This is a genomic window from Actinomyces sp. oral taxon 169 (assembly GCF_013394715.1).
Classification (GTDB): Bacteria; Actinomycetota; Actinomycetes; order Actinomycetales; family Actinomycetaceae; genus Actinomyces.
Map to the genome: position 1 here is coordinate 1 of NZ_CP058259.1, position 57,671 is coordinate 57,671.

The 57,671-nt window shown below is 67.0% G+C and carries 46 protein-coding genes, 2 tRNA genes and 1 pseudogene; 32 read left to right on the plus strand and 17 right to left on the minus strand.

All coding sequences use genetic code 11. The features are described from left to right. From dnaA to HW274_RS00085, 18 genes are all read left to right on the plus strand, one after another. Complete coding sequence (gene dnaA, locus HW274_RS00005) at positions 1-1,680, plus strand: chromosomal replication initiator protein DnaA (RefSeq protein ID WP_075253655.1); 1,680 nt, start codon at positions 1-3, stop codon at positions 1,678-1,680. 660 nt (positions 1,681-2,340) lie between these two features. After that, positions 2,341-3,471: a DNA polymerase III subunit beta gene (dnaN, locus tag HW274_RS00010; RefSeq protein ID WP_003788502.1), complete on the plus strand. Its 1,131-nt coding sequence runs from the start codon at positions 2,341-2,343 to the stop codon at positions 3,469-3,471. A 13-nt stretch (positions 3,472-3,484) separates the two neighbouring features. Further along, entirely contained in the window at positions 3,485-4,702 is a 1,218-nt protein-coding gene (gene recF / locus HW274_RS00015) for a DNA replication/repair protein RecF (protein ID WP_075253654.1), read from the plus strand. Further along, positions 4,695-5,369, plus strand: a complete 675-nt coding sequence (locus tag HW274_RS00020) for a DUF721 domain-containing protein (protein ID WP_178384978.1) — start codon at positions 4,695-4,697, stop codon at positions 5,367-5,369. Before recF ends, HW274_RS00020 begins: the two co-directional genes overlap by 8 nt. Positions 5,370-5,695: 326 nt before the next feature. After that, positions 5,696-7,723 (plus strand): DNA topoisomerase (ATP-hydrolyzing) subunit B, encoded by a 2,028-nt coding sequence (gene gyrB / locus HW274_RS00025; protein WP_075253653.1) that lies wholly within the window; start codon positions 5,696-5,698, stop codon positions 7,721-7,723. Between the two features lie 68 nt (positions 7,724-7,791). Then, positions 7,792-10,473: a DNA gyrase subunit A gene (gene gyrA / locus HW274_RS00030; protein WP_075253652.1), complete on the plus strand. Its 2,682-nt coding sequence runs from the start codon at positions 7,792-7,794 to the stop codon at positions 10,471-10,473. After that, positions 10,470-10,967 (plus strand): DUF3566 domain-containing protein, encoded by a 498-nt coding sequence (locus HW274_RS00035; protein ID WP_075253651.1) that lies wholly within the window; start codon positions 10,470-10,472, stop codon positions 10,965-10,967. Before gyrA ends, HW274_RS00035 begins: the two co-directional genes overlap by 4 nt. Positions 10,968-11,016: 49 nt before the next feature. After that, a tRNA-Ile gene (locus HW274_RS00040) sits at positions 11,017-11,090 on the plus strand. A 30-nt stretch (positions 11,091-11,120) separates the two neighbouring features. Next, the gene (locus tag HW274_RS12665; protein WP_009396342.1) at positions 11,121-11,255 is read left to right on the plus strand and encodes a DLW-39 family protein; all 135 of its coding nucleotides are present in this window, start codon (positions 11,121-11,123) and stop codon (positions 11,253-11,255) included. A 32-nt stretch (positions 11,256-11,287) separates the two neighbouring features. Then, positions 11,288-11,363 (plus strand) — tRNA-Ala (locus HW274_RS00045). Between the two features lie 34 nt (positions 11,364-11,397). After that, on the plus strand, positions 11,398-11,625 hold the full coding sequence (locus HW274_RS00050) for an HXXEE domain-containing protein (RefSeq protein ID WP_256692423.1): 228 nt from the start codon (positions 11,398-11,400) through the stop codon (positions 11,623-11,625). 132 nt (positions 11,626-11,757) lie between these two features. Beyond that, positions 11,758-12,474, plus strand: a complete 717-nt coding sequence (locus HW274_RS00055) for a CPBP family intramembrane glutamic endopeptidase (RefSeq protein ID WP_075253650.1) — start codon at positions 11,758-11,760, stop codon at positions 12,472-12,474. Next, positions 12,471-12,860, plus strand: a complete 390-nt coding sequence (locus tag HW274_RS00060; protein WP_075253649.1) for a hypothetical protein — start codon at positions 12,471-12,473, stop codon at positions 12,858-12,860. Before HW274_RS00055 ends, HW274_RS00060 begins: the two co-directional genes overlap by 4 nt. Beyond that, a complete protein-coding gene (locus HW274_RS00065; protein WP_075253713.1) occupies positions 12,857-13,060 on the plus strand; it encodes a helix-turn-helix transcriptional regulator in 204 nt (67 codons plus the stop codon). Before HW274_RS00060 ends, HW274_RS00065 begins: the two co-directional genes overlap by 4 nt. A gap of 1 nt (position 13,061) precedes the next feature. Next, positions 13,062-13,562: a MarR family winged helix-turn-helix transcriptional regulator gene (locus HW274_RS00070; RefSeq protein ID WP_075253648.1), complete on the plus strand. Its 501-nt coding sequence runs from the start codon at positions 13,062-13,064 to the stop codon at positions 13,560-13,562. Between the two features lie 136 nt (positions 13,563-13,698). Next, on the plus strand, positions 13,699-14,670 hold the full coding sequence (locus HW274_RS00075) for a zinc-binding dehydrogenase (RefSeq protein ID WP_185988931.1): 972 nt from the start codon (positions 13,699-13,701) through the stop codon (positions 14,668-14,670). Positions 14,671-14,735: 65 nt separating this feature from the next. Continuing rightward, positions 14,736-15,185, plus strand: coding sequence for a GyrI-like domain-containing protein (locus HW274_RS00080; protein ID WP_260679112.1), 450 nt, complete (start codon positions 14,736-14,738; stop codon positions 15,183-15,185). After that, entirely contained in the window at positions 15,182-16,030 is an 849-nt protein-coding gene (locus HW274_RS00085; protein WP_185988932.1) for a GyrI-like domain-containing protein, read from the plus strand. The genes HW274_RS00080 and HW274_RS00085 overlap by 4 nt, the downstream gene beginning before the upstream one ends. Positions 16,031-16,128: 98 nt before the next feature. Here HW274_RS00085 and HW274_RS00090 read toward each other — a convergent pair whose 3' ends face one another. Continuing rightward, positions 16,129-18,987: a CshA/CshB family fibrillar adhesin-related protein gene (locus tag HW274_RS00090; protein ID WP_396027378.1), complete on the minus strand. Its 2,859-nt coding sequence runs from the start codon at positions 18,985-18,987 to the stop codon at positions 16,129-16,131. A 340-nt stretch (positions 18,988-19,327) separates the two neighbouring features. Here HW274_RS00090 and HW274_RS00095 point away from each other — a divergent pair, with 340 nt between their 5' ends. Next, positions 19,328-20,089 carry a Rossmann-like domain-containing protein gene (locus tag HW274_RS00095; RefSeq protein WP_185988933.1) on the plus strand — a complete coding sequence of 254 codons (762 nt, stop codon included), beginning with the start codon at positions 19,328-19,330 and terminating at the stop codon, positions 20,087-20,089. 117 nt (positions 20,090-20,206) lie between these two features. Here HW274_RS00095 and HW274_RS00100 read toward each other — a convergent pair whose 3' ends face one another. Further along, the gene (locus tag HW274_RS00100; RefSeq protein ID WP_185988934.1) at positions 20,207-20,752 is read right to left on the minus strand and encodes a hypothetical protein; all 546 of its coding nucleotides are present in this window, start codon (positions 20,750-20,752) and stop codon (positions 20,207-20,209) included. Between the two features lie 177 nt (positions 20,753-20,929). Here HW274_RS00100 and HW274_RS00105 point away from each other — a divergent pair, with 177 nt between their 5' ends. Continuing rightward, the gene (locus HW274_RS00105) at positions 20,930-21,451 is read left to right on the plus strand and encodes a peptidylprolyl isomerase (protein ID WP_185988935.1); all 522 of its coding nucleotides are present in this window, start codon (positions 20,930-20,932) and stop codon (positions 21,449-21,451) included. A gap of 186 nt (positions 21,452-21,637) precedes the next feature. Beyond that, positions 21,638-22,492: a rhomboid family intramembrane serine protease gene (locus HW274_RS00110; RefSeq protein WP_185988936.1), complete on the plus strand. Its 855-nt coding sequence runs from the start codon at positions 21,638-21,640 to the stop codon at positions 22,490-22,492. 1,134 nt (positions 22,493-23,626) lie between these two features. Here the strand turns inward: HW274_RS00110 and HW274_RS00115 are convergent. Further along, a complete protein-coding gene (locus tag HW274_RS00115) occupies positions 23,627-24,142 on the minus strand; it encodes a cell division protein CrgA (protein WP_081376309.1) in 516 nt (171 codons plus the stop codon). A gap of 194 nt (positions 24,143-24,336) precedes the next feature. Here HW274_RS00115 and HW274_RS00120 point away from each other — a divergent pair, with 194 nt between their 5' ends. Beyond that, entirely contained in the window at positions 24,337-25,110 is a 774-nt protein-coding gene (locus tag HW274_RS00120) for a class E sortase (protein ID WP_075255322.1), read from the plus strand. Continuing rightward, positions 25,110-25,268 (plus strand): hypothetical protein, encoded by a 159-nt coding sequence (locus tag HW274_RS00125; protein WP_009406747.1) that lies wholly within the window; start codon positions 25,110-25,112, stop codon positions 25,266-25,268. The genes HW274_RS00120 and HW274_RS00125 overlap by 1 nt, the downstream gene beginning before the upstream one ends. Before the next feature lie 169 nt (positions 25,269-25,437). Here the strand turns inward: HW274_RS00125 and HW274_RS00130 are convergent, their stop codons facing one another. Then, complete coding sequence (locus tag HW274_RS00130; RefSeq protein ID WP_075255323.1) at positions 25,438-28,854, minus strand: hypothetical protein; 3,417 nt, start codon at positions 28,852-28,854, stop codon at positions 25,438-25,440. 149 nt (positions 28,855-29,003) lie between these two features. Next, positions 29,004-30,380, minus strand: coding sequence for an anaerobic C4-dicarboxylate transporter (locus HW274_RS00135; RefSeq protein WP_075255324.1), 1,377 nt, complete (start codon positions 30,378-30,380; stop codon positions 29,004-29,006). Positions 30,381-30,939: 559 nt separating this feature from the next. On the opposite strand from HW274_RS00135, the gene HW274_RS00140 reads away from it, so the two are divergent. The 5 genes from HW274_RS00140 (at position 30,940) to rplI (ending at position 35,438) form a co-directional block, all read left to right on the plus strand. Further along, the gene (locus HW274_RS00140; protein ID WP_185988937.1) at positions 30,940-33,474 is read left to right on the plus strand and encodes a transglycosylase domain-containing protein; all 2,535 of its coding nucleotides are present in this window, start codon (positions 30,940-30,942) and stop codon (positions 33,472-33,474) included. Between the two features lie 249 nt (positions 33,475-33,723). Further along, on the plus strand, positions 33,724-34,011 hold the full coding sequence (rpsF, locus tag HW274_RS00145; RefSeq protein WP_003788455.1) for a 30S ribosomal protein S6: 288 nt from the start codon (positions 33,724-33,726) through the stop codon (positions 34,009-34,011). Between the two features lie 27 nt (positions 34,012-34,038). Next, the gene (locus HW274_RS00150; RefSeq protein ID WP_075248150.1) at positions 34,039-34,644 is read left to right on the plus strand and encodes a single-stranded DNA-binding protein; all 606 of its coding nucleotides are present in this window, start codon (positions 34,039-34,041) and stop codon (positions 34,642-34,644) included. A gap of 86 nt (positions 34,645-34,730) precedes the next feature. After that, complete coding sequence (rpsR, locus tag HW274_RS00155) at positions 34,731-34,967, plus strand: 30S ribosomal protein S18 (RefSeq protein WP_003783656.1); 237 nt, start codon at positions 34,731-34,733, stop codon at positions 34,965-34,967. A 15-nt stretch (positions 34,968-34,982) separates the two neighbouring features. After that, a complete protein-coding gene (rplI, locus tag HW274_RS00160) occupies positions 34,983-35,438 on the plus strand; it encodes a 50S ribosomal protein L9 (RefSeq protein WP_075255326.1) in 456 nt (151 codons plus the stop codon). A gap of 806 nt (positions 35,439-36,244) precedes the next feature. On the opposite strand, the gene HW274_RS00165 is transcribed toward rplI, so the two are convergent. Beyond that, positions 36,245-37,672 carry an MATE family efflux transporter gene (locus HW274_RS00165; RefSeq protein ID WP_075255357.1) on the minus strand — a complete coding sequence of 476 codons (1,428 nt, stop codon included), beginning with the start codon at positions 37,670-37,672 and terminating at the stop codon, positions 36,245-36,247. 798 nt (positions 37,673-38,470) lie between these two features. Between HW274_RS00165 and dnaB the strand changes: the two genes are divergently transcribed. Next, the gene (dnaB, locus tag HW274_RS00170) at positions 38,471-39,895 is read left to right on the plus strand and encodes a replicative DNA helicase (protein WP_009406849.1); all 1,425 of its coding nucleotides are present in this window, start codon (positions 38,471-38,473) and stop codon (positions 39,893-39,895) included. Here the strand turns inward: dnaB and HW274_RS00175 are convergent. From HW274_RS00175 to HW274_RS00195, 5 genes are all read right to left on the minus strand, one after another. Next, positions 39,886-40,677 carry a hypothetical protein gene (locus HW274_RS00175; RefSeq protein WP_075255356.1) on the minus strand — a complete coding sequence of 264 codons (792 nt, stop codon included), beginning with the start codon at positions 40,675-40,677 and terminating at the stop codon, positions 39,886-39,888. The two genes, dnaB and HW274_RS00175, sit on opposite strands and share 10 nt — an antisense overlap. Continuing rightward, entirely contained in the window at positions 40,674-41,663 is a 990-nt protein-coding gene (locus tag HW274_RS00180) for an ATP-binding cassette domain-containing protein (protein ID WP_075255355.1), read from the minus strand. Before HW274_RS00180 ends, HW274_RS00175 begins: the two co-directional genes overlap by 4 nt. Then, on the minus strand, positions 41,660-42,010 hold the full coding sequence (locus tag HW274_RS00185; RefSeq protein ID WP_075255354.1) for a PadR family transcriptional regulator: 351 nt from the start codon (positions 42,008-42,010) through the stop codon (positions 41,660-41,662). Before HW274_RS00185 ends, HW274_RS00180 begins: the two co-directional genes overlap by 4 nt. Positions 42,011-42,324: 314 nt before the next feature. After that, positions 42,325-43,131, minus strand: coding sequence for a hydroxymethylpyrimidine/phosphomethylpyrimidine kinase (locus tag HW274_RS00190; protein ID WP_075255353.1), 807 nt, complete (start codon positions 43,129-43,131; stop codon positions 42,325-42,327). 97 nt (positions 43,132-43,228) lie between these two features. Further along, positions 43,229-43,840, minus strand: coding sequence for an NAD(P)-dependent oxidoreductase (locus HW274_RS00195; protein ID WP_075255352.1), 612 nt, complete (start codon positions 43,838-43,840; stop codon positions 43,229-43,231). A gap of 239 nt (positions 43,841-44,079) precedes the next feature. Here HW274_RS00195 and HW274_RS00200 point away from each other — a divergent pair, with 239 nt between their 5' ends. The 3 genes from HW274_RS00200 (at position 44,080) to HW274_RS00210 (ending at position 48,653) form a co-directional block, all read left to right on the plus strand. After that, the gene (locus HW274_RS00200) at positions 44,080-44,535 is read left to right on the plus strand and encodes a helix-turn-helix domain-containing protein (RefSeq protein WP_081376312.1); all 456 of its coding nucleotides are present in this window, start codon (positions 44,080-44,082) and stop codon (positions 44,533-44,535) included. A 391-nt stretch (positions 44,536-44,926) separates the two neighbouring features. Next, a complete protein-coding gene (locus tag HW274_RS00205) occupies positions 44,927-46,930 on the plus strand; it encodes an alpha-amylase family protein (RefSeq protein WP_075255351.1) in 2,004 nt (667 codons plus the stop codon). 61 nt (positions 46,931-46,991) lie between these two features. Beyond that, on the plus strand, positions 46,992-48,653 hold the full coding sequence (locus HW274_RS00210) for an L-serine ammonia-lyase (RefSeq protein ID WP_313902162.1): 1,662 nt from the start codon (positions 46,992-46,994) through the stop codon (positions 48,651-48,653). 108 nt (positions 48,654-48,761) lie between these two features. On the opposite strand, the gene HW274_RS00215 is transcribed toward HW274_RS00210, so the two are convergent. The 6 genes and pseudogenes from HW274_RS00215 to HW274_RS00240 form a co-directional block, all read right to left on the minus strand. Next, the gene (locus tag HW274_RS00215; protein ID WP_185988938.1) at positions 48,762-50,366 is read right to left on the minus strand and encodes a hypothetical protein; all 1,605 of its coding nucleotides are present in this window, start codon (positions 50,364-50,366) and stop codon (positions 48,762-48,764) included. Between the two features lie 791 nt (positions 50,367-51,157). Continuing rightward, positions 51,158-52,969 (minus strand): carbohydrate-binding domain-containing protein, encoded by a 1,812-nt coding sequence (locus tag HW274_RS00220; protein WP_185988939.1) that lies wholly within the window; start codon positions 52,967-52,969, stop codon positions 51,158-51,160. Between the two features lie 72 nt (positions 52,970-53,041). Further along, entirely contained in the window at positions 53,042-54,052 is a 1,011-nt protein-coding gene (locus HW274_RS00225; protein ID WP_185989530.1) for a polyphosphate polymerase domain-containing protein, read from the minus strand. Between the two features lie 60 nt (positions 54,053-54,112). After that, a pseudogene (locus tag HW274_RS00230) lies at positions 54,113-54,919 on the minus strand (DUF4956 domain-containing protein); the annotation flags it as partial. Between the two features lie 278 nt (positions 54,920-55,197). Then, positions 55,198-56,019 carry a polyphosphate polymerase domain-containing protein gene (locus HW274_RS00235; RefSeq protein ID WP_075255343.1) on the minus strand — a complete coding sequence of 274 codons (822 nt, stop codon included), beginning with the start codon at positions 56,017-56,019 and terminating at the stop codon, positions 55,198-55,200. A 197-nt stretch (positions 56,020-56,216) separates the two neighbouring features. Continuing rightward, entirely contained in the window at positions 56,217-57,086 is an 870-nt protein-coding gene (locus tag HW274_RS00240) for a DUF4956 domain-containing protein (protein ID WP_185988940.1), read from the minus strand. Positions 57,087-57,671 lie beyond the last annotated feature (585 nt).

Consider the following 57,671-nt stretch of genomic DNA (forward strand, 5'->3'; position numbering starts at 1 on the left):
GTGCCCGACGCCGCCAATACCAAATGGCTCTCAGCCCTCGAGGTGCTCTCCAGCTCCGGAGAGCTGGGGCAGGGCAAGATGTCCATGATCCGCATGACCCACCTCATCGACGTCGACGGCACGCTCGTCCTCGTCGTCGGCTCGGCCTTCGCCAAGGACATCGTCGAGCAGGCACGTGCCCCCATCAGCGCCGCCATCACCCAGGTCTGGGGCCGCCCCATGCCCATGGAGGTCACGGTCGACACCTCCTCGGAGGCCTCGCGCGCACCCATGCCCCCGGTGGCTCCCGAACCGGCCAACCTGACGACCGTCGCCCCCGCACCGGCATCCTCCCCGTCCCCCTCCGTCCCACCCCAGCCGTCGGGACCCTCCACCGCATCGGCTATGTCCGCCGCGCCCGCCGCACCAACGATGCCTGCTTACGGCGAGCACCTCGCCGAGCCCTCGCCCTACTCGGCGAGCGCCCCCTCACCGATGCCTCACTCCCAGACCTCCGCCGCCTCGGCGCCGTCGACGATGTCGGGTTCCCTCCCCACCAGGTCAGCGCATCCCGGCACCTACAGCCCTGGGGGCACCGGCCCCCAGAACCCCACCGGGCTGCTGACTCCCACAGCGGCCCACGACGTCTCCCAGCTCAATCCGAGATACACCTTCGACACCTACGTCACCGGCTCCTCCAACCGCTTCGCCCACGCCACTGCGCTGGCCGTTGCCGAGGCCCCGGCCCGTGCCTACAACCCTCTGTTCATCTACGGCGGCTCCGGCCTGGGCAAGACGCACCTCCTGCACGCCATCGGCCACTACGCTCAGACTCTCAACCCGGGGATCCGCGTCAAATACGTCAACTCCGAGGTCTTCGTCTCCGACTTCATTGCCTGCGTGCGCGACGGCAACCAGGACGATGGCCGCATGGAGGGCTTCAAGCGCCGCTACCGCGAGGTCGACATCCTCCTGGTCGACGACATCCAGTTCCTCCAGGGCAAGGAGTCAACCCTCGAGGAGTTCTTCCACACCTTCAACTCCCTGCACTCCTCGGGCAAGCAGGTGGTCCTCACCTCCGACCAGCCCCCCAAGGCCCTCGGGGGGCTCGACGAGCGCCTGCGCTCCCGCTTCGAGTGGGGCCTGCTGGCCGACGTCCAGCCCCCGGACCTGGAGACCCGCATCGCGATCCTCTCCCGCAAGGGCACCGCCGAGGGCCTCGACCTGCCCTTCGACGTTCTGGAGTACATCGCCTCACGCATCACCACCAACATCCGCGAGCTCGAGGGCGCCCTCATCCGGGTCACGGCCTTCGCCTCCCTCAACAAGCAGCCCGTCGACCAGACCCTGGCCGAGATGGTCCTCAAGGACATCATCTCCGACCCCGAGGGCCAGGAGATCACGACCTCCCTCATCATGGCGCAGACCGCCGACTACTTCGGCATCACCATTGACGACCTGTGCTCGGCCAACCGCTCACGCACCATGGTCTCGGCCCGCCACATCGCCATGTACCTGTGCCGCGAGCTCACCGACCTCTCCCTGCCCAAGATCGGGCGGGAGTTCGGCGGGCGCGACCACACCACCGTCATGAGCGCGGACAAGAAGATCCGCACCCTCATGGCCGAGCGGCGCTCGACCTTCAACCAGGTCACCGAGCTGACCAGCCGCATCAAGCAGGCCGCCCAGTCTCCCGCCTGAGCCGACGACGGGACGCATCATTCACGCGACTGACAGATGTGGTCTGGTGAAGGTGCTCGAAGGCGTGGACGGGACTGGCGGGAGCGCCGCGAGGAACGAGCGGCGCGGATGGTTGCCAAGAGTGCCTTCACCGGACCACGTCAACCACCGCTGTGGACGGTGCTGAGGAGGGCACGTGGAGGAGCGAGCGTGTCGCTGTGGAGGTAGCGCACCCCCACTGTGGAATGACATGGATGTCATTCGCTCTCTCCACCGATACCCCTGTCCGCTCACCAGAACCACCCACGTGTCATTCCCCAGCACCACTGGCGTCATGACGGCGAAAAATCCTGTTATCCCCAGCATCCACACGTGCTACTACCCCTACAGATCTAGATGACAAGAAATCGCGAAGCACGATCGGCCAACGAGACCGGACCGGGCCCCGGGCGCTTGTCATTCGGAAAGGCTCATGGGATGAGCATGGGTGATCGCTGGTGACAGGGTGACTCCCACGGACTGGACTACCGTCTACACTCTCGACCCAGGACTGCGTTCCCAGCGACGCCGTTCCCATGACGACTGTCCGCCGGCGACCTGCCGGCACCACGTATTTCTCTCGGCTCAGTAGTGCCACGACGCCTACCGGCCGACCGACCACGATTGACGGAGGCACCTACCGTGAAGCTCAGGGTTGACCGAGACATCCTCGCTGAAGCCGTCACCTGGACTGCGCGATCCGTGCCCGCCCGCCCGCCGGTACCTGTGCTCGCCGGCGTCAGGCTGGAGGCCAAGGGCTCCAGCCTCGTCCTGGCCTCCTTCGACTACGAGGTCTCCGCCCACTGCGAGGTGGCCGCCGACGTCGAGGAGGACGGCGTCGTCCTCGTCTCCGGACGCCTCCTGGCCGATATCGCCAAGGCGCTGCCGAACAAGCCCGTCGACTTGGAGGTCGAGGGCAACAAGGTCGCCGTCTCCTGCGGGTCGGCCCGCTTCTCCCTGGCGGCCATGGCCGCCGACGACTACCCGGCACTGCCGGTTATGCCCGCCGTCGCCGGCACGATCGACGCCCACGACCTGGCCCGCGCCGTCGGCCAGGTCTCCATCGCCGCCTCCCGCGACGACACCCTGCCTCTGCTCACCAGCGTCCAGATCGAGGTCGAGGGCAGCTCGCTGGTCCTCATGGCCACCGACCGCTACCGCCTGGCCATGCGGGAACTGACCTGGTCGCCGTCCAACACAGAGCTGTCCACCACGGCCCTGCTCAAGGCCCGCACCCTCTCCGACGTCGCCAAGTCCCTGACCTCTTCCGGAGACGTGACCGTGGCCCTCAGCAGCGAGTCGGCTGCCTCCAGCCTCATCGGCTTCGAGGCCGGCGGCCGGCGCACCACCTCCCTGCTCACCGACGGCGACTACCCGCCGGTGCGCCGGCTCTTCCCGGAGTCCACCTCGATCCACGCCACCGTGGGCACCGACGAGCTCATGGCCGCCGTGCGCCGCGTCAGCCTCGTCGCAGACCGTTCCACCCCCATCCACATGTCCTTCACCCAGGGCAACCTGGAGCTCGACGCCGGACAGGGTGACGACGCCCAGGCCACCGAGCAGCTCGTCGCCCACCTCGAGGGCGACGACATCTCCACCGCCTTCAACCCCGGCTACCTCCTCGACGGCCTGGGCGCCCTCAACCAGCCCTACGTCCGCCTCGACTTCACCCACGCCTCGAAGCCCGCGGTGCTCACCGGCATGGACTCCATTGGAGGCACCGAGGACTCCTCCTTCCGCTACCTGCTCATGCCGATCCGCTTCGGGGCCTGAGACCCGACGGGGCATGTACGTCTCTGACCTCTCCCTGGACGACTTCCGCTCCTACCGCAGCCTGGTGCTGTCCCTGGAGCCGGGCCCCAGTGCCTTCGTCGGCTCCAACGGGCAGGGCAAGACCAACCTGGTCGAGGCCATCGTCTACCTGGCGACCCTCTCCTCCCACCGGATCGGCGCGGACACCGCCCTCGTCCGGCGGGCAGCATCGGGCCAGGCCCAGCCGGCCGGCGCCGTCGTGCGCGCCCGGGCCGTCCACGGGGAAAGACCCAGCGTCCTGGAGATCGAGATCATCGCCGGCAAGGCGAACCGGGCCCGCCTCAACCGGGGCGGCTGCCGGCCCCGCGACCTGCTCGGGGTGCTGCGCGCGGTCGTTTTCGCCCCCGAGGACCTCTCCCTAGTGCGCGCCGAGCCCGGGGTCCGCCGGGGCTTCCTCGACGACCTGGTCGTCACGCTGCGCCCGGGCCTGGCCGGGGTGCGCGCCGAGCACGACAAGATCCTCGCCCAGCGCGCCAGCCTCCTGAAGTCCGCGCGCGCGGCCCGCTCCTCGACCTCCTCCATGCTCTCCACCCTGGAGGTCTGGGACGCCCAGCTCGCCGCGGCGGCCGCCCGGCTCATCGCCGCCCGGGTCGACGTCGTGCGGCGCCTGCGCCCCTGGGTGGCCTCCGCCTACGAGACCGTTTCCGGGACCTCCGGGCAGCGCTCCCGAGCCCAGATCGCCTACCGCTCGAGCCTGCTGACCCATGAGGGAGTCCCGGAGCCCGACCCCCACGACGAGTCGGCCTGGCTCGCCGGCGAGGAGACGCTCCTCGATGAGGCCGCCCTGGCCGCGCGCCTGGAGAGCGCCATGGGTGAGCTCCACGCCCGCGAGATCGACCGCGGCGCCAACCTCGTCGGGGCGCACCGCGACGACCTGAGTCTGTTCCTCACCGGTCTGCCCGCCCGCGGATTCGCCTCCCACGGCGAGCAGTGGTCCTTGGCCCTGGCACTGCGCCTGGCCTCCTACGACATGCTGCGCACCGACATCGATGCCTACGGCGGGGACGGCGAGCCGGTCCTCATCCTCGACGACGTCTTCGCCTCCCTGGACGAGCAGCGCCGCCGCGCCCTGGCCCAGATGGTCGCCGGCGCCCAGCAGGTCCTGCTGACCGCCGCCGTTGACGACGACGTCCCCACCGAGCTGTCCGGCGCCCGGTACCGCGTGGCCGACGGTGAGGTCACCCGTGGCTGAGCCCTCCGCGTCCACCGGCGATGGCCCACTGCCCGACGTCCTGGCCCAGCGGGCCCTGACCCGCCAGCGCGCCCAGGCCTGGGAGAAGGGCGACAGCCGCGTGCCGGCCCGCCGCCTGCGCGAGCCCGGCGGCACCGGGGTCAAGGACGCGCAGCAGGCAGCGCCCTGGGACCAGCGCCGCGAGCTGGCCCGGGCCCTGGGCCAGAACCCCGACGATCCGGCCGACCGCGGCCCCGGACTGGCGCGGGGACGCGATCGGCCCGGACCCACCCCCTTCGACCCCCGCACCGGGCAGCGCGAGCTGCGCCGCATGGTGGCCGACAACGGCTGGGCGGGAAAGCTCGCGGTGGCCGGCGTCGTCGCCCGGTGGCGAGCCATCGTGGGCGATCAGGTCGCCGAGCACTGCACCATCGAGTCCTTCGACGCCGGGCGCATCACCCTGCGCGCCTCGTCCTCGAGCTGGGCCCAGCAGCTCCGGCTCCTCCAGCCCACCATCGAGGCCAGGATCGTCGAGGCCCTGCGCTCGGGGCCCGGCGGCCGCCAGGCCGGAGGGATCAGCACCGGCGACGCGGTGGAATTGCGGATCCTCGGGCCGGCCGGCCCGACCTGGAAGCGCCGCGGAGTCGGCCTGCGCGGCACCCGCGGTCCGCGCGATACCTACGGATAGTGGCAGCTCAGGTATCATTGGCAACGTGCCGGCCGCAGTCGTCGTCGTCGCAAAGACACGGAGCGGGCCCCAGGCGTCGGGCGATGCGGTGATCCAGGCGAGACAGAGGTGACCACGGGCACGCCCCCAGCTGCTCACGGTGCCGCGGTTCACGGGCCCATCTACGCTAGAATGCGGTGAAACCGCCCAAGGTGCGCCCAGGACCGTCCTGATGTACCCACCTACGTGTGCGCACGATCCTCCTCAGGATCGTCGTGTGAAGGGGCCGGACGGAGACATCGGACCACTGAGGTCCCGATGCGCACAGATTGAGGAGCAACTGACACGTGTCTGACCAGGACGCCACTGTGAATCACGATTACGGAGCCTCGGACATCACCGTCCTCGAAGGGCTCGAAGCGGTCCGGAAGCGCCCCGGCATGTACATCGGTTCCACCGGTGAGCGGGGTCTGCACCACCTCGTCTACGAGGTCGTCGACAACTCCGTCGACGAGGCCCTAGCCGGTTACTGCGACCACATCGAGGTCACCATCCTGGCCGACGGCGGCGTGCGCGTCAGTGACAACGGCCGCGGCATCCCGGTCGACGAGCACCCCACCGAGCACAAGCCCACCGTCGAGGTCGTCATGACGATCCTGCACGCCGGCGGCAAGTTCGGGGGCGGCGGCTACGCCGTCTCCGGCGGCCTGCACGGCGTGGGCATCTCCGTGGTCAACGCCCTGTCCACCCGGGTGGACACCGAGGTCCGCCGGCAGGGCTTCGTGTGGCGCATGTCCTTCGCTGACGGCGGGCGCCCCATCACCGAGCTCGTCAAGGGCGAGGCCACCGAGTCCACCGGCACCACCCAGACCTTCTACCCGGACCCGACCATCTTCGAGACGGTCGACTTCGACTACGAGACGCTGCGCCGTCGCTTCCAGCAGATGGCCTTCCTCAACAAGGGCCTGCGCATCACCCTGACCGACGAACGCCTCGGCGTCCAGGACGCCGGCGACGAGATCGCCGGGGACGACTCCGCCCCCGACGCCCCCGAGGTCGGCTTCCGCACCGACTCCTACTGCTACGAGCACGGCCTGCGCGACTACGTCGCCTTCCTCAACAAGTCCAAGAAGGCCGAGCTCATCCACCCCGAGATCATCGACTTCGAGGCCGAGCAGTCCCTGGGCGAGAACCACTCCATCAGCCTGGAGATCGCCATGCAGTGGACCAGCGCCTACTCCGAGTCGGTCCACACCTATGCCAACACGATCAACACCACCGAGGGTGGCACCCACGAGGAGGGCTTCCGCACGGCCCTGACCACCCTGGTCAACAAGTACGCCCGGGACAAGGGCCTGCTCAAGGAGCGCGACGACAACCTCACCGGTGACGACATCCGTGAGGGGCTGACCGCCGTCATCTCCGTCAAGCTCTCCGAGCCGCAGTTCGAGGGCCAGACCAAGACCAAGCTCGGCAACACTGAGGCGCGCACCTTCGTCCAGCAGACGGTCTACGCCCAGCTCGGCGACTGGCTGGACTCCCACCCTGGTGACGCCCGCGCCATCATCACCAAGGCCTCCCAGGCCGCCGCCGCGCGCCTGGCCGCCCGCAAGGCCCGCGAGGCCACCCGCCGCAAGGGCGTCCTGGAGTCGGCCTCCATGCCCGGCAAGCTGCGCGACTGCTCCTCGAAGAACGCCGCGGACTCCGAGATCTTCATCGTTGAGGGAGACTCCGCCGGTGGCTCCGCCGTCGGCGGCCGCGACCCCGAGCACCAGGCGATCATGCCGATCCGCGGCAAGATCCTCAACGTGGAGAAGGCGCGCCTGGACCGGGCTCTGTCCTCCGACACGATCCGCAGCCTCATCACCGCCTTCGGCACCGGAATCGGCGAGGACTTCGACATCGCCAAGCTGCGCTACGGCAAGATCGTCATCATGGCCGACGCCGACGTCGACGGCCAGCACATCGCCACCCTCCTGCTGACCCTCCTGTTCCGCTACATGCGGCCCCTCATCGAGCACGGCCACACCTACATCGCCATGCCGCCGCTCTACCGGCTCAAGTGGTCCAACGCCGAGCACGAGTTCGCCTACTCCGACGCCGAGCGCGACAAGCTCCTGGCCGCCGGACAGGAGAAGGGTCGCCGCTTGCCCAAGGACGGCGGGATCCAGCGCTACAAGGGTCTGGGCGAGATGAACGACCACGAGCTGTGGGAGACGACCATGGACCCCACCACCCGGATCCTCAAGCAGGTCACGCTCGATGAGGCGGCCGATGCCGACGAGACCTTCGCGATCCTCATGGGCGACGACGTCGAGCAGCGGCGCTCCTTCATCCAGCGCAACGCCTCCGACGTCCGCTTCCTGGACATCTGAGCGGCACCGAGCCACACGTGAAGCGCCGGCCCGCTGCCGGCGACCTCCTCTGAACACGAAGGAATCCTGTGAGCGACGAAGTTGAAGAGATCATCGGCGACGAGGGAGCGACGAACGTAGCCGCCCCCGAGCGCATCCAGCCGGTCGACCTCCAGATGGAGATGCAGCGCTCCTACCTCGACTACGCGATGAGCGTCATCGTGGGCCGGGCCCTGCCCGACGTGCGCGACGGGCTCAAGCCGGTCCACCGCCGCGTCCTGTACGCCATGTACGACGGCGGCTACCGCCCCACCGCCTCCTTCTCCAAGTCCTCGCGCATCGTCGGTGACGTCATGGGGACCTACCACCCCCACGGCGACAGCGCCATCTACGACGCCCTGGCCCGCCTGGTCCAGTGGTGGTCGCTGCGCTACCCGCTGGTGGCCGGCCAGGGGAACTTCGGCACCCCCGGCAACCTGGGGCCCGCCGCCCCCCGGTACACCGAGTGCAAGATGGCGCCCCTGGCCATGGAGATGCTCCGGGACATCGACGAGGACAGCGTCGACTTCCAGGACAACTACGACGGACGCAACCAGGAGCCGGTCATCCTGCCGTCGAGGTTCCCCAACCTCCTGGTCAACGGCTCCGAGGGCATCGCCGTCGGCATGGCCACCCGCATCCCGCCGCACAACCTGCGCGAGGTCGCCCGCGGAGCCCAGTGGTATCTCGAGCACCCCGACGCCTCGCGCGAGGAGCTGCTCGACGCCCTCATCGAGCGGATCCCCGGACCCGACTTCCCCACCGGCGCCACGATCCTGGGCCGGCGGGGCATCGAGGACGCCTACCGTACCGGCCGCGGATCCATCACCCAGCGGGCCGTGGTCAACGTCGAGGAGATCCAGGGCCGCCAGTGCCTGGTGGTCACTGAGCTGCCCTACCAGGTCAACCCCGACAACCTGGCCGACAAGATCGCCCAGCTCGTGCGCGACGGCCAGGTCACCGGCATCGCCGACATCCGTGACGAGACCTCCGGGCGCACCGGTCAGCGACTGGTCATCGTCCTCAAGCGCGACGCCGTCGCCAAGGTGGTCCTCAACAACCTCTACAAGCGCACTCAGCTCCAGGACAACTTCCCGGCCAACATGCTCGCCCTGGTCGACGGGGTGCCGCGCACCCTGAGCCTGGACGGCTTCGTGCGCCACTGGGTCGCCCACCAGATCGACGTCATCGTGCGCCGCTCCCGCTTCCGCCTGCGCAAGGCCGAGGAGCGCCTCCACATCCTCGAGGGTCTGCTCAAGGCCATCGACGCCCTCGACGCCGTTATCGCCCTCATCCGGCGCTCGCCCACCACCGAGGAGGCCCGCACCGGCCTCATGGGCCTGCTGGACGTCGACGAGGCCCAGGCCGAGGCCATCCTCTCCCTCCAGCTGCGCCGTCTGGCCGCCCTGGAGCGCCTCAAGATCCAGGAGGAGTCCGAGGAGCTGCGCGCCCGCGTCAAGGACCTGCGCGAGATCATCGCCTCCCCGGAGCGCCAGCGGGGCATCGTCTCCGACGAGCTGGCCGAGATCGTCGAGAAGTACGGCGACGAGCGCCGCACCCGGATCGTGCCCTTCGACGGCGAGATGAGCATGGAGGACCTCATCCCCGAGGAGGACGTGGTCGTCACCATCACCCGCTCCGGCTACGCCAAGCGCACCCGCACCGACTCCTACCGCTCCCAGCACCGCGGCGGCAAGGGAATCCGCGGGGCCACGCTGCGCGAGGACGACGTCGTCGACCACTTCTTCGTCACCACGACGCACCGCTGGCTGCTGTTCTTCACCAACTACGGACGCGTCTACCGCGCCAAGGGCTACGAGCTGCCCGAGGGCGGGCGCGACTCCAAGGGCCAGCACGTGGCCAACCTCCTGGCGTTCCAACCCGGCGAGGAGATCGCCCAGGTCATGGAGCTCCAGGACTACGACCAGGCCGACTACCTGGTCCTGGCCACCCGCCGCGGCCTGGTGAAGAAGACCCGCCTGAGCGAGTACAACTCCAACCGCTCCGGCGGCGTCATCGCCATCAACCTGCGCCAGGACGAGGAGGGCAACTACGACGAGCTCGTCTCCGCCCGCCTCCTGAGCAGCGGGCAGGACCTCCTGCTGGTCTCCCGCGCCGGCCAGTCGCTGCGCTTCCACGCCGACGACGACACCCTGCGCCCCACGGGCCGGGCCACCAGCGGCGTCACCGGCATGCGCTTCCGCGAGGACGACTACCTGCTGGCCATGGACGTCGTCGACCCCTCCTGGCAGGACGCCGACCTGTTCGTCGTCACCGAGGGCGGCTACGCCAAGCGCACCAACGTCGTCGACTACCCCGTCAAGGGTCGTGGCGGCCTGGGCGTCAAGGTCGCCAACCTCGTCGAGGCCCGAGGCAACCTCGTCGGCGCCCTGGTGACCGACTCCGGGGACGAGGTCCTGTGCATCATGGCCTCGGGCAAGGTGGTCCGCTCCGCCGTCGTCGAGGTCTCGCGCACCGGTCGGACCACACAGGGCGTGACTTTCGCCAAGCCCGACGCCGGAGACCGCATCATCGCGGTGGCCCGCAACACTGAACGGGACATGGAGGAGGCGGTCGATGCCGCCGATAGCGCCCCGAGTGCCGACTCTGCGGACTCCACCGACCAGGCCCAGGCTCTCCAGGCTCCGGAAGGTGACACTGGCGACTCTCCTGCGGACTCAGCGGCGGACACGGTAGCGTTGGAAGACAACGAGAGTGAGGTCGAAGCATGAGCCAGCCGGTTTCCATGTCCCCTGACGGTGGGCAGTCCGCAGGTGCCGCATCCATTGTGGGTGGCGCGGATGCCTCCGGCAGCGCGTCGGGCGGCAAGAGCAAGAAGAGCAAGAAGACCATCGCCGGGCCGCGCCGCGTGCGTCTGGCCCTGACCCGGGTCGACCCCTGGTCAGTGATGAAGGCGAGCTTCCTGCTCAGCTTCGCCGCGGGCATCATGCTCATCGTCGCCACGGCGGTCGTGTGGTTCATGCTCGACGCCATGCACGTCTTCTCCACCATCGAGGAGCTCGTCAAGACGGTCGCCGGTGAGCGCTCCAACACCTTCTCCGCGATCGTGGCCTACCTCGAGCTGCCGCGGGCCCTGGCTGTCTCCACGATTGTCGCCGTGGTGGATATCGTGCTGATGACCGCCCTGACCACGCTGGGCGCCTTTCTCTACAACATCACTGCCACCCTCGTCGGTGGGATCCATCTCACGCTTGCGGACGAGTGATCGGATTTGGTCTGCGATAGCCGGACAGGTTAATCTTCTCCGGTCGCAAGGGCCTATAGCTCAGTTGGTTAGAGCGCATCCCTGATAAGGATGAGGTCGCTGGTTCGAGTCCAGCTAGGCCCACCGTCCGCGGTGAGACGATGAGGAGGTTTCATGAGGAACCGTGCAGTCGTATCAGCCGCGGTCTTTTCGTTCCTGGCCGCTGCGGGTTATGCCGCGTGGCTCAGGTTCGAGGCGGCCCGTATGGAGCGGGCCGCGTGGGCCGAGGTCACCGACCCCGTTGACTAGCAGCTGACGGAACCGGTGAGCATCCTCCCCGAGGGGCCATGGCGCAATTGGTAGCGCACCTGCTTTGCAAGCAGGGGGTTACGGGTTCGAGTCCCGTTGGCTCCACCACGATTTCCATACTCTCCTCTCCCCGAGATGGACCATGACGATGGTCCGCCTCGGGGATTATTTCTGGGGACGCTCGCCCGTCTACCAGGCCACGCTCTACGGCTACGGCATGCACACCTTCAGCCACCTGGGCTCAGCGGCCCTCGCCCGGCGCTACACCCCGGGAGTGGCGACGGCGCTGCCGGTCGTCCTGCCCTTCTGGATCTTCGCGAAGCGGACGCTGCGAGCTCATGGGGTCGAGGTGCGCCCCACCGATGGGTGATCCCCGCCTTCCCGGTCGTCGCCGGTGCAATGCTGGGTGGTGCGTACCTGGTGACAACAGGGAGGTCGGGAGGAGGCCGTCATGAAGGAAAGTAACCTTGACTGAATGACAAGGTCGCTTTATGTTTGAGGTATGACCTCCTTGCTTGACATCACACGAACCGGGCGTGGCGTGGTTGCGCTCCTCCTGATGCGAACCGTCCTGCTCTTCGTCGGCACCGGTGTCGTTCTGCCCTTCGTCGGCTGGATCTACAATCGGGCCCTGCTATGGGCCGATGTGACGGTAGTGATTGTCGACGTCATCACTCTGCTTGTCCTCTCGCGGCTACTGGCTCGCCAGGATCGTCGCCTGCGCGATCTGCTGGCCCCCAGCTGGTCGGGTACCGCCTGGGGGCTGCTGGCCTTCATCATTCTGCAAATCGGATTCTCCGCCTCAGCCTTCATCGGCAATCTGATTGCCTATCAGGGGAATCCGCCCGCCTCAGGAGTGATGCATGGCGTTCCCATGTGGATGGGGTGGTGGGCCCTGCTCATCATGCCGGTGACGATCGTCCTGGCGGAAGAAGGCTTGTATCGCGGGTATGCCGCTGAGGCTCTCGAATCTCGTTTCCATAAGAACACGGCACTGGTCGTTATCGCGTTCTTCTTCGCACTCCAGCACACGGCGTTGACGCCATTGAGTCCTCGGGCACAGCTCGCCAGGTTCATCACCACGTTCTTGGGAGGGCTGATCCTCGGAGGTATGCGTTGGCGCTGCCGCCGCGGCCTGTGGCCGCTGGTGGTCGCTCACTGGGGTGTCGATGTGCTTGGTCTTGGGCTTCCGATTCTGTTAGCATCACAGGCATCATGAGTAGTTACCGTAAAGCACATTTCGCCTACCTCATTCGGTTCTCCATAGGTGTGGTGCTTTATTCTTCGGCTATTTTCTCCAGCAGATTCTGGCCCCATTCCGTGGAGGGAACTCCGTGGCGATTCGTCAGTGCGCTGCTTCCCATGATCGGAGCCTGCGTGTGTGCGTGGGCGATGAGGAAGATGTTCCAGGATATTGATGAGATGCAGCAGAAGAAGATGCTGGATGCTCTGGTCATCTCATCGGCGGGAACGATTCTCACCTGTCTTGCCTACGGTTTTATGGAGGAAGTGGGCCTGCCTCTTCTCAACGCCTCATGGGTTGTGATGGTGTGGGGAGTCTTCTTCATCATCGGAACCTTGTGGACGGCCTGGCGGTACCGGTGAGGAACGATCTCAAGGTGCTGCGCGCCCAGCGCAGCTGGACTCAGGCCCGGCTCGCCGAGGAGCTGGGGGTCTCCCGCCAGACGGTCAACGCACTGGAGGCCGGTCGCTACGACCCCTCCCTGCCCCTGGCCTTCACCATTGCTCGTGTCTTCGGCCTGACCATCGAGGAGATCTTCTTCCCCGATGACGTGGCCTCCTAGGATGAACGCCGTGAGCCGCTCTGTTGACATTCCGCCCCCGAGGCGAGGGCGTCGCGAGCTCATCGAGGACACCGGGGTGCGGCTCGGCCTGCACATCAAGTCGGCTGAGCAGGCCATGATGGCCGCCAAGACCGAGGCTCTGAGGAGCTTCGAACTCACCGTGGCCCAGTACGCGGCCATGCTCTCCCTGTACTACGTGCCTGAGCAGTCCTCGGCCCAGCTGGCCAGGGCCGCCGCCGTCACTCCGCAGACGATGGCCACCGTCATCGCCAAGCTGGAGCAGAAACGACTCGTCACCCGCCACCCCTCCTCCGACCACGCCAAGGTCCTCATTGCGTCACTCACGCCCGAGGGTGAGGCCCTGCTGCTGCGCGCCGACAAGGTCGCACGCCGCATCGAGCAGCGTATGGCCGAGGCCTTCACCGCCAAGGAGCGCCAGCAGCTCACCGAGATGCTCGGGCGCGTCACTACCCTCCTGCGGGACGACCTCATCGCCGAGTAGCGGCCAAGACACCGCCGATCACTGCTGTCTCGGGCCCAAGATCACCACTGCCTCCGCGAATCGCGACGGGTTTGCTCCGTGTTGTGTATCAGGTATCTGATACTGTGTTGGTGACTGATACAGGAAGGTGTTGCTCATGAAGGCCATGCAGATCGTCAGCTTCGATGGCCCGGCGTCCGGGTTGCGGTACCAGGAGGCCCCCACCCCTGAGCCCGGACCGGGTCAGATCGCCGTGGATGTGGACCATGCCGGCGTCGGCTACGTCGAGGCGCTCTTCACCGAGGGCCTCGTGCCCATCGACCTGCCCTGGACTCCCGGGCTGGAGGTGAGTGGTCGAGTCCGCGCCCTCGGTGACGGTGTGGATGGCTACCGGGTCGGGGACGCCGTCGTCGCTCTGACCATCACCGGAGGTGGCGGCTATGGACAGGTTGCTGTGGCTCCCGCTGAGCTCGTGACGCCTCTGCCCGCGGGACTCGATCCGGTCGTGGCCGCGGCAGCTCCGGCCAACTCGACGACGGCGCTCGTCGCCCTGGAGGAGATCGCCCACCTGCGCCGTGGTGAGAGTGTGCTGGTCCACGCCGCCGCCGGTGGTCTTGGCTCGCAGATGGGTCAGGTGGCCCGGCTGCTCGGGGCGGGCCGCGTCGTCGGCGTCACCCGCAGCCAGGCCAAGCGCCGGGAGATCCTGGATCTGGGCTATGACGAGGCCTGGCTGACTGAGGACCTCGCGGAGGCCGACCCCGCCCAGTTCGATGTCGTCGCCGATCCGGTGGCCGGCCCGGCCAGGCTGCGCAGTCTCGACCTGCTGCGTACGGGCGGACGGCTCCTGGCGTTGGGGGACGCTTCCCAGGCGGAGGACCAGCAGGTGAGCACCACGTCGCTGTGGCTGCGGGGCATTGGCGTCATCGGCTTCAACCTCGGTGCCTTCAGTCGGGCGAACCCGGCGCTCGTCGGAGGCCACCTGAGGCGCGCGGTGGAGCTCGTGGCCTCCGGAGAGCTCCGTGTCCACGTCACCGACCGTCTCCCGATCCAGGACGCGGCACAGGCCGTCACCGCGGTGCGCGCGGGAACCACCACCGGCAAGATCGTCCTGACCCACTCACAGGACTGACGACCCGCCCAGGTCCGCAAGAATCGTCAGTGAGCTCTGGGCACCATATGAGCATCATGGTGTGCATGAGAGAAACGATCGGCTCCTTCGACGTCGTTGGCCTGCCTCTTCGGACATCGAACCGAGAGGCGGCCCGCACCATTCCTCCTCACTGGCGGGCCGCTGCCGATGCCGGGCTCCTCGCACCCGAGAAGCCCGGCGTCGGCCCCGGCGTCTATGCGGTCTACACCGACTACGAGACTCCCGGCGACGATGTCGACGGCGTCTACACCCTCGTCATCGGCAGGCGCATCGAGGCCGGAGGCCCGGTTCCCCCTGGTCAGGTGACTGTGACGATCCCGAGCTCCACTCGCGACATCGTCACGCTGGCTGATGCTCGGCCGGAGAGTGTCTATGACGCGTGGGTGGATGTCTGGGTCCGCACGGACCTGACCCGTGACTATCGTGCCGACTACGAGTACTACGCTCCGGATGGTTCGATTCATCTGTCCATCGGGGTCCTTTCGGACACATGAGGGCTGAGCAGTACCAACGCCAGCTCGATGCTGTCACCGACTACATCTATGCGCATCTTGATGAGGACCTCAGTCTGGAGATTCTCGCTCACGTCTCCGGGTTCTCCCGTTATCACTGGCACCGCATCTACCGGGCGGTGCGCGGGGAGACGGCCGCTCAGACCGTACGCCGTCTCCGTCTGGAGCGGGCTGCCGCCATGCTCACAGAGACCTCGTGGCCGGTGGAACGGATCGCCTGGAAAGCCGGGTTTACCGGCACCGAAGTGTTCAGTCGAGTCTTTCTCCGCGCTTATAGGACGACTCCCAGCCGATTCCGCATGGGTGGACGCCCGGCATCGATCGACTCACCAGTGACGAGTTGTGGTTCGGGATCGACGTTGTCGGTGAGTCAGGACCCGGGGTGGGCGGTGCGCGTGGAGACTCGCCGCGGCTATCGACTTGCCGTATCCGAGCACCGTGGTTCCTATATGGATATCGGCCGGGCATTCAGCCGAGTCAGAGACCGTGTGGGCTCCGGGTGTCTGATGGTTGCCATCTATGAGGACGATCCCGACGCCGTTCCCCCGGCTGATCTGCGCTCGGCGGCTGGAACCGTCGTCGACCCCGGTACGAAGATTCCCCACGACCTTGTTGAGAGGATGGTGCCGGCCGGCCGGTACGCGATCATGCGTTACATCGGCCCGTACTCGTCAATGCATGCCGCCTACCGGTGGCTCTACGGTCAGTGGCTGCTGAGCTCGGGCGAGGAACCGCGAGACCATCCGATCATCGAGGAGTACCTCACCGACCCGGTGACCACCCCGCCTGTTGACGCTGTCACCGATATCCTCCTGCCGCTCCTGTGAGGTATCCGCACTGAGGGGGCATGCAGATGGGCCGCAGACACCTCGGTGTCTGCGGCCCATCAAGCGCCTCCTGACTGCTGCTCAGCTCATGAGTCGTGTCAGGAGTTCAGGGCTCTCCGACGTCGGTACGCCTGGATCATCGTGACCAGCGCAGTGATCCCCATCACCGCGCCTCCGGCGATGAGGAAGGTGTCGGCCGCGCTTCCTCCGGTGAAGGGGATGGCGGGCACCGCCGACTTGCGGTTGGAGATGTTGCCCAGCGCCACGACCTGATCCTGGGAGGAGATGGTGATGGTGCGGGGGGTGGCATCCAGGATGTAGCCGGCCGGCGGCTTGGTCTCAACGAGCCGGTAGGAGCCGTACGCCAGATCCACCAGCTTGAAGGCACCGGGGTTCTTATCGGTGTCCAGGCCGTCCTGGGTGCAGGTGCCCACGCAGTCGGTGATGGTGCGGGCCTGGTCCGGCTGGGGCCTGCCGTTGGAGTCAACGGGAATCAGTGACCACTGGGCGCCCTTGATGGCGTTGCCGCGCTCATCGGTCTTGGTCCAGGTGGCCGATCCCTTGATCCGGGCGTTGGTGACCTGACCCAGGTCGAGGGTGGGGGTGTTGTCGTCCTTGCTGGCGGCGGGCGCCGATCCGTCCAGGGTCTTGGTCAGAGTGGTGCCGGACAGGTGGTAGCCGGTTGGCGCCTGGGTCTCGGTGATGGAGTACTCGCCCCAGGTGAGTCCGGAGACCCTGAAGAACCCGGCACGAGGGTCTTGGTCCATCGAGCCGTTGGGGCACGTGGCCTTCCCACCGGTGGCGACGCAGTCGGTCACCTCCTTCGGGCCGCCGTTCAGCGCGGGCGAGGCCAGCGTGAAGACGGTCCCCGCCAGGGGGTTGCCGGCGTCGTCGACCTTGCTCCAGACGACCTGCCCGGGCAGGGCCGTGTTGACCATCGTGCACTGCATCCACTCACCTGTGCCCAGATCCAGGGTCTTGGAGGCGGCGTTGACCGTCGACGACGGAGTCTTGATGTCCGAGTTCGGGTGCGGTACGCAGGTGACGGCGGCCTTGTATCCGGCGGACTTGGGTGACGACGAGGACTCCGACAGCACCGTCTGGCCCTGGGGCAGGTAAGCGGCGTCGAAGCCACCGGCGCCCGAGGCGGTCTTGCCGCTCTTGGGAGTGGCGGTGAGTGTCCAGTCCTTGGCGGACAGGCCCAGGGAGCCGGCTGCGGTGTTGTCCACCTGCTTGACCATGGTCAGGTTGGGCAGCTGGACCTGCACCTGGTGGTCCTCGACCTCACCGTTGAGTGTGATGCCGGTGGGCTGAGGGTCCTCAGCTTCCTGACCGTTGGGCAGGCGGCCGGTGATGCGCAGACGCATGAAGGTGGCTGCACCGTTTCCGTTGATGGTGCTCCGCTTGGCGTCCTGGGGGACGGTCCAGGTCAAGGTGGCCTTGCCAGCGCTGGAGCAGGAGGTCACCGCGGAGCGCTCACCGGCGGAGAAAACGCCGTCCCGGTTCCAGTCCACCCAGCCGGCAATCTTGGTGTTACTGCCTGAGCAGGTGATCTCCTGGCTCCACTTCTTGCCGATGTCGGTCCAGATCACCCGATCCCAGTCGTTGGACAAGGCATCCTCATCACCAGTGTCAGTGATGTCATCGCCGTTAGCACCATCTGTGTAGCTGACTACGTCCTCACCATCGGTCAACGTTCCTAAATGGACTTCCCCGGACGTAGTACTTCCGATTCGCTCCTTACGTGCGGCATCACTGAAATTGAACCAAGAACCGGATTCGGCATCGGCAGGTGGTGCCTGCGCAGATATGTCGAGATTACCGGAACCATTCAGTTTTCCTCCGTCCCACGAGGGCTGGAATACGCTCCCAGCGGTACCATAGCTCTCCGGTGCGTCCCCGTAATCCATAAAGGATACCACGCCGAGAGCGGCCGCGCCCTTACCGCTGCTGCCTCCGCTGACTTCCAGATATCCGCTATTCATGTTGCTGATGAGCATCACCGATGAAGGGCCGTAACCATTGTTCGACCCAGAGCTGCACTCAGGTCCGTCCGGGCGCAGCTTGGCTGCCGGACGGTCCCCTGCAGAGGTTGACATGTTGATGAGGCCGGCCCAGGAGTTCGTGGCACAGCCGCTGGTCTGAGCGGTCTGCAGCAATCGATAGGATATTTCGCGTCCGGAATTGCTGGCGATTGGGGAGACGGTGATGGACTCCTTCTGATCAGGTCTCCAGTTGGAGGCTTCGGCGTCGGCGAACACCATTCCCTCCATGGGGAGCTGCCTCTTATCGGAAGTGGATTCCAGTTGGTCACGAGTAGGTTTGGTAGATGAATTGACGAGATAGGTCTTGCAGTCAAATTTGAACTGCATGATGGCGCCCTGGTGAAGATTACCTACTCCAATGGGCATATTAGATCGACTGTTAGCGGAGTTCTTGATAACTGAGTTGGTGTAGTTTGTGCCGTCGTTGTAAATACGTGCCAGACCATCTCCGCGCCAGGTTCCTGGGTCGTATCCGATCTCCAAACCTCGTCGAGTCCTCAAGGGTGGATCGTTATATCCTTCAGATACTGTTCTGATGTCAGATATAGTGCAGCGACTTGTGCGCCACAAGTTACTGGAGATCTGAGTCGGGGATGACCAGGTGAAGCCGCTCGAAGTAGCGGGAAGAATCTTATAACTTCTTCCCGATGCGACCTCTGTAGTGGTGTTGCTCAGTTCAGCCCAGTCAATCCAGTCGATCGCCTGCGGATAGCGTCCTTCGCCTCCTGTCGGATTACTGTAGACGGCATCAGCCTGAGGCGCTGGAGCTATGAGGATGCTCAGCGCCGTCGCGGCAGATGCCATCACGGTGGCGAGAGCTCTTATTTTCCGGTAGCGGTGAGGCTTGCGTGACTGTGTGTGTACAGATATGGGATCCGTCTCGGATGAACGGAAGAGTGAGCGGCAGTCCATGGATAGATACCTCGGTTCAGGAACATGGGCCTTGACACGGTAGCACCGGTTAAATCACCGTAGAATCCGAATAGGATTCCTGCAACTCAACAGCAATCAATATTACGGTTGAGTGTCGACAATGAATTACGTCGTCGGTCGGAAAGTAATGCATTGGTGTTCTTTCGGATCAGTAGTGCGCGCACGGCCGCGGTGTGAAGAGCTCCGCTCAGGCATGTCCCCACTGACGTGATGCCGTGAGGAGTCGTTGAGGCACTGGGGTGAAGGGCTGCGCCGCCGGGCGGGACTGCCTAGGATTAGGTCAGGCTCAGTTACCACCCGGTTGCAGAAGGATGAGGTCATGTCACAGCCATGGGAGATCTACGACGCGCTTCTTGACGGACTGCCCGACGACGTCGTCGTGCGCACGGCGGGCCAGGGGTCCCGCTGGAGCCGCGTCCTCAACTCCGCCGGCGGTGTCGGCTCGGCCTGGACCATGGATGTGCGCAGCCGTCCGGCCCTCAGCGACGGCGGGCCGTTCGACGGACGGCCGCTGCGCGACGTCGGCGCCCTGGCGAAGTCCTGGAACCTGGCCGAGGCCAGCATCGGTCAGGCCGCCATCAACTCCTGGTACTCGCGTGAGGAGACGACTGCGGCCAACGGTTTCGAACCCACCGGGGAGGGGCTGACCTGGCGCCAGGTCTTCGATCCCTACCAGGAGAGGATCGTTGGCAAGAGGGTCGCGGTCATCGGGCACTTCCCCTTCGCCGAGGCCGCCCTGGCCGGCGCCGGAGAGTACATCTGCCTCGAGCGCAACCTTCAGCCCGGCGACTGGCCGGACAGTGCGTGCGAGTACGTTCTGCCCGAGTGCGACTTCGTCTTCATCTCCTCATCGAGCTTCGTCAACAAGACCGCACCGCGTCTCATCGAGCTCTCCCATGAGGCGCACACCGTCCTGGTGGGTCCGTCGACGCCGCTCAACCCGGTACTCCTCGACTACGGCGTTGACACCATCACCGGTTTCGTGGCGGCGAGGTCGCTCAGCGATCCGGCCTCCCTGGCTGAGATGGTCCCGGCCGGCGACATCGGCCCCGGCTTCCGGGTTCACCGTCATCGAGCCTGATCCGGCCTCGACCGGCAGATGTCGGTCGCGCACCGGCCCCATGGAATGAGGTCAGGAACAACGACGGCGCCGCGCAGGTGGAACCAGCGCGGCGCCGTCGTGAACGGAGAGGGGCCGTCAGGCCTGAGCACCCTCGGGGCTGATGCCGTAGCCGGCCTCATCCTCGGTGGAGTCGGCCCAGTACTCCTCGGCCCACGGGTCCTCAACCGGCTGGCTACGACGCCACACGACGTAGGCGCCGGCAGCGGCCGCGCCGGCGACGGCGAGCCAACCCAGGGTCTTGAGCACGCGGTGCTTCTTCTGCTTCTTCACGGGAACCTCCAATGCGGCGGACTTTGCGGCAACAGCCACGCGCTGGGCGCGCTCTGTCAGGGTACCGTCCGTACCCGCGGCAGCCTGGGCAGCCACGGCGGCGCGCTGCGCACGCGGGATGTAGTCCTCGACAACCCGGTGACGGGCCTCGTGGACCACCGGCTCCAAACGCTCCTGTGCATCCTTGGCGGCGCGGGCCACACCCCCGGCGGCCTTACTGACGTGCGGAGCAGCCCACAGGGCGGCCTTCTCGGCCTGATCGACGACGGACCCGGCGAGGGTTGCTGCCTCCTTGCGCAGATGAGTGGTGTCGAGTTTCTTGTCGCAGCATGTCTTCATCAGGCAGGACATGGTTGCCTCCCAGGTTGGAAACGGATACAGACGGTCGTTGTGCAACGTGCACCAATGGTTGCACCCCTGCGCGGCCCGGCCCACACGATGTCCAGACGTTTTGCCTGGGGTGAACAGTGCTGCACGCCGCTGAAGGGTTCATGCCGATGGGCTCGGGACCGTGTCACCATGGCACTCATGGAAGCGACTCTTCACACCAACCTCGGCGATATCCGCCTGGAGCTCTACCCCGAGCAGGCTCCTGAGACCGTCTCCAACTTCGTGGGGCTGGCCACCGGCCAGAAGGCGTGGACGGATCCTCGCACCGGCGAGGAGTCTCACGCCCCGCTGTACGACAACGTCATCTTCCACCGTGTCATCCCCGGTTTCATGATTCAGGGCGGTGACCCGCTGGGTGACGGCACCGGAGGGCCCGGCTACGTCTTCGATGACGAGATCGACGCCTCACTGACCTTCGCCGCCCCCTACGTCCTGGCCATGGCCAACGCCGGCCGCCGCCTGGGCAAGGGCACCAACGGCTCGCAGTTCTTCATCACCACCGCCCCCACCGAGTGGCTCCAGGGCAAGCACACGATCTTCGGTGCCGTCACCGACGAGGCCTCCCGCGCCGTCGTCGACGCGATCTCCGGGGTGGAGACCGACCCGCGCGACCGCCCGGTGCAGGACGTCATCATCACCTCGGTGGACATCATCGAGTAGTCCCCGGGAGGGGATGGGACGGTCGCTCAACAGCGACCGGTCCGCAACCGCGCTACTACCGAACCACCGGAATCAGGTGTGATTCGCCCCTGTGACGCCGCTGGGACCCGCGTCCCGGCGGCGTCGTCGTATCCGGTTCACCCGTCCTCACCCGCTCAGCCTCGATCATCCGCACAGGAGCATCCGATGACCTCGACGAACTCGGTTCCGCAGCAGGCACCGCCTGTGTGCCCGCGGCACCCGGGCACGGTGGCCTACGTGCGCTGCCAGCGCTGCGACCGACCCACCTGTCCCGCCTGTCAGGTGCCCAGCTCGGTGGGGGTGCACTGTGTGGACTGTGCTCGTCAGTCTCAGGCCGGCCGACGTCAGGCGAGCACGCTGCTGGGCGGGAACATGGTCTCCGGTGCTCTGGTCACCAAGATCCTCGTCGGCCTGTGTGTCGTCGTCTACGCGCTTCAAGTTCTCATCCCCGAGGTGACGATGCAGTCGCTGGAGCTCCGCCTGGGCTTCGTGCCAGCACTGGCCGTCTACGAGCCCTGGCGGTTCCTGACCACCGCCTTCCTCCATGCGAACTACATGCACCTCGGCTTCAACATGTGGGCTCTGTGGGTACTGGGCGGTGCTCTTGAACCAGTGCTCGGGCGGTGGCGCTTCACCTGCGTCTACCTGCTCAGCGCCCTGGGCGGCTCGACAATGATCTACTGGCTCTCCTGGCCGGACACGGAGTCCTGGCTCACGCTGACAGTGGGTGCCTCGGGAGCGGTCTTCGGCCTGTTCTCGGCCATGTTCATCGTGCAGCGGCGCTTCGGACGGGACACCTCGGGGATCGTGGCGCTGGTGGCGATCAATGCCGTCATCTCCTTCCTGGGGGCCAACATCTCCTGGCAGGGGCACCTCGGTGGGCTTGTCGTCGGAGGGATCGTCTCGGCGATCTACGCCTGGGCGCCACGGGGGAAGCGGCAGGCCGTGGGGATCGCCGGAACCATCGCGGTCGCGGTGGCCCTGGTGGGGCTCGATCTGCTTCGGGCCCTCCTCTCCTGAGATGCACCGCCCCTGTGTTGCCTCATGACTTCTGAAAGTTTCGGATGTCATGACATCTGAGACACCGGTGGGGTGCGTCTGCCAGATGGGAGAGCTGCTGCTTCGACCTGTCGGAGATGCTGCCCCGGTCACTGTGGTGGCTGCCGTCGTCGTCTGGGTGCACTGCACGAGGGCGGGGTGCTACTGGACGAGGGTTGGGGGTACTGGAGGTAGGTGGGGCCTTCGTGCAGTACGCACAACCCTTGGCCAGTGGATCCCGACCCTCGTGGAGCAGGCCGACTCGAGGTAAGACTCGGGCCAACTCTGGGCGGGGCCAGAGTCGAACCATGACCACCGGACCCCAGCGCAGGCGGCGGGCAGGGAACGGTGGAGTAGAACCTGTGACGGAGGCGCCGGTCCATGCCGCAAGGACCCCGGACTCACTCCTGCGCGGCCCGGTGTCCACAGCGCTGACATTACCGAGCCTGCCGTCGAAGCGCCCAGCGGGAATCGTTGAAATCCTGCGGCTCTTCTTCGGTGTGCGGCTCCGATGCGCCTTTAATGTCAGCACCCTGGACACCGACACCCCGTCATGCCTCGCCCCGAAGCCGCCCTCGCCTCCAGGGCCACCGGCCTGCCCAAGGTTCCCGCCCGAGCGAGTGTCTCAGAAGGCATGACACCCACATGTCTCAGAAGCGAGGAGACAACACATGAGACGCACCGGCCCTGAGATGCACCGCGCAGCTCGTGCGATCATGAATGACAAGCCTGAAAGAACACCTCTGTGGTTCATCCACATCTGTGGACACAGGTGTGGAAACACAAGCGTGTAGTTATCCACAGGCCTGTCCACACATGGGGAAAGTCGACGTGGGTTGTGGGGAGTCAGTTGTCCACGGATCCACAGATGGCCTGGGGAGGAAGGGGGATCGGGCCGAGGCCATGCGTGCCGGCCTCCGGGGATCCATCCCGGGCCCCTTTGTGGGGCGGCTCTCGGTGATGCGATCAAGCAGCCCCGTCGGCCTGCTCAACCCGCTGTATCAACCCGCTGTGCCGGGTGCCTGGGAAGTAGGAGCTCACCGCTGACGACAAGGCCCCCGAGCCGATGCTCGGGGGCCTGTGCGGATGCCTGATCGCGTGAGTGTCTGAAACCTGCTACTTCCAGCGAAGCAGACCGAGGAAGCCCGACATCATGATGAGGAAGCCGATGTAGAGGTTGCCGTTGTACAGCCAGTCTCCGGCGTGGTGCTCGGCGAAGTAGGGCAGCGGGTACCTGCCCTGGAAGAGGTAGGTGGCGACAACCCACAGCAGCCCGATGACCAGGAGCGTCACCATGGTGGGGGCGTACCAGCGCGGAGACGCGGTGTCCTTGACCTTCTTGGGCGTGCGCGAGACCCGGTTCGCCGCGGCGCGCGACTCCTCCTCGAGAGCCTTGGCCGCCTTGGCCGGGTTGCCGGAGCGCTCAGGGTGCTTCTTCTTCGACGACGAGCTCTTCTTCGAGCCCTTGGCCACCTTGTCCTTCGTCTCCGTCTTCTCAGAGGCGGCAGAGCCCTTCTTCGAGCCCGTGTCCTTCTCAGCGCCCTTCGCGCTGTTCTTCTCCGAGCTCTTCTTCGAGACCTTCTCCGAGCTCTTGTCGGCGTCGTCCGCTGTGGACTTCTTCTCCAAGGCCACCCTGGGTCTCCTCACTGTCTGGGGATGGTGGCATGAGACCACCGCAATACATCCGGGCCTAGCCTAGGACATGCTGCGAAGCTTCCTCGCGGCGCATCCTGTGATGAGTCCACCACTCCTGGCTGGTCATGTGGGGGGTGTACCCCCTTAGACTGGCCGCTAGCCTGATGATGCCTTAGTTCTGAGGAGGGGCAATGACTGGAGGAGGTCTTGTGCGACACCGAGCACCCGGCCAGAGTCGTGCTGTCCGAATCTTCAACGGCACCTTGACCGGGATCGGTGAGCTGCTCATCACCGCCGGTCTGGTCGTCGCCCTCTTCCTGTGCTGGCAGCTGTGGTGGACCGGCATCGACGCCAATGCCAGTGCGAAGGCGGTGGCCACGCAGTTCCACGAGAAGCAGGTCGAGTCCCCCAAGCGGGCGGGGGAGAAGCACTACGATGCTCCGCCCGTCATGGAGCAGGTCGGCTACGGCGAGACCATCGGGATGCTCGTCGTCCCCAAGTGGTACGGCGTCACCAACAACAACATGCCCATCATGGAGGGCACCGGATCCGACGTCCTGGACCAGGCCGCTGCGGGTCACTACACCAACACCCAGCAGCTCGGAGAGCTCGGGAACTTCGCGATCGCCGGCCACCGGCGCACCTACGGCAACTCCTTCCGCCGCATCGACCTGCTCAAGGAGGGCGATGAGATCGTCGTCTCCACCGCCAAGACCTGGTACGTGTTCAAGGTGACCGGCCACGAGCTCGTCCAGCCCGAGCAGGTCGAGGTCATCGCCCCTGTCCCCAACCAGCCGGACGCCCAGCCCACCGACCGGTACATCACGTTGACCACCTGCCACGGATCGACCGCGGGCGAGTTCGGCAATGACCAGCGCTGGATCGTCCACGCGAAGTTCGCCTACTGGATGGATCGCTCCGAGGGCCGTCCGGAGTCCGTGCTCAACGATCCGGGGGTCAACTGATGTACGGCTTCATCTGGCGGCACCTGCCGGGTCCCGCGTGGCTCAAGGCCATTGAGTCGCTCATCCTCATCGCCGGAGTCGTCTACGTGCTCATGCAGTACGTCTTCCCCTGGGCCAACGCCACCTGGCACCTGTCCGGTAACGCCGACGTCGGTTGACCGGCGCCCCGCCAGGCCTCGTCCATCGGTACTGAGAGACAGTGTGAAGAACGAAGCGCGTGTGGGGGAACAGGAATCCTGTTCCCCCACACGCGCTTCGTCGTCAGCGAGAGGGCGGGTGCGCCACCGGGCCTGCGGGAGTGCGGTGCAGGCCCGGCGCGACGTCCGCTCAGGCCAGCGAGGGCTGGAGGCCGAGCGTGCCCACGAGGTGCTCGCGGTAGGCGGGAGAGCTGACCTTGTCCAGCCAGGCGCGGGCCTCGGCCAGGCGGCCCTCGATACCCAGGCGCTCGACGACCTCCTCGTTGTTCTCCGCGGTGTAGAAGCGGGTGAGGTCCTCGATGGCCTGCTGGGCCAGGCGGGTGTCGCGGGCGACCTTGGCGTCCAGGCGCTGCGCGTACCACGACGAGCTCAGGATGTTCTCCCGCTCGAACAGGGCGCGGAACTCCGGGCTCGTCAGGTCCCAGCCCTCGCGGGAGGTGCCGTCGATCATGATCTCCAGCAGGGCCCGCAGCGGCGGCACGGCCCACTCGATGGAGCCGTCGGCCCGGTAGTGCTCAGCCACCACCTTGTGGGTGGTGACGATGATGTCCACCGAGTCGGCGAAGACCGCCTCATCCTGCAGCTCGGGACGCAGCATCTCCTCGGTGAAGACGACGTCGGGGTGCAGGAAGATCCGGCCGAAGAAGGTCGAGGTGAAGGCCTGGTTCATGCGGTAGCCCAGGCGCGAGGCCTGGACGGTGCGACCCTCGTACTCGAAGTCCTCGATGCGCTCGAGGTAGCCGCCCTCGACGAGGCGGTGGGCGTCGCGCTCCTCAGCGCTCATGCGCGAGAAGATCTCCGGGATGAGCAGCGAGATGTCGTGGGCCACTTGCACCTTCGGGCCGATGTAGCCGGCCGAGGACAGCCAGCCGTCGTAGCCGCTGAGGGCGTAGGACAGCAGGGCCGCGTTGAGGTCGTAGATGGCCGGCAGGGCGTTGAACGGGGCCTTGGTGAGCGCACCCTCGCTGCCGGCGCCCGTCGTCGAGGGGGACTTGCCGGTCATGGAGGAGATGAACTCCATGAACAGCTCGGGCAGCTCCATGTAGTGCAGCGGGTTGTAGGCGCACAGGGGCGGAACCCCGTCCTCGGGCGGGTTGTTGCGGCGCCCGGCGGCGACGACGTCGACGCTGTGGCGCAGCGCCTCGTCCAGGGGGACGTCCCGGAAGAGGTGGTTGGTCAGGTCCGCCAGCTCCACGTCCTTCGGGTTGGCGATGTCGGGACGCACCTGGAGGTAGCGGGGGTTCTTGGTGGGGGCGCCGTTGACCAGGCGCGGATTGGCCGTGGAGACCCAGTAGGTCTGCTCGGCGGGGTCCTCGGCTTCGGGCAGGGCGGCGGCGCGGGCCACCAGGTCCTGCATGGGCTGGGTGAAGCGGGACAGGCCGGGGGCGTCGGCGGCCATCGCCCGGGCATCGGCAGGCGTCAGCGGCTGGAAGTTGGAGATGAACAGGTCCGCCTGCGGATCCGACATATCCGACTCGGTCTGCTTGTCGTAGCCGCGCACGATCGCGTCGTCGGGCCGCTGGAAGAGCAGGGACTCGCAGTTGGTGACGAACTTGCGCGACAGCTGCGAGTCCGGGGTGGAGACCAGGCCGCCGGGGGCCACGATCGAGGAGGTGATGTCGTCCTCGGTCTGGACTTTGGCCGCCGGCGAGAAGTCCGGGCGCAGGGACAGCAGGCGCCAGGCGCCGTCGTCCTCGAAGCCCACACGCAGCATGTTGACCTTGATGACCTCACCGTCTAGGCGCAGAGAGTTGCCCTTGCGGCCGTTGATGATGCCCACGGAGAAGTGGCTGCGCCAGTCCTGGCCCCAGCTGGGCTGGTAGAAGCGCTTGACGGTGAAGACGAGCTCCTTGATGTGGGCCGGGATCGACTCCAGGAAGGCGTTGTACTCCTCGGTGTACATCGACGACGGCGTCAGCAGCTTGATGACGCTTCCCAGCGAGCGGCGCTCGGAGAGGATCGAGCGGTGGTTGTCACTCTTGTTGGCCGGGTCGACGAAGCGGTCGGCGTAGTTGCCGTCGAGGATCGCCTGGACGGCGTCGAAGTCCTCGTCGACGTCGCCGACGTAGGCCTCACCGAAGACGAAGGCGTCCAGGAGGGACTTGGAGATCTCCGACTTGCCGCCGCCGGAGACGGTGGCCGGCTTGTGGGCCTGCGTGGACCAGGGGGCGGTGCCCACCAGGTGCCACTGGGTGGCGTCGCCCTCGCGGTGCTTGGCGTGGACCCGGTAGCCGTTGGGGGCTACGTAGGTGTTGCCCACCAGCAGCGGGATCGAGGCCTCCTGGCCGTCGGGGCCGGTCCAGGTGATCGTCTGGCTGCGCATCGAGTAGTGGGCGCCGGCGGGCACCAGCACCACGGTGGGGTCGGCCACGACGACGGCTGACCCGTCCTCGCACGCCTCGAAGCGGCCGGGGTTGCGCTCGATGACGTGCTCGAGGGTCAGGCCCTCAGGGGTGTGGACGTCGGTGTACTCCTGGCCCAGGTTGTAGCGCGGGTAGGCGACGGCGCCGCCGGCGTGCTCCTCCTCCACGCAGCCGAAGAGGTTGGCCGAGTACCCGATCTGGGTCTTGACCTCCTTCTTGCAGTAGCCGAAGTAGTTGTCCGCGATGACGGTGACGATGACGCCGCGCTCGTCGCGGGCCACGCACTTGAAGGCCTTGCCGTCGTTGTAGAGCTCGGCCTCGTCCTTCCAGCACTGGCCGTCGCGGCGCTGACGCTCGGTGGCCTCCTCCCAGGAGGGCAGGCCCAGTTCCTTCTTGGTCAGGGTGGTCAGGTGCGGGGCAAGGATGACGCAGCCGGTGTGGCCGGTCCAGGACTCCGGGGCCAGGGAGGAGTCGTTCTCCGGCAGGTAGGGGTCGCCGCCGTTGCCGAAGATGCCCTCGACGAAGTCCAGGTTGGAGACCAGGCCGCCGGGGGCGATGAAACGGATCTCCATGGAGCGCTCGGCGGAGAAGCCGGGGACCTCGGGCACGACGACGGGGCGCAGCAGCAGGGACACGAAGCAGCGGGCCGGGTCCTCCTGGTGGGAGGCCCACGGCAGGGTCAGCAGGTCCTCGGGGGCGTCGACCGCGTGGGCCAGCAGGCGGGCGAAGACATCGCGCGGGACGGCGATCTTGTCATCGGGGATCGGCAGGCCGCCCTCGGCGACGTGGAAGACGCCGGCAGTGGTGCGGCGGTCGTTGCGGGGGTTGTGCAGGACGCCGCCGAGCACTCGGTAGCTCTCGACGTAGTCGGAGGTGAAGCTGGTGGCGTCCTCAGGCAGCGACAGGGCCCGCGCCAGGCCAGGCTGGTCCAGGACGAAGGTGGAGCGGGGCAGCCTCGGGGTGACGGCCGCGCCCTCCAGGTAGGAGTCGAGGAAGGTCTGAATGCGCTGGTCGGCGGCACAGGGGCGGTGAGCCAGCCGACGGGAGAGCTCGCGCTGGCGAGCCAGGATCGGGGACATGAGACGGTCCGCCTCACTCTGCTTGACCGGTGCCGGAACAGGGAGTCCCAGCAGCTCCAAACGCAGGGCGATGGCGGAAGTGGTGGCCGCGTCTGTAGTTGTCATGGCACGAGCCTAGACGGACCAAACGACACGCTCCTGTTACGTTCTGCCTAGAAGGACCGCTTCTCCAGTGTGTTCGACGTCGCACCCGCCGGTCGGTCGCCGGTTGCGTTGACCGACCGGCGCGACGTCGAGCGCTCAGGGCAGGGCGCTCAGGACAGGAGCATCTGGGACAGTGCGGTGCCCACGACGCAGGAGGTGAGCACTCCGATGAGCCCGGGCACCAGGAAGGAGTGGTTGATGACGTACTTGCCGATGTGGGTGGTGCCGGTGGGATCGAAGCCGATCGCCGCCAGGTCCGAGGGGTAGGTGGGCAGGATGAAGTACCCGTAGGAGGCGCCGATGAACCCGACGACGACCACCGGGCTCACCCCGAGTGACAGGGCCATGGGGGCCACGATGAGCAGGCCGGCGGCCTGGGAGTTCACCAGCTTGCCGATGATGAACAGGACGATGGCGTACATCCACGCGTGGTGGGACAGGACCCCTGAGAGGCTGTGCTCCAGGCTCTCCAGGTGGGCGTGGACGACCGTCTCGGTCATCCAGGCGACCCCGAAGATGGAGAACATGGCGGTGGCCCCCGCCTTGAACACGGCGGTGGAGGCGATCTTGCCGGCCTGCACCTTGCAGGTCAGCAGGATCAGTGCCCCGGCGGCGAGCATGACCATCTGGATGACCAGGTTCATACTCAGGCGCTCCATGGCGCCGTTGTCGCCCGTGGGGAACTGGGGACGCAGTACCTCCAGGGCGCCCAGGACGACGACGACGGCGATAGCGCCCAGGAAGATCCAGGTGGCGCGGTAGGCCTGGGGCGGGAACACCTTGCCAATGAGGGTCTCGGAGCTGGAGTGGACGGTGGCGCGGAACTCCGGGTTCTCTAGGCGCTTCTGGTACTCCTCGTCCTCGTCCAGGTCCTTGCCCCGGTGCATCGACCACAGGGCGGCCAGAAGGACCCCACACAGCGACGCCGGGATGGAGATCGCCAGGATCTGGAGGACTGACCAGTGCCGATCGGTGTTCTTGGCGATGATGGAGACGATGGAGACCGTGGCCACCGAGACCGGTGAGGCGGTGATGCCCATCTGGGCGGCGACCGATGAGGCGGCCATGGGGCGTTCGGGGCGGATGTTCTTCTTGATGGCGATGTCCGCGATGATGGGCAGCATCGTGTAGACGACGTGGCCGGTCCCGCACAGGACGGTGAGGAACCAGGTGACGCAGGGACCCAGGATGGTGATCTGCTCGGGATGTCGACGCAGGATCCGTTCGGCCACCTGCATCATGACGTCCAGGCCGCCGGACTGCTGGAGGGTGGCGGCGCACCCGATGACGGCCAGGATGGTCAGGATGACGTCGACCGGGGCCTCACCAGGCTCCAGGCGGAATCCGAAGACGAGGACCAGCAGGCCGATCCCGGCGATGAGACCGAGGGCGATCCCGCCCTTCTTCGCCCCGATGATGAGGCAGGTGAGGATGATGACGACTTGAAGGATGATGCTGAGGGTCTGAAGGGCTGTGCTGGCATCCATGGTGGATCTCCCCGGTTGGGCGGAACGGGTGAGGACGGGTGAGGAGTGGCGCTCCTTGAGCAGGCGAGGAGCCCATACGCGAAACTGACCTAGCGGGAGGATTGAGGTCAGTGTCTCACCAGCAGCCGAGGACCATTGTCCTGGTGGATACCGGCCGTTCTCGGTGTGCTTCGTTGCCGGCTGGGCGCGAACTCACATTCTGGCTCCCGGTGCGCCGTCGTCGACCCTCAAAGCGCATGAGAGCGCTGTTCGGGGCGATTTAGGTGACAACGGGATAACGTGAGTCGGTCGCGTCATGGCTGGTTCCCAGGTCCGCATCGCTACCATCACGGCCCGGTGTTCCTTCATACTGGACGCATGTCGGCGCCCGATGCGGCTTGTCCGCAGCGATCACTCCCGATCGCCGTCGGCGGTCCTGCTGGACGGTGACCGGCCTTCGAGTCGGCGCCAGCAGCCAACATCGGTCATGATGAGGACCTCATGTCGCAACCGGAGCGTTATCCCCCGCGCCGTCGCGGCACCCAGTCACCTCCATGACATCAACCGAAACGAGGAGCGCGTGGCAGAAGGCACGAGTGGGAGCGGACCCAGCCGCCCCGTCGGCAACAAGCTGACCCAGGTGGCCAGCGCCGGTCGGCATACCCTGGGCAGGGTCTCGGGGGGCGGTAAGAAGCCCGGAAAGGGGCGCAAGCAGTCGAAGGCCGAGCGCTCCAAGGACGCCGCCTCGGGGCGCAAGCGCCGTTTCTTCAACTACCCCCGCGCCGGTAAGGGCAAGATCCACCGCTGGATCCCCAGCTGGCGGTTCGTCCTGGGCGTCTTCCTGCTGGGGGTGCTCAGCACTGTCGGCGCCTTCATGTGGGCCTACAACACCATCAAGGTGCCCAAGCCCAGCGAGTTCGCGCTGGCTCAGAGCAGTACGGTCTACTACGCAGACGGAACCACGGAGATGGGGAAGTTCGCGGAGATCAACCGGCAGTCGGTGGACGCCTCCACCCTGCCGGACTATGTCGGCAACGCGGTGGTGGCCTCCGAGGATCGCTCCTTCTACTCCAACAAGGGCGTCGACCCCAAGGGCATCGCGCGCGCCCTCATCAACAACCTGCGCGGAGGCGACACCCAGGGCGCCTCGACCCTGACGCAGCAGTACGTGAAGAACTACTACGTCGACACCACCAGCTCCTACTCCGGCAAGTTCAAGCAGGCCATCATGGCCATCAAGATCGACCGGGAGAAGCCCAAGAAGGAGATCCTGGGCGATTACCTCAACACGGTCTACTACGGCCGTGGCGCCTATGGCATCGAGGCCGCCTCGCAGGCCTTCTTCGGCCATCCCGCCAAGGACATGAGCCCCTCGGAGGCCGCGCTCCTGGCGGGGATCCTGCCGTCCCCCAGCGCCTGGGACCCGGCTGAGAACCCGAAGAAGGCCGAGGAGCGGTGGGGACGAGTCCTGCAGTTCATGCTCGACGACGGCTACATCACCCAGGCCCAGTACAACGAGGCCAAGCAGACGGGTATGCCGCACATCGAGGAGTCCCAGACCAAGCAGGTCTACTCCGGCACCAACGGCTACCTGCTGCAGATGGTGCGCTCTGAGCTTGAGAACAAGGCCAAGATCTCGCCGGAGCAGATCGACACCGGCGGTTTCAAGATCGTCACTACGATCAACCAGAAGGACCAGGAGGCCGCTGTCAATTCGGTCAAATCCCTGCCTCCTGGCGCCTCGCCGAACCTGCGCAAGGCGCTGGTGTCCATCGACCCCAAGACGGGCGGTCTGCTGGCGCTCTACGGGGGTGATGACTATCTGACCAGTCAGGTCAACACCTCGACCGATGCCATCGCCCAGGCCGGCTCCACCTTCAAGCCGTTCGCGCTGGTGGCCGCCCTGGAGAACGGATGGTCCTTGAACAGCGGCTATCCGGCCACCTCGCCGATGACCATCGAGGGCCATCAGTTCCAGAACTTCAAGAACGTCTCCCTGAAGTGGGCCAGCCTCACCCAGGCCACGGAGCAGTCGCTCAACACCCCCTACCTCCAGCTCAATCAGGAGCTCATGAATGCCGAGGACCTGGATGAGGGAATCACGGCCAAGGTGGCGAACCGCGCCGGCTACCCGGAGAACACCGAGGGTCTGAAGACCCCGGAGCAGCGGACTCTTGTCCAGAACGTGCTCGGCTCGGCCTCCCCGCACACGATCGACATCGCGACGGCCTACTCCACCTTCGCCTCGCAGGGCATCCGGCACGACACCCACATCGTGGCCTCCCTCAAGAACCCCGATGGCACGGACCGCTACACGGCGGACACCAAGGGGCATCGCGAGTTCGATGAAGACGTCATGGCGGACACGACCTACGCTCTCCAGCAGGTCGTCTCCGGACCGAACGGCAGTGCGGACAAGGTGGCCGCCAAGATGGATCGCCCGGTCGCCGCAAAGACCGGATCGTCGTCGGACAACAAGTCCGCCCAGTTCGTGGGCTTCACTCCGCAAGTGGTCACCGCGGTGACCCTCTACCAGACGGGAACAGACGGCTCGGAGGAGTCGATCGAGCCCTGGGGGGAGTACGACGAGATCACCGGCTCGACCTACCCGGCGGACATCTTCATCGACTACATGAATGTCGCGCACGAGGGGCTGGAGGTTGAGGACTTCCCGCCGGCGGCCGAGCTGCTGGCCACCCGTGGTGGAACGGTTCCGCAGACCGCCAAGCCCACCGGCGAGCCGGAGGAGGAGGCGACTACGACCCCCACCGCTCCGCCCGAGGCGACTGCGACCCCCACCCCGCAGCCGACCACTGAGCCGACGCCGCAGGGCACCCCGCAGCCTGACGGGAAGCAGACCGAGCAATCGGACTCCCAGAAGAAGCCTGGTGAAGATCAGGGCGGTCAAGGTGACGGTCAAGGCGGTGGCAACAATGGCGGCGACCAGGGCGGTGGCAACCCCGGCAACCCCGGCGGTGGCAACAATGGCGGCGACCAGGGCGGCGGCGGCAACCGCGGCAACCCCGGCGACCAAGGCGGCGGCAACAATGGCGGCAACGGTGGAAACAATGGCGGCGGTGGTAATAACGGCGGCAACCAGGGCGGTGTTCTCTAGCGCCTCGCTGTCCGCCGACTGACCCCGTCCGCCCGCGGACGCCTGACGGTGGGCCGATGACGTGTTGCATGGCACGTCGTCGGCCCACCGTCTCGGCTTTCAGGGCCACCCGGTTGTCCGGTAATGTGGCGAACTGGCTGCGCCGTCAGGCGGATGGACCTCTGTCCACCGGATGGTGCGCCGCACGCATCACCCTCCTGTCACGGAAGGACCGTGACCGCCACAGACCAGAGGAGGTGGGTACCAAGCATGCGTCACTACGAGATCATGATCATCCTCGACCCCGAGACGGACGAGCGCACCGCCAACGCGACGCTCGAGAAGCTGCTGCAGGTCGTTCCCAGCAACGGGGGCACCGTGGACAAGGTCGACATCTGGGGCAAGCGCCGGCTGGCCTACGACATCAAGAAGAAGTCCGAGGGCTTCTACGCCGTCGTGGACATGACCACCACGCCCGAGATCGCCCAGGAGCTCGACCGCCAGCTCGGCCTCAACGAGACCGTCCTGCGCACCAAGCTGCTGCGTCCCGAGGCCTGAGCCTCTACCGGGAACGGAGACAACGCCATGGCCGGAGACACCATCATCACCATCGTCGGGAACCTCACCGCGGACCCCGAGATGCGCTTCACGCCCTCCGGGGCAGCGGTGGCCTCCTTCACGGTCGCCTCCACGCCGCGTACCTTCGACCGCCAGGCCGGCGAGTGGAAGGACGGGGAGACCCTGTTCATGCGCTGCTCGATCTGGCGCGACGCCGCGGAGAACGTGGCCGAGTCGTTGACCAAGGGCACGCGCGTCATCGTCCAGGGCCGGCTGGTCCAGCGCTCCTACACCACTCGTGAGGGCGAGAACCGCACGGTGGTGGAGATGCAGGTCGATGAGATCGGTCCCTCCCTGCGCTACGCCAAGGCCCAGGTCACCCGCCAGCCGCGCGGCGGCGGCCAGGGTGGCTTCGGTGGCGGCCAGGGCGGCCCCCAGGGTGGTGGCTTCGGCGGCAACCAGGGCGGTCAGGGCGGATACAACCAGGGCGGTCCCCAGCAGGGCGGCTACAACGGCGGTGGCGGCTTCGGCGGCCAGGGCCAGTCCGGGTACAACGCTCCCGCCGGTGGCGCCGCGGACGACCCGTGGGCCACGGGCGGCTCCACCTCCTTCGGTGACGAGCCCCCGTTCTAAAGCCGCGACGTCGTCGTCCCGTTCCCTCACACACAACACTTTTCATCTCGTAGAGCGCCCAGGCGCTCAGACCAAGGAGTACCACCATGGCGAAGCCCCAACTTCGCAAGCCGAAGAAGAAGGTCAGCCCCGTCAAGGCCATCAAGGTCGGCACCATTGACTACAAGGACACCGCCACGCTGCGGAAGTTCATCTCCGACCGCGGCAAGATCCGCGCCCGTCGCGTCACCGGCGTCTCCGTCCAGGAGCAGCGCAAGATCGCCAAGGCCGTGAAGAACGCCCGCGAGATGGCTCTGCTGCCCTACTCGAGCTCGGCTCGCTGATCGGAGGCACGCGCAATGACCACCAAGCTCATCCTCACGCACGACGTCTCCCACCTCGGCTCCGCCGGCGAGGTCGTGGAGGTCAAGGACGGCTACGCCCGTAACTACCTCCTTCCCCGCAAGCTGGCCACCCCGTGGACCAAGGGCGCCCAGCGCCAGATCGACCAGATGGCCGAGGCGCGCCGCAAGCGCTCCATCGAGTCCCTCGAGCACGCCCAGACCGCTCGCGCCTGGCTGCAGGAGAACGTTGTGACCGTCTCCGCGACCGCCGGTGACAACGGCCGCCTCTTCGGCGCCATCACCACTGCGACCCTGGCCGACGCCGTTAAGGCCGCCGGCGGCCCCGCCGTCGACCGCCGCAAGATTCAGGTCGTGCCGCCGATCAAGTCGACCGGCCGTCACAGCGCCTCCGTGCGCCTGCACTCCGACGTCGTGGCCCCCCTCGAGGTCAACGTCGTTCCCGCGCGCTGAGCGCCGGGCATTCTTCCGCCGTCGGGCCGGGTCCTCCCCGTGGGGATTCCGGCCCGATGGCGTTGTCGTGGGTCTGTGTTGTCTCATGGCTTCTGAGAGTTTCGGATGTCATGACATCTGAGACATCGGTGGGGTGTGTCTGCCGGATGGGGAGAGCTGCTGCTTCAGTCTGCCGGAGAGGGGCTGGCCCGGTCACTGTGGTGGCTGCCGTCGTCGTCTGGCTGCACTGCACGAGGTGTGGGTGTTACTGGACGAGGGTGGGGTGCACTTTGGGTGGGTGGGGCCTTCGTGCAGTATGCACAACCCTTGGCCAGTGGATCCCGACCCTCGTGGAGCAGGCCGACTCGAGGCGGGACCGGCGTTGAGTCATAGCCTCCGTACCCCAGCGCAGACGACGGTCAGGGAGCGGCGCAGGAGGGCCGTTGACGGAGGTGCCGGTCCGTGCCGTAAGGACCCCGGACTCTCGCTCCTGCGCGGCCTGGTGTCCACGGTGCTGACATTACCGGGCCTGGAGTCAATGTTCCCAGCGGGGATCGTTGGAATTCTGCGGTTCTTTTTCGTTGTGCGGCGCCGGTGCGCCTGTGATGTCAGCACCATGGACGCCGACACCCCGTCATGTCTCGCCCCTAAGCCATCCTCGCCCCCTGGACCACTAGCCTGTCCCGGGTTCCTGCCCGAGCGAGTGTCTCAGAAGTCATGACACTCACATGTCTCAGAAGTGAGGAGACAGCACAGTGCCCTGAACCCTCGACCTCGAGGCATAAGGTACGAACGCGCGGGGAAGAGACTTGGGCGAGGGCGGCCGGTCAGTGGCGCCAGGCGGTGCCGCGCGAGCGCAGGTAGGTGGTGGCGCCGCGGGCGGCCATGAAGACCCAGGCGAAGGCGATCCACAGCAGCACCAGGCCCGACGTCGCCCCATCAGCCCCTGGCAGCACGCCGCCCCCGATCAGCAGCGCGAGCGGCACATAGGGCACCAGCGTCACCAGACCCGCGCGGGCCAGGTAGCGGCCGTCACCGGCGCCCATGAGCACGCCGTCGAGGAGGAAGACGACCCCGGCGAGTGGCTGCGCGCTCGCCGCGACCAGGAGCGTCGGAGTCGCCGCCGCGATGACGCCCGTGTCAGAGGTGAAGGCGCGGGGCAGCCAGGCGGCGCCCGCCGCCATGAGCACTCCGATCAGGATCCCTGTTCCGGCCCCCCAGGCCAGCATGCGCTTCAGAAGCTCGTCAATGGTCCAGCCGGCGGTCGCCGCAGCAGTCCCGGCCTCCTCCTCGGTGAGGCCCTCAGCCTCTGGTGCGTTGGAGTCCGGGTGCGCCCTTTGGGCCTGTCCCAGGGCGGTGCCGATGAGCGCCTGCGCCGCCACCGCCAGTGCGTCCAGGGCGAAGGCCGCGAAGGTCCACAGGGCGTTGACCACCTGGTGGGCGGCCAGCGACACCTCGCCGAGCGCGGTTGCCGCCCACACGGTCACCAGGATCGCCACCCGCAGGCTCAGTGAGCGGATGAGCAGCGGCGCCCCACTGCCCAGGGAGGCCCGCAGCCCCTCGCGGTGGGGAAGCAGTCCCACGCCGGCCGCCCGAGCCGCCCGGGCGATCGGACCGGCCAGTGCCAGCGCCATGGCCGTCTGCGCAATCGCGGTGCCGGCGCCCGAGCCTGCGATCCCCATCCCGACGCCGTAGAGCAGGATCGCGTTGACGACGACGTTGAAGACCGCCCCGGCTGTGGCCACGACGAAGGGCGTGCGCGTGTCCAGCAGGCCGCGCAGCACGCCGGTGGCGGCCAGGACGACGAACATCCCGGGAAGACCCGGGCAGGAGGCGCGCAGGTAGGCCACGGCCGCCTGAGCCACCGCGCCGTCGGCGCCCATCGCCGCGGTCAGCCAGGGGGCGGTCAGCCCCAGGAAGGCGCCCGCCCCCAGCCCCAGCAGGAGCGCCAGCCACATGCCGTCGACGCCGGCCCGCAGGCCCTCGGTGCGCCGGCCGGCCCCGAACAGCCGCGCCGTCGTCGCCGTGGTGGCGTAGGCCAGGAAGACGAAAAGGCCCACCGTCGTCGTCAGGATCGTCGAGGCCAGGGACAGGCCCGCCAGGCTCACTGCGCCGAGGTGGCCGACCATGGCCGAGTCCGCCAGGACGAAGAGCGGTTCGGCGATCAGTGCCCCCAGTGCGGGGACGGCCAGGGACAGGACCTGACGGTTGAGGCCGGAGGAGGAGGGGCGACTGGTGTTGGGCACGGCCCCCATTGTGGACCAGGGGTCCGGGCCGGAGCATCAGCGCCCCGGCGGTCCCCCGGCGGTCCCCGGGCGGTACCGCGCGGGGAGGAGCGCGTGGCCGCCACCGCGGAGCGCTCGAGGGTGGGAGCCGGGTGCCGGCTTAGAGCACGGAGGGAGACTGCCCGGGGAGGTCCTCACGGCCAGGTTGAGGATGAGGTTGAGGTGAGGTCGCTGCGCTGGAGCCTGGGCGTGATCGAGGCTACGGATCGCCGGTATTGTCCTGGGGGATCGCACAACTATTCGAGCCCCAGGAAAGTACTAGAAGGCTGAATACTTGCTGAGGATATGCCTGATGAAGCCGATGTTCGGCCGAGATGGCGGGGTCTGGGGATAACTGGAGCGGACCACCCTGTAGAGGAGTCACAAACGGTGCGGACCTCAAGTCGAAGATGATGTTTGTCCACAGGTTTACCCACTTGTCCACAGATCACATTGTGATGTCGTGGGAAGAACCTATAGGAAGCCTGAACTCTCAGATTCCTGGTATCCCAAGGAAAAGTCGCCTTGCTGTGGGGGAGTCGCTTCCAGTGCGCACATCCGTGTCCACAGCCTGCCCACCTCTGTCCCCAGGCTCTGGGGGTCTTCCCACAGCGGGGGTGCGGATATCCCCAAGCCGGGTGAACTTGAGAGTTTGCGGGGCCTGCCCGATGGCGTTATGGTCACGCGCGCGCTCCACGCGGGCGAGCGTCTTCCTGACGCGGCGGGCCGTCGTCGGGAGCAGTAGGACGAGCCGGGACCAACCGGCGTGACAGTGCGGGAGGTGGCCGGATGGACAACGGCATGGGCGCTCAGGCCGGATCGGGCGGCGCCGACGGCGGAAGCGTCCGCACCGACAGCTCCGCCTTCGACCGCCTCCCACCCCAGGACCTCGAGGCCGAGATGGCCACGCTCGGCGGCATGCTCCTGAGCAAGGAGGCCATCACCGACGTCATCGACGTCCTGCGCGGCCCGGAGTTCTACCGCTCCGCCCACGAGTCGATCTTCGACGCGATCGTCGAGGTCTACAACCGCTCCGAGCCCGCCGACCCGCTCATCGTCGCCGACGAGCTCTCCAAGCGAGGCGAGCTCGAACGGATCGGCGGCGCCCCCTACCTGGCCACCCTCATGGCCACCGTCCCCACCGCTGCCAACGCCGGCTACTACGCCCGCATCGTCAAGGACAAGGCGCTCATGCGTGGCCTGGTCCAGGCCGGTACCCGCATCACCCAGCTGGGGTACTCCACCGACGCCGGCGACATCGCCGAGCTCGTCACGCTCGCCGAGGCCGAGGTCTACTCGGTGGCCCACCACGAAGGGGAGAAAGAGGACTACGTCGCCGTCTCCGAGCTCCTGGGCGAGGCCAACCTGGAGATCGAAGCCGCCCAGAACCGCGACAACGGGGCGCTGACCGGGGTCCCGACCGGCTTCATCGAGCTCGATGAGCTCACCGGCGGGCTCCACCCCGGCCAGATGATTATCGTGGCTGCGCGACCCGCCATGGGGAAGTCCACGCTCGCCGTCGACTTCTGCCGCTCGGCGTCGATCCACCACGGGATCACCAGCTGCTACTTCTCCCTGGAGATGGGGCGCATGGAGCTCATGATGCGCATCCTGGCCGCCGAGTCCAGCGTGGACATGAACAAGCTGCGCGGCTCGCGCCAGATGGAGGACCGCGACTGGACCGACGTCGCCGTGGCCTACAACCCCGTCTCCAACGCGCCGCTGTTCATCGATGACTCACCCAACCTCACGATGCCGGAGATCCGCTCCAAGGCGCTGCGCATGAAGCAGCAGCACAACCTGGGGCTCATGGTCATCGACTACCTCCAGCTCATGAGTTCGGGCAAGCGCGTCGAGTCGCGCCAGCAGGAGGTCTCCGAGTTCTCCCGCTCCCTCAAGCTGCTGGCCAAGGAGCTGGAGATCCCGGTGATCGCCGTCGCCCAGCTCAACCGCGGTCCTGAGCAGCGCACCGGCAACAAGCCCCAGATGAGCGACCTGCGCGAGTCCGGGTCGCTGGAGCAGGACGCGGACATCATCGTGCTGCTGCACCGCCCGGAGTACTACAACAACGAGGAGCGCCCCGGCGAGGCCGACATCATCGTGGCCAAGCACCGCAACGGCCAGACCCGCACCATCCCCGTGGCCTTCCAGGGGCACGTCTCGCGCTTCGCCAACATGGCGCGCGACGTCACCCCCGAGCCCGCCTACGAATAGGCCGGCCCGGCAGGGGACGGGGCCGGGAGGCGGACCGTGCGCAGCCGCAGGACGCCCACGGCCCAGCTCGCCGCTGTCAGCAGGACGGCCATGGCGGCGCCATGCTCTAGGCCCCGGCGTAAGTAGTCGGCGGTCTCGGACCCCAGATTCTCCACGACGACGCTCGCGAGCTCCCGGGTCGACCACAGCGGCAGCACTCGGGTCCAGCCCTCGGAAGGATCCACCAGCACTTGCACCGCCATGACTGACAGCAGCAGAAGAGCCCCCTCGAGGTCCCGTGGAACCAGGGCGGCGGCCAGGGAGCCCAGGGGAGTGGCCACGGTGGCGGTCAGCAGCAGCATGACCGGCACTGCGCCGGGGTGGGTGAGCTCGTCACCGATCGTGGCCAGGACGAGGCCGCTGTAGAGGAGGCCGAGGATCCACCCGAGTCCGAGCACCGCGAGGTAGCGGCCCAGCAGCAGGCTTGCGGGCCGAGCCCCGCTCACGGCGAGGCGGCGGTCCACTGAGCGGGACGAGACCTGCGTGAACAGCGCCAGCGTCGCCGTCGCCCAGCCCAGGCCGATCGACAGGAGCCGAATGGCGGTCCAGTGCGTCTCCAGGCGCACCAGGTAAAAGGTCAGGGGCAGGAGGGTCGCCAGTGCGAGTGCGCCGCGCCGTCGGGCGAGCTCCCGCAGGGTGACGAGTGCGACCAGGCCCGTGGTTGCGGCCTTCGCCCGGAACCGAGCGCCCTCGGAGCGGCCCCACTTGGTCTCCGGCGTGGACTGGTCAGGCAAGGTGCTCATGCGGACTCCTTTCGCTGTACCCGCCGGGGCATTCGGAGGACAGCCCGGCTTGCGTCCTCCTGCGGGGCCGGGAGCTCGATGACGCGGTCGACCAGGTCGACATCGCGCAGCAGGTGGGTGACCAGCAGGACGCCCGCGCCCGAGGTGCGCCAGGCCGAGATGAGAGCCCACAGATCCTCGTAGGCCAGGGCGTCCAGGCCCTGGTAGGGCTCATCCAGCAGGAGTAGATCGGGCGCGTCGAGCTGGGCGAGAGCGACGTTGAGCTTCTGCTGGGTCCCACCCGAGAGGGTCCCGGCGGTCTGGTCTCCGCGAGCGGTCCAGCCCAGGCGGGTGAGGAGGCGGTGGCCGGTCGAGACGGAGCGGCCTTGCCGGATCCCGCGGGCCGCCCCGAAGAGCCGGAGGTGCTCGTCCACCGTCAGCAGAGGCGACAAGGAGTCGAGCTGAGGCGCGTAGCCGAAGTTCGGCGTCCGCTCGATGCTCCCGCCGGTTGCGCGCAGCAGGCCCGCGCAGAGCTGAAGCAGGGTCGACTTGCCGGCGCCGTTGGCCCCGACGACGGCGACGACCTCGCCCCGGTGGATGGTGAGGTTGATGTTGGACAGGACCGTGCGCCTGCCGCGGTGCGCGGAGACGTCCCTCAGGCGCAGGACCACGGGGGATGCGGGCGAAGTCTTGGCAGATGCGGTGGTGGGGCCGGTGGTGCCGAGGCTGGCAGTGGCGTGGGGTGACGCGCTGTGCGGGGCTGGGACAGGCGTTGCCGTCTGGTAGTCCCGCAGTGCGGAAGCGACCTCGCGAGCGTAGAGGACTGCCGGACCGTACAGGTTGCCGGGTGGCACCCCGGCCGCCTCGGCCTCCGCCCGGGTCGAGGCAGCCGTGCGCTCGACCTCGGAGGACGGCAGACCGTGGGAGGCGAGCTCTACCTCGAAGCTTCGGTACCAGTCGGTCGTTGTGTCCTGTGCCGGGTCCCCGGCCTCCTCGGGCCGGCTCATGAGGGGGCCTCCGTGCGTACCCTGCGGCCCTCGATGAGAGCACCGACCGCTGTCGAGAAGGTTCGCCACTCGGCCCGTCGTGCGGCGAGCTCGGTGTGTCCGGCGTCCGTCAGCTCGTAGTACTTGCGGGCGGGCCCGGAGGTGGAGGGGCGCCAGGAGACCGCGACAAGGCCGCGCTTCTCCAGGCGCATAAGAGCCGGGTAGAGCGTGCCGCCGGGTACCTCATCCAGGCCGGCCGCGGCGAGCCGCTGCGCCAGGGACAGCCCGTAGTCGGAATGCTCGGCCAGCAGTGAGAGCAGACAGGGTTCCAGGAATCCGCGCAGGAGGCGAGCTGCTGATGAGTCCATGGTTTATAGACTACCTAGTTACTAGGTTATCTATCTACTGGGTCGGCGTGCCGATTCTCAGGGGTCGATGTGTCACGGATGGCGACTTTTAGGTGCGTCGGTGTTGCGTCGCGCCGGCGGGCCTGGGGTGTCTATGCAGGTCAGGTCGGTGTGGATGGGGTGGCGGCCGCAGCCGTCCGCCTGAAAAGTCGCCAGGAGTGACAGAAGTGGGCGTGGATGACGCACGTCCGCCGCCGACGGGCTGAAAACCGTCGGCGGCGGATGGTGGAGCGAGAAGATCGGTGAGGAACTGAGGTGCGGCTCAGCGTCGCTGCTCAGGCCTGTTGGTACTCGCCCTGGTAGACGTAGAGGAAGGGCATGTTGCCGCGCAGGCCGTGCCGGATGGAGGAGGAGACGACCTCCTTGGCGGTGACGGCGGCCTCAAGCGGGGAGGCGCCCTTGGCGAGCTCGGCAGTCACCGCGGCGGCCAGAGTGCAGCCGGCGCCGTGGACGCGCTCGGTGCCCACGGCCTCAACCTCGAGGACCTCCAGGGTGGTGCCGTCGTAGAAGACGTCCAGCGCGGTACCGGTGCCCAGCGACGGGCCGGCCTTGGCCAGGACATTGGGGACGCCCTGGTCGTGGATGCGCTTGGCGGCGTCCTTGAGCTGCTCGACGGTGGTGATCTCCTCCATGCCCGCCAGCGTGGCGGACTCGAAGAGGTTCGGGGTGGTCATCGTGGCGCGTGGCAGGATCTTGGTGCGCAGGGCGTTGTCCACCTCGAGGGCGCCCTCGAACTCCTGGCCCTTACAGATGAGGACCGGGTCGAGCACTACGGCGGGGAAGTCGTAGGCCTTCAGGGCCTGCTCAACGACATCGATGGTGGGCGCCGTCCCCAGCATGCCGATCTTGACGGCGTCGATGCGCGAGTGGACGGCGGCGCAGGTCTCGATCTGGTCGGCGATGACACCGGGGTCCACCGGGACGAAGCGGTGGTTCCACCCGTCCTTGGGGTCCATGGACACGATGCAGGTCAGGGCGGTGCAACCGTAGACGCCGAGGGTGTGGAAGGTCTTGAGGTCGGTCTGGGCGCCGGCGCCGCCCGAGGCCTCGGAGCCGGCGATGGTCAGGGCGATGGCAGTCATGTCTCTAGCCTGCACCGGTCGGGGCGCACGAGCCAAGCCGGGCCGGTCGCATCGAACCGGCCCGGCTCGGCGGGCCGGTTCGTCAGCGGCCGTGGGCTCAGGCGTTGGCGATGGTCCAGCGGTGGCCGCGGTGCGCGTCCTTCTCGGCCTCATCCACCAGGGCGACGGCGAAGTCGGCCACGGAGATCTCACTGCCCGCGGGCTGGTCGCCACCCTCGGTGTAGGTGCCGGTGCGCGGCTTGTCAGTGAACTCCGGGGCGGGGGAGAGGAAGGTCCAGGTCAGGGCGCTGCCGGCCTCGCGATAGAGGTCGAGGACCTCGGTGAAGGCCAGGGCCTCGGGCTTGTACTCCTCGGGGAACCCGGGGGTGTCCACCAGGCGGGTGCCGTCGGGCGTGAGCAGGGAGCCGGCGCCGCCGACGACGATGAGCCGGCCGCTGGGGGCGGCCGCGATGAGGGCGCGGTGGGCGTCGATGACGGGCTGGGCGGACTCTCCGCGGCCGGCGGAGACGGTGATGACGGTGGCGTCGGAGCCGTTGATGAGGTCGACGACGGCCTGCGTGTCGGCCAGGGTGAGGGTGACGTCCTGCGCGGCGCCCTCGGCGTGACGGCCCGAGCGCGAGGCGGAGACGACCTCGTGGCCGCGGCTGGCGGCCTCGGTGACGGTGGCCGAGCCGACCATGCCGGTTCCTCCGATGACGGCGATCTTCATGACTTCCTCCAGGTAGGTGGGGTGCTGGTCCGAGGTGAGTGCGCCGGGTGCCGGCGACCTCGCGATGACTCGATGATATGATTTAGGTACTAAGTACCTCAAAGTAACTAAGGGAGTGTGTTGTGTCACGAACTGAGGGGTTGATGGCTGATCGGCGGGAGGCCGCACGAGGTGGCGTCAGCAGTCCGAGGAGTGTCGTCGCCGCTCGCGGCATCGACACTGCGGGTGTGGAAAGCGCGATCGAACCATCCCCGGGCGAGTCAGGAGACGCTGTTCCTCGGGAGAGTGCTTCATGCTGTGCGGCTCCCTCCGCTGAGGGAGCTCAGGCTCCGGTCTTCGACTTTGACATCCTCTCGCCCGCCTGCCCGTCGCGCACGGTGCTGCGCCACGTCGTCGATCGCTGGACCCCGCTGGTGGTGACGGTCCTGGCCGACGGGCCGAGCCGCTTCGGCGAGCTGCGCGCTCGGGTCGGCGGGGTGACGCCCAAGGTCCTCACCCAGACGCTGCGATCCATGGAGCGCGACGGCCTGGTGACGCGCACTCAGCTGCCGGGCGTGCCGCCACGGGTCGACTACGAGCTGACCGACCTGGGCCGCAGCCTCCAGGCCCCCATCGACGCGCTGCGCACCTGGATCCACACCCACTCCGCCCAGATCCTGGCCCACCGCGAGTCCTACGACGCCGTCGAATCCTGACACTCCGGCGCGCTCGGGACGTGAACGCGATCGTCCCTGCGGCTGTTTCTGCGGCCGGGGACATTCTGCGCGGTCGGGGCCTTCCCGGTCAGCCGGGGACGTGTCGCGCGTCCGGGGACAGGATTCCGGTCCCCGACGGCGTCGAATGCTCCCGCCCGGAATGACACGCCCCCGGCCGCGTGCGATGTCCCCGTCGGTGGTAGGACCGTGGGCTCAGGCGGCCGGCGCCGTGGGCTCAGGAGATGGGGCCGCGCCCGGCGGCGCCTGCTGGTGCCCGTCGGGGGCCGACTGCGTGACCGACCGCGCCGCAGCCTCGCCGATGGTCGCCCCGGCTGACGGGACGATGAGGAAATCAGTACCACGGCGACGTCGAATCGGGGACCATAGATCTATGAGCGCCGCCACTTCCCTCCCGCCATCCCTTAACGACATCGTCTTCCACGTCCTGGACCCGCTTGAGGCGGTCGAGCGGGACATCTTTCTCACGCGCGCCGAGGCCTGGTACCCCGACCTTCTCGACGGGCTCACCACCCTCTACGGCGACGCCGCTGAGGAGGAGGCCCTCAACCTGCTCGCCCTGGCCGCCCGGGCCTATGCGGAGCGCGACTACGAGCTGCGCCGCCTGGACCTGGCCCGCACCCTCGACCCCGCCTGGGCCCAGCACCCGGGCCGCGTCGGATACGCCGCCTACACCGAGCGCTTCGCCGGCACCCTGCGCGGCGTGGAGGACCGCATCGACTACCTGCGCGAGCTGGGTGTCACCTACCTCCACCTCATGCCGCTGCTTACCCCGCGCCCCGGCGACTCCGACGGCGGCTACGCGGTCGCCGACTACCGCACCGTACGCCCGGACCTGGGCACCATGGAGGACCTCGAGCACCTGGCCGGCGAGCTGCGCGCCGAGGGCATCTCCCTGGTGGTGGACCTCGTCCTCAACCACGTGGCCGCCGAGCACGAGTGGGCGGAGCGGGCCCGCGCCGGCGAGCAGCGCTACCGCGACTACTTCCTCATCTTCCCCGACCGCACCGAGCCCGACGCCTACGAGCGCACCCTGCCGGAGGTCTTCCCGGACTTCGCCCCCGGCAACTTCACCTGGGACGACGGCGTGGGCGGCTGGGTGTGGACCACCTTCAACTCCTTCCAGTGGGACCTCAACTGGCGCAACCCCCACGTCATGGCCGAGTTCGCCGGCATCGTCCTGAACCTGGCCAACCGCGGCGTCGAGGTGCTGCGCCTGGACGCCATCGCCTTCACCATCAAGCGCAAGGGCACCGACTGCCAGGGCCAGCCCGAGGTCCACGCCATCACCGAGGTCCTGCGCGCCCTGACCCGCATTGCCTGCCCCGCCGTCGACCTTAAGGCCGAGGCGATCGTGGCCCCCACCGAGCTCCTCCAGTACCTGGGCCAGGGCAAGTACACCGGCAAGGTCTCCGACCTGGCCTACCACAACTCCCTCATGGTCCAGATCTGGTCCATGCTCGCCGCGCGCGACACGACGCTGGCCGTTGAGGCCCTCCAGAACCTGCCGGTCGAGCCGTCCACCGCCACCTGGATCACCTACCTGCGCTGCCACGACGACATCGGCTGGGCCATCGACGATGACGACGCGGCCGCCGTGGGCCTGGGCGGCTACGACCACCGGTCCTTCCTGTCCGACTGGTACAGCGGCGAGTACCCCACCTCCGACGCCGCGGGCCTGGTCTTCCAGCACAACCCGGCTACCGGGGACCGGCGCATCGCCGGGACGGCCGCCTCGCTCATCGGGATCGAGGCCGCTGCCCAGGCCTGGGAGGGTGTCACCGACGAGACCCCCGAGCATGAGGCCGAGGCGCTGTGGACCTGGCGCGAGGAGCGGATTCACTCCCTGCGCATGGCCCACGCCATCGTCTACGGCTGGGGCGGCATCCCCGTCCTGTGGAGCGGGGACGAGCTCGCCCAGCCCAACGACCCCAACTGGGACACCGAGCCCGGCCACGAGGCCGACTCGCGCTGGGCCGGTCGCCCCCGCCTCGACGAGGGCCGGCTGGCCAACCGCCGCGACCGCTCCACCGTCGAGGGGCGCGTCTTCACCGACCTGGCGCACATGGCGCAGGTGCGCGCCGGCCTGCCCCAGCTCGACGCCGCCGTACGCACCCAGGTCCAGGACGTCGACGACCCCGGGGTGCTGGTGACTTACCGCGACCACCCTCGCGGCAGCTTCGTGGGCGTGTACAACGTGACGCCGCAGTGGCGCTCGGTGGCCGCCGACCAGCTCGCCCGGCTCGGGGTCATGGGGGCCACCGACGTCCTGACCGACACGGTCCCCTTCGGCTCCACCAGGCTGGACGGGGCGGGGGACGGACGCGTGCCCGTACCGCCCTACGCCGCCTGGTGGCTGGTGCGCCCCACGGACTGAGACGGACCAAGGTCCCGGCACGGAGTTGGGCCCCGGGCGGCGGGCGTGCATCATTAAGGGCGTGACCCGCCGTAGCCTCTCCACCTCGTCAGACGCCCCCGATTCCGCAGCCGCTTCTGCGGCTACGGCGGTCACTGAGCCATCCGACGTCGCCCGGGAGACCGTGCTCGTGTCCGCGGCACTGGACTCGGCCACGCCTGCGGCCCTCCTGGCCGGGGCCATCGACGTCGAGCAGGCGCCCCGCCCGCTGAGCGTCTTCGACCTCATGCGCATCGGCATCGGCCCCTCCTCCTCCCACACCGTGGGCCCCATGCGGGCCGGCCGCGCCTTCAGCCGGGAGCTGGCCGAGGCGGTCCGCCCGGGCGGCGCGGGGGCATCCGACGGCGAGTGCGCCTCACCGGCCCCCGGCGCCGGCCTGCCGCAGCCCACCCGCGTCACCGTCGAGCTCTACGGCTCGCTCGGCGCCACCGGCCGCGGGCACGCCACCGACCGTGCCGCCGTCATGGGCCTGGCCGGCTACGAGCCCGAGACGGTCCCCGCCGTCGTGTGCGAGTCCCTCATGGAGGAGGTCGAGGCCGCCGGAGAGCTGGTGGTCGACGGCGTCGGCCCCATCCCCTTCAGCCCGAGTGCCGACATCCACTTCCTGCCCGGGCGGATCCTGCCCTACCACGTCAACGGCATGACCCTGACCGCCTACTGCGCCAGCGGCGCCGAGATCCTGCGCCGCACCTACTACTCCGTGGGCGGCGGCTTCGTCATGGAGGACGTCGGTGTGCCCGGGGCGCCGTCTATCCAGGCCCTGGCGACCGCCTCCGCCTCTCAGGCTCACGCCACCCCCGCACCCTTCCCCTTCACCACCTCGGCCGCGATGCTGGAGATCTGCGAGCGCGAGGGCCTGAGCGTCTCCGACGTCGTCCTGGCCAACGAGCTCTCCGCCCGCAGTCGCGAGGAGGTCATCGCCTACCTGGACCGGCTGCGCGCCACGATGCGCGCCTGCATCGAGGCCGGCATGAACGCCGAGGGCATCCTGCCCGGCGGACTCGGCGTGCGCCGACGCGCCAAGGCCCTCCACGAGCGGCTGTGCGCCCAGTCGACCGGCCCGGCCGCCGCCTTCACCATGGCCGACCCCCTGCGCGGCATGGACTGGGTGGACCTGTTCGCGCTCGCGGTCAACGAGGAGAACGCCGCCGGGCGCCGCGTCGTCACCGCCCCCACCAACGGTGCGGCCGGCATCGTCCCGGCGGTCCTGGCCTACTACGAGCGCTTCATCCCCGGGGCCGACGACGACGGCGCCCGCCGCTTCCTGCTGGCCGCCACCGCCGTGGGCGGGCTCATCAAGACCAACGCCTCGATCGCAGGGGCAGAGGTGGGCTGCCAGGGAGAGGTCGGATCGGCTTCCTCGATGGCGGCCGCCGGCCTGGCTGAGGCCTTGGGCGGGACGCCCGCCCAGGTGGAGAACGCCGCCGAGATCGCCATGGAGCACAACCTGGGGCTCACCTGCGACCCGGTGGGTGGGCTCGTCCAGATCCCCTGCATCGAGCGCAACGCGGTGGCCGCGGTTAAGGCCATCAACGCCGCCCGCATGGCACTGTGGGGCGAGGGCCGGCACGCCGTCAGCCTCGACACCGTCATCGAGACGATGCGCCAGACCGGCGAGGACATGCTCGCCAAGTACAAGGAGACCTCCCGCGGCGGCCTGGCCGTTAACGTCGTGGAGTGCTGAAGAGGTCGCTCTGTAGAAAAGAGAAGCATCCACAGGGACAGTGGTGAGCTCCGGATTTGCCGAAAACGCTGGGCCGCACGAGGTAGCCACAAGGTGCGTCGTCGGGAGTCAAGGTGCGTCCTCGGCTCCCTGGACGTCGCGGCTTCCGATATCCTTCGGGATAGGGACGTCAAAAGAATACCGCAACCTGTCCGCTTCTCTATTTTTTCCGAGGCTATCGAGGACTCCTGCGGCTCGTTCAACTTCGTCGCTTAGACGTGTCAGTTGGTAGTCTTCGATGTCTAGGCTGGCGTCCCGTATATGTACCCGTGGGACAAGGTTGAAATCTTCGCCCGCCATGATTCTCCACAGTAAAACTGTGTCGAATCCTGCGTGCAGTCCATTGTCGTGACGCAGTTTTAAGTACCTGGAATAAAAATGGCAATCAACTTCCGCCTCCAGAATGCCGAATAGCCAGTCAATGCCTTCCAGGTTTAATCCTGTCATGCCGGAGTAAAGGTAGCGCTTAAAGTGCTGGGGATAGTGATCTGCTGGAATTCTTTCAGAGAGCGAGCGATAAAATGGAGAAATTAAACGAGCATCGAAAGATGACAAGATATCCAGATCTAGGCTAAAACCCTGGTAGGTATTGAATGTTAGATAATGTAGAAAAGTTGGACGTACGTCGCTGGCGGGAATCATCCCTAATACTTCGCTATACACTTCTGCGCGCATATATGGATACGAAGCGAATGTGCTGCGCACGTGATCGAGGGCTGATTGTTCGAGGCTTGGCCGCAACTCCTCGATTTGGCCATTTTTAACAAAGTTATCAGTGAATTGTGATGCGCATTCCTCGAATCCTTCGCAAATTTTCTTAAGAATATGTATAGGTAATCTGGGCCCTTGGCTGAAATTGGAAACGGAGGCGTATATCGTCGCTTTTAGTACCTTGTTGAGAGAATGTATTCTTGTTGTAGAATGTGAGATTGTGTTTGCGCCATCAATGACTGCCCGAACATACTCTGTCGATGAACTGCTGTCGGTCAAGCCGACTCGGTTCTGAATCAGGTATGCGAGATCTCTGAATGTGATGGCGGTTAGCGCTTCGAAGATCTCAGTACCGCTTTCCGTGTATTTTCCAGCGAGGTGCGAAGCGGTAAACTCTAGGCGACTAATTGAAACGGGGTCAGGAAGCTTATTTTCAGTCGAAAGCAACCTTGATTCGATTAGTTGACGATGCGTATCTATCTTAATGCTTGATATTGATTTAGACAGTAAAGCCGCCTCGTTCATTAAGATCTTAGTAATCAGGGAACGAAGGGAAATCGGGAGCTCTGGATTACGCAGCACCCTAATCATCGCGGTGTTCCGCGACTGCATCACTGAGCTTATCATGCTTAATGAACGTGAACAGTAAAATTGTATAATTCTCTGTGAAGTTTTCCCGAACAATGCGTCATTGCGCAGCAAGACATATTTGAGTGTAAGTAATCGATTAACTAATTTTATGCGATTTCTGAGGGTGCTCCCCAAAACCAGTATATCGAATGTGCTGTAAATGTAGGCTTTCTGTTGCGTTTCGGGTAGGTGCTGTATTTCCTGGAGGCGATCGTGAACCCACTCTTCTGTAGAAATGCTCGTATCTCCAAAGAGTCCGAGGAGAGGTGAGAAATGCCCTTTAATGTCGATAGCAGATTGGCGTCGTATTGCTTCTCTGATGTTTTGTTCCACGTAAGAGGGTTGAAGAAGTCGATTTGTAGATGCTCTGAGTAGAGTTAATAGAGTAAATATGAGTATGACGCTAACAATGGCGAAGCAGGATGTCCACAATGACGCTATAAATAGATGTGGGTTTATGTCGGTATGCCATATTTCATGTGTAGTGATTGAGTCGATCGTGAATGGGGTTATGAATACAATCAGTGTGAACACAGAGAATTCTGAAGTTGAAAGCAATCTACTCACCAAGGACTCAGAGAATATGTAAGTCGAGACAGACATTCCCAGGTACTCGGGGCTATCTACTCTTTCCTTTGCTGCGCTCGCCATGCTCGCGGTGACAAAGGTCAATAGAGCCATTATAGAAGTAGCTCCTAACATTGTGTTTCTTGGTGTCTCGGGAGACTGAGTAATAAAGTTCCAGAAAGTCCAGGTTGGATGTGTGGCGATCCACATGGTTAGCAATCCGGTGGCCGACAGCATGAATGCCTGCTCGATAGATCCTTTGTGTAGCAAATGCTCTTCGATCTTCTCGAAGAGTTTTCTTGTATGCGGACTGATGGTGAGTGCAATTTTTGTTGTCAGTCGTCTTATGAGCCAGCCAATGACTAGGAATGTAGTGGCGCAAACTAGTGGGAGTGTCCATGAATCTTTCAGCACGTTCGTATTGTAGAGAGCATTCCATGAGAAAGTGGGCGTATGACTCGAACGTATTGCTTCACTGGTTGGTGCGACTGTTGCTAGAGCAGCGTGGGGGGCCGCAGCGTTGCGCTGCGGCCCCCATTCATTGTCTCCAGCCCGGTTCAGCTGCTCTGGGCGGTACTGGACGTGCTGTTCGACTTGTTGTTTTGGTTGCCGGACTGCTGACCGTTGGACTGCTGCCCGCCACCGGGCTGCTGGCCCTGGCCGCCACCGGGCTGCTGGCCCTGGCCGCTGTCGGGCTGACCGCCCTGGCCTCCCGGGCCTCCCTGACCACCACCCATGGGGCCTCCCGTCCCGGCCGACAGCGCCGAGGCCGTCCCCGTGGCCGAGCCGCCGGACGACGTCGCCACCGTGTACTGCTGGCCCTCAGTGAGGCCCAGCACCGTGATCGCCTCAGCCGTGAAGTCCACCTTGAGCGAGGCCACCTGCGAGCCGGAAGCATCCGTGACGGTCAGCGTGTCCCCCGCGCTCACCGACGGCGAGCCCGTCACCCCCACGAGCTGACTCTCGCCGTTGGCGTCCACTGAGCCGTCCATCGCGCCGGCCTGCCCCGAGACCACCACGATCCCGCCTTTGACGTAGGCCGAGCCATTGGAGTCGATACCGTCGGAGGAGGCGTAGGAGACCTCCACCTCGCCGCCGCTGATCGTCAGCACCGAACCGTCGTCGGACTCGGAGTCGGCATTCTCGTGCCCCTCGATGACGTGGTCGCCATTGGAGGCGTTGATGCCGTCGTCGCCCGCCGCGATGGACAGCTCCCCACCGGACACGTTGATGAACGGCGCCTGCAGCCCCTCATCGGCCGCATTGACAGTGACCTTCCCGGAGTCCTGCGTGTAGCTCACCCCGGCGTTGATGCCCTTGGGAGAGGGCGTCGAGGAGTCCGCCGTCGACTCCTGCCCGGGCGGGGCCTGCTCCTCAACAGTGGCGTTCGCCTGGCCGCCGCCGGCCGTGATCGTCAGGGTCGTGTCCTTGACGGTGACGTCCGTGGTCGCCGAGATCGCGTCGTCGGTGGAGGTCAGCGTGATGCTCGCCTTGCCCAGGGAGATGAAGCCCTTCGTCTCATCGTCGCCCTCACTGGACTTCAGGGCATCGCCCCCGGCCTCCACCCTCAGCGTCCCAGACTCCACCACCAGGTAGTCCTTGCCTCGCAGGCCGTCGTCGGCGGCCTTGACCGTGATGGTGGCGTTCCCGGTGATGATGAGGCCGTTCTTGGAGGAGATGCCGTCCTTGTAGGAGCCGGTCACGTCCAGCTGGCCGGTCCCGGTGACAGTGAGCGTGTCGGAGGAGAACAGGGCCGCGGTGGCCTCCTGCCCCGAGGCGTAGCTCGCGCCGTCGGTCAGCGTGTTCTTGGAGTCCTTGGCCAGGACCACGATCGCGTTGCCGGCGTCCTGGATGTCGATGGCCGGCCCGTCCGAGCTCGTGATGCTCGCGCCGCTGAGGACCAGGCGCACGTCGGCCTTGGGGGCGTTGACGACGATCCGCCCGTTGCTGAGCTCGCCGCTGATGACGTAGGTGCCGCCGCCGCTGATGGTGACGGTGCCCCCGTCGACCTTCACGTTGCTCGACGCCGACCCGCTGGCCGAGGCCGACGATCCCGACAGCGTGATCGTGGTGGCCGACGACGTGTCCGGGGTCCCGGCGTCGTCCGCGGAGCTCGAGGCGTCCTCCACTGAGGCGTTGGCCCCCAGGATGTCGGAGACGCTCGCGCCGGTCGACGCCGTGGCCACCGACGAGGAGATCGTCGTCCACGTCGTGTCCGACTCACTCGAGCTCGAGGCGCTGGCGTTGCCGGAGGCCGAGGAGGTCGAGCAACCGGCCGCCAGGGCGATCGCGGCCAGGAACGCGACGGCTCCGGTCGCGCGGCGGCGGAGTCGGTTGAGGGGCTTGGTCGTCGTCTTGGTGGTCTTCATGGTTTCTGGGCCTCTTCTTCTCGGGTTCTTCTCGGGTCCGATGTCGGATCGTGGGTGGTCTGGGTGCGGCGCTCAGGCGGCGCTCACGGTGGCGCGCGTGGCGCCGATGCTCTCCAGGTTGGAGCGGTCGGTGCCGAACAGGTCGGCGAGCTCGTGGGTCAGGGTCCGGTACCACCGGTTGGCGGGCAGCTCGGGGTGAAGCAGCGCCATGCCGGTGGCGTACTTCGAGATGCGGGCGGGGCGGTGCCCGGCGTCCCACAGAGCCCGGTCCGCAGGCGAGGGCGTGGCTGGGTTCTTCGTCTCGACGACGGCGAGGCCCGCCACCGCCACCGGCTCGCCGCCGTCGATGGCTGCGGTCAGGTGGGCCGGGCGCAGGGCCTGCGGGGCCCCGGCGACTCCGGCGGTCCTCGTGCGGACCCCCGGTGTCAGGCGCCGCCAGGTCAGGGTCGTGTCGATGGTGGCCCGGGCCTCGGCCTCAGGCAGGTGCAAGGTGGTGCGCTCATAGGTGGTGGCCAGCACCGGCCGCAGTGCGGCGGCGACATCCCGGGCCGCAGCCGGACCGGAGACCCCCGTGCTCGCCAGGCAGCCGGCTACGAAGGCTCGGCCCGAGCCGGTCAGGCGGGAGGCGTCGTCGGGGTGGTAGCCCATGCGCCGCTTGACGGTGGTGCCGCGCGCGCCGCGGGTCTTGACCTCCAGGAAGCACAGGCCGGAATCCAGGTAGGTGCGGGTGCGCACCTTGAAGCGCCGACGCCGCTTGCGGGCCGTGAGCATGAAGGCCTCCAGCCCCGGGGTGTCGAAGTAGGTCGAGGCGTAGGAGAAGCGGCGCCTCCCGTCGATGTCCAGGACCCGGGCCTCGGAGATGAGACCGCCCACGAGCTCCTGCGCGCGCTCCAGCGGCACCAGGTACTTGCGGTCCACCCGGGTCAGCAGGCCGGCGGCGCTGTTGAGCTCGGCGAGACTGGTCGGAGCCAGGTGGTCGGCGTTCAGGGAGTCCGACGTCGGAGCCAGAGGCCCCGCGGAGGAGGCTGCCGGGGAAGTGCTCACGGTCGCCGTTGAGATCGCCGTCGAGGTCGTCGTGGTCATCATCGGGGTCCCTTCTGTCCTGTTCTGTCGTGTCGGCTTCGTCCGGGGCGGCGCTCGGTGCGAGGCCACGGCCGCGGGCGAGGCCGCCGGCTGCGCGGCGGAGCGAGTGACGTACTGTGCGGCGGGCGCCATGGTGAGGGGCTGGGCCTCGACGGGCTCGGTGCGGGAGCCGGCCTGCGCGGCGTTCAGGCGCGTGCCGCTCCAGGGCTGGGTGGTCTGTGCCTCGCTAGCGACGGCGCCGATCGGCTCGGTGGCCGGCTGCGCGGCGGGGGCGACGTCGTCGAAGGCCGCGGCCGTCTCGAGCTCAGCGGGGGTGTGACGCGGCACCCGGAAGCGGACGTCAACGGTGGTGGTGTCGTCGACCAGGTCGAGGCGCTGGACCTCCACCGAGCGGACCTGCCCGCCCAGGGTGCGCTCCAGGTGCGCGATGAGGGCGGTCTCGTTGGTGATGGCGTGGTCGAGGACGATCACCTGGTGACGGTTGCGGCGCATGAGCGCGGGGTGGTCGCCGATCCACAGGGCGGCGACGACGGTGCCCATGAGGGCCGCCACCATCCCGATCGGCGCGGTCTGGATGCCGCCGAGCAGACCCAGGGCCAGGGCCGCGAAGAAGTAGGCCACCTCGTGCTGGGCCAGCTCGGTGGAGCGCAGGCGGATGATAGACAGAACACCGAAGAGCCCCAGCCCCAGTCCGGCCGCGACGCTCGCCGTCGACAGCAGCAGGGTGACGGCCAGAACGCCCACGTTGACGCCGATATAGGCGGCCATGAGGTCCTTGCGCGCGTGGCGGGGGGCGTAGAGGGCCCCGACCAGGACGGCGAGGGCGATCAGGTCGGCGGCGATGTAGGTCAGGGTGGTCAGGCTCATCGGGAGGCTCCTGTCGGGTCAATCGGACCGGTGACGGGGCCTGGCCACGGGGTGGGCAGCAGGGGAGCGCCCTCAGCGCGCCGCGGCCTTGTGCGGCTCCGTCCGGTGACAAACAGTCAACGGGCGCATTCCATGAGCGCGCTGTGAACAGGGCATGGGGGAGGCATGACTTGCCGCGCCGCGGTATGAGGCGGCCAACAGCGCCCCCACAGGCGGGCGGTGCCCGGGACCTGTGGAGGCGCTGGTCAGGGGTGGGATGGAAGCGTGAGGGCCGCTGCTCAGGCCGCGAGCTGGCGCGACTGGGCCTGACGCCAGTAGCGCCCCAGATCCCGCTTGATGGTGCGGTTCCACCGGTTGGTGGGCAGGTTCGCGTACAGCAGCGCCATGCCGGTGGCGTACTTCGAGATGCGGGCCGGCCGGTGGCCCTGATGCCACAGGAGTCGGTCCGTGGGGGAGGCCGTAGAGGGGTTCTTCGTCTCGACGACGTTGAGGTGATCCACCATGACGCCCTGCTCGAGGCGCCTGCCGTCGGGGCCGAACAGGTCCCAGGTGAGCTGGGTGTCGAAGGTGGCGCGGGCCTCGTCGTGGGGCAGGTGCAGGGTGGTGCGGCTGTAGGTCGAGTCCATGACCGGGACGAGGGCATCGGCGATCGTGCGCGCCTCGTCCGACGAGCAGGTGCCGGACTCCACGAGGCGCTCGATGACGAACAGGCGACCGTCGGGTGTGATGCGGTCGGCGTCGTCGGGATCGTACTTGAAGCGGTCCTTGACCGTGGCCTCGCGCGACCCGTTGGTCTTGACCTCCAGGAAGCACAGGCCGGAGTCCAGGTAGGTGCGGGTGCGGATCTTGTAACGCCGACGGCGCTTGCGGGCCGCCAGGAAGTAGGCGTCCAAGCCAGGGGTGTCGAAGTAGGTCGAGGCGTAACGGAAGTGGCGCAGGCCGTCGATCTGGAGGACTTGCGCTCGCGGGGCGAGGTGGCTGATGACGTGCTGGGTGTCGCCAGGGGGAACCAGGTACTTGCGGTCCATGCGGGTCAGGAGACTCGCCTCGGAGTTGAGCTCGGCGAGGGAGATCGTGTTGATGCCGTCGGTGTTCAGCACGGTGCAGTCCTTTCCGGGATCGGGAGTCGCGAGGTGGGGGAGCCGGTGCTGCTGGGTGGCAGCGGTGGAGGAGGGGCGGCGGCAGTGGCTGCGTGGCGGGTGCGGTGGGAGCAGTGGACGCTGTGGGTGCGCGATGTCCTCGAGGCGATGAGGCGGACCCGATGCGGTGGCGCCGCCGGTGAGGCGGGCCGGCGCGGTCAGTTGTAGCGGGGCTGGGCCATGGACGGTGGGGTCGCCTGAGCGTGCTGCTGGGAGGTGGGGGCCTGTTGCTGGCGGTGACCGGTGATCCAGTCGTAGCGAGGTGGGGCAGTGGCTGCTCTCGCGGCGCTGTCGGCCACGGGGGTCTCGGGCCAGAGCTGCTGGCCGGCGGGCTGAACCTGAGCGGCGGCCTGAACGGGGGCCTGAGGCGGGGCCTCCCGGACCAGGTGGGGACCCTGCTGCGTCTCCTCCTGCTGCAGCTGGGCGGCCGGTGGTTGAGTCGGCCTCGCTGCGCGGGAGCGAGGACGCAGTCGGTAGTGGACCTCGACGATGGTGGTGTCGTTGACCAGGTCCAGGCTCTTGAGGTCGACGCTGCGCACATGGGCGCCGAGCAGGTCCTCGAGCTCGGTGATGAGCTCGTTCTCGTCGCTGATGGCCCGGTCGAGGGTGACGACCTGGTTGCGGTTGCGGCGCATGAGTGCGGGATGGTCCCCCACCCACAACGAGGCGAGGATGAGGGCCATGAGGATGGCGACGATGATGAGGTGGCTCTTGATGCCGCCGAGCAGGCCCAGGGCCAGGGCCGCGAAGAAGTAGGCCACCTCCCCCTGGGCCAGGGAGGAGGAGCGCAGGCGGATGATGGACAGAACACCGAAGAGGCCCAGGCCCAGACCGGCTCCGACGTTGTCGCTCGTCGACAACAGCAGGGTGACGGCCAGGACGCCCACGTTGACGCCGATGTAGGCGGCCACCAGGTCTCGGCGCCCATGGCGCGGAATGTAAAGGGCTCCGACCAGGATGGCGAGGGCCGCAAGGTCGGCGCCGATGTAGGCCAGTGTCAGTGGTAGGTCTTGCAACACCTGCTGCATGAGGATGTCCTTTGGGGAGGTGGGTTTGGGAACTGTATTATTACGTTAACATAACGATAGGTTGGTTTGTATAAATCACGCTAGGATGCGAGCCTCCTGGTCGGTGTGAGGCTGCATACTCTCGGAGCAACCTTCCCTGTTGTCACGGTTATCACCGGCCTGGTGTGTGCTGGTGGCGGGAGGTGGCGATCGAGGTGGTCGCTTTCGATGTCGTCGAATCCCGGTCACTTGCTGGATGTTCGCTGGATGTGACGACACGCCGAAGGGACGCATCTGAGAGGGTGAATTCTGCGTCTTCATCCCCAGGGCTGGGGGTAGAGCGCTGCCGACGACCGGCCGTGCCTGTGGTTAAGGGGTGCGAATAGATGTCGTACCCGTGCAGGACCATCGTTGTGCGGATTGCGGGGATGGGCTCGAGGGCCTCCAACGAGGCGTCCACGGACTGTCTCCACCAGCCGTCCACAGTGAGGCGAAGGTTTTCCACAGAGGGGAGGGGTGGTGTGCACAGGGCCACGTTAGACACAGCATCTTGGGGTGATGGACCCGGATCACCCCAAGGGGTAGTGTCTTGCTCCGCGGGGCCGT

What these genes read in the sequence shown, in the direction of transcription:
- recF (WP_075253654.1), top strand. Translation starts at nt 3,485, where the DNA reads ATGTACGTCTCTGACCTCTCCCTGGACGACTTCCGCTCCTACCGCAGC.
- HW274_RS00035 (WP_075253651.1), top strand. Translation starts at nt 10,470, where the DNA reads ATGAGCCAGCCGGTTTCCATGTCCCCTGACGGTGGGCAGTCCGCAGGT.
- HW274_RS12665 (WP_009396342.1), top strand. Translation starts at nt 11,121, where the DNA reads ATGAGGAACCGTGCAGTCGTATCAGCCGCGGTCTTTTCGTTCCTGGCC.
- HW274_RS00050 (WP_256692423.1), top strand. Translation starts at nt 11,398, where the DNA reads ATGACGATGGTCCGCCTCGGGGATTATTTCTGGGGACGCTCGCCCGTC.
- HW274_RS00055 (WP_075253650.1), top strand. Translation starts at nt 11,758, where the DNA reads ATGACCTCCTTGCTTGACATCACACGAACCGGGCGTGGCGTGGTTGCG.
- HW274_RS00060 (WP_075253649.1), top strand. Translation starts at nt 12,471, where the DNA reads ATGAGTAGTTACCGTAAAGCACATTTCGCCTACCTCATTCGGTTCTCC.
- HW274_RS00070 (WP_075253648.1), top strand. Translation starts at nt 13,062, where the DNA reads ATGAACGCCGTGAGCCGCTCTGTTGACATTCCGCCCCCGAGGCGAGGG.
- HW274_RS00075 (WP_185988931.1), top strand. Translation starts at nt 13,699, where the DNA reads ATGAAGGCCATGCAGATCGTCAGCTTCGATGGCCCGGCGTCCGGGTTG.
- HW274_RS00080 (WP_260679112.1), top strand. Translation starts at nt 14,736, where the DNA reads ATGAGAGAAACGATCGGCTCCTTCGACGTCGTTGGCCTGCCTCTTCGG.
- HW274_RS00085 (WP_185988932.1), top strand. Translation starts at nt 15,182, where the DNA reads ATGAGGGCTGAGCAGTACCAACGCCAGCTCGATGCTGTCACCGACTAC.
- HW274_RS00090 (WP_396027378.1), bottom strand. Translation starts at nt 18,987, where the DNA reads ATGGACTGCCGCTCACTCTTCCGTTCATCCGAGACGGATCCCATATCT.
- HW274_RS00095 (WP_185988933.1), top strand. Translation starts at nt 19,328, where the DNA reads ATGTCACAGCCATGGGAGATCTACGACGCGCTTCTTGACGGACTGCCC.
- HW274_RS00100 (WP_185988934.1), bottom strand. Translation starts at nt 20,752, where the DNA reads ATGTCCTGCCTGATGAAGACATGCTGCGACAAGAAACTCGACACCACT.
- HW274_RS00105 (WP_185988935.1), top strand. Translation starts at nt 20,930, where the DNA reads ATGGAAGCGACTCTTCACACCAACCTCGGCGATATCCGCCTGGAGCTC.
- HW274_RS00110 (WP_185988936.1), top strand. Translation starts at nt 21,638, where the DNA reads ATGACCTCGACGAACTCGGTTCCGCAGCAGGCACCGCCTGTGTGCCCG.
- HW274_RS00120 (WP_075255322.1), top strand. Translation starts at nt 24,337, where the DNA reads ATGACTGGAGGAGGTCTTGTGCGACACCGAGCACCCGGCCAGAGTCGT.
- HW274_RS00125 (WP_009406747.1), top strand. Translation starts at nt 25,110, where the DNA reads ATGTACGGCTTCATCTGGCGGCACCTGCCGGGTCCCGCGTGGCTCAAG.
- HW274_RS00130 (WP_075255323.1), bottom strand. Translation starts at nt 28,854, where the DNA reads ATGACAACTACAGACGCGGCCACCACTTCCGCCATCGCCCTGCGTTTG.
- HW274_RS00135 (WP_075255324.1), bottom strand. Translation starts at nt 30,380, where the DNA reads ATGGATGCCAGCACAGCCCTTCAGACCCTCAGCATCATCCTTCAAGTC.
- rpsF (WP_003788455.1), top strand. Translation starts at nt 33,724, where the DNA reads ATGCGTCACTACGAGATCATGATCATCCTCGACCCCGAGACGGACGAG.
- HW274_RS00150 (WP_075248150.1), top strand. Translation starts at nt 34,039, where the DNA reads ATGGCCGGAGACACCATCATCACCATCGTCGGGAACCTCACCGCGGAC.
- rpsR (WP_003783656.1), top strand. Translation starts at nt 34,731, where the DNA reads ATGGCGAAGCCCCAACTTCGCAAGCCGAAGAAGAAGGTCAGCCCCGTC.
- rplI (WP_075255326.1), top strand. Translation starts at nt 34,983, where the DNA reads ATGACCACCAAGCTCATCCTCACGCACGACGTCTCCCACCTCGGCTCC.
- HW274_RS00165 (WP_075255357.1), bottom strand. Translation starts at nt 37,672, where the DNA reads ATGGGGGCCGTGCCCAACACCAGTCGCCCCTCCTCCTCCGGCCTCAAC.
- dnaB (WP_009406849.1), top strand. Translation starts at nt 38,471, where the DNA reads ATGGACAACGGCATGGGCGCTCAGGCCGGATCGGGCGGCGCCGACGGC.
- HW274_RS00175 (WP_075255356.1), bottom strand. Translation starts at nt 40,677, where the DNA reads ATGAGCACCTTGCCTGACCAGTCCACGCCGGAGACCAAGTGGGGCCGC.
- HW274_RS00180 (WP_075255355.1), bottom strand. Translation starts at nt 41,663, where the DNA reads ATGAGCCGGCCCGAGGAGGCCGGGGACCCGGCACAGGACACAACGACC.
- HW274_RS00185 (WP_075255354.1), bottom strand. Translation starts at nt 42,010, where the DNA reads ATGGACTCATCAGCAGCTCGCCTCCTGCGCGGATTCCTGGAACCCTGT.
- HW274_RS00190 (WP_075255353.1), bottom strand. Translation starts at nt 43,131, where the DNA reads ATGACTGCCATCGCCCTGACCATCGCCGGCTCCGAGGCCTCGGGCGGC.
- HW274_RS00195 (WP_075255352.1), bottom strand. Translation starts at nt 43,840, where the DNA reads ATGAAGATCGCCGTCATCGGAGGAACCGGCATGGTCGGCTCGGCCACC.
- HW274_RS00205 (WP_075255351.1), top strand. Translation starts at nt 44,927, where the DNA reads ATGAGCGCCGCCACTTCCCTCCCGCCATCCCTTAACGACATCGTCTTC.
- HW274_RS00220 (WP_185988939.1), bottom strand. Translation starts at nt 52,969, where the DNA reads ATGAAGACCACCAAGACGACGACCAAGCCCCTCAACCGACTCCGCCGC.
- HW274_RS00225 (WP_185989530.1), bottom strand. Translation starts at nt 54,052, where the DNA reads ATGACCACGACGACCTCGACGGCGATCTCAACGGCGACCGTGAGCACT.
- HW274_RS00240 (WP_185988940.1), bottom strand. Translation starts at nt 57,086, where the DNA reads ATGCAGCAGGTGTTGCAAGACCTACCACTGACACTGGCCTACATCGGC.